Genomic DNA, 56536 nt, shown 5'->3' on the forward strand with positions numbered 1-56536 from the left:
AAGGGGCATCGCAAGCTTGCGATGGTGGCCGGCCATTTTGAAAGTTCGGACCGTTCGCGCCAGCGTTATGACGGGTTTTGTCAGGCCATTAACGACGCACACCAAAAGGACGGAGCGGCGATGGCAGTCCCGCGCCTGTGTCAGGTCGGGTTTGGCGAGACCGATCTTGAGGGCATCCTTGAAAGTTTTCTGACCGGGCCGGATGCGGTCACGGGTCTTGTCTGTTCGACTGACATGCTGGCGATTGCGGCAATCAGCGCATGCCGCACCTATGGGCTTTCGGTCCCGGGGGATGTGTCAGTCGGGGGCATTGACGGAATTGCGGTGGGTGGGCTGATCACACCGAAACTGTGTTCGGCCGTTCAACCCACCCAGAAGATGGGCCAGCAGGCGCTTGCATTCCTGCTGGGCCTGATACGGGGGCAGACAGAACCGCAAAGTTTGCTTTTGCCCCATCAACTTAGCACGGGTGAGTCGATCGGACCCGCCCGGCATCAGTCATCACCCCGATTATAGGGAGATCAAAAGTGCGTTTCAAACAACTTGTCATGGGTGTGAGCCTTGCGGTTGCTGCCACGGCGGCACAGCCTGCCTTCGCTGATGAAGCAGCGATTTGCTATAACTGCCCGCCGGAATGGGCCGATTGGGGCGGACAGCTCAAGAATATCTCGAAAGATCTGGGCATTGATGTCCCGCAGGATAACAAAAACTCGGGCCAGACCCTGTCGCAGCTTTTGGCGGAAAAAGAAAACCCGGTTGCCGATGTCGCCTATTACGGTGTGTCTTTTGGCATCAAGGCCAATGAAGCCGGTGTTGTTCAGAACTACAAGCCGACCAATTTCGATGCGATCCCGGATGGTCTGAAAGACCCGAACGGCGCGTGGTTTGCGATCCATTCCGGCACGATTGGCCTGTTTGTCAATGTTGACGCGCTTGACGGTGCGCCGGTTCCGCAAAGCTGGAATGACCTTTTGAAGCCGGAATATGCGGGCATGGTCGGGTACCTTGACCCATCAAGCGCCTTTGTCGGCTATGCCGGTGCGGTTGCGATCAACCGTGCCATGGGCGGGTCACTTGATGATTTCGCGCCGGGTATCGAGTTCTTCAAGAAGCTGAAGGAAAACGATCCGATTGTGCCGAAACAGACCGCCTATGCACGTGTTCTGTCGGGCGAAATTCCGATCCTGCTTGATTATGATTTCAATGCCTATCGCGCGAAATACAAAGACAGTGCGAATGTTGAATTCGTCATCCCGTCCGAGGGTACGGTCACGGTGCCGTATGTCATGAGCCTGGTTGCCAACAACCCGCATGGCGAGAATGGCAAAAAGGTTCTGGATTATGTGATGTCGGACAAAGGCCAGTCCCATTGGGCAAATGCCTTCCTGCGTCCGGTGATCCCGAGTGCAATGTCGCCGGAAGCGGCATCCAAGTTCCTGCCGGAAGCCGACTATGCCCGTTCCCAGCCGGTTGATTACGCCAAGATGGCAACCGTACAGACCGGGTTCTCTGACCGTTATCTGGCCGAGGTACGTTAAGGTGTCGATGGACCTTGATTTGAAGGAGGGGCGTTCGCGCCCTTCCTTGCTTTCATCCTTTTTAACCCCGCGCGCAGCGGCTGCAAGCCCGGCGATCCTGACGGTCTTGCTAATCCCGGGGCTTGTGATTGTTGCGGCGTTCTTTTTGATCCCGCTTGCGCGTGTTGCGGTCGAAGTCGGCAACGGGCCGGAGGGATGGGGGACGTATCTTCTGATCCTGACCAATGCGCGCTATCTGGAAAGTCTGATCCAGACGCTTGCGATGTCGGCAGGCGTTACGATGATGGCGTTGATCCTGTGTGCGGTTGTCGGGCTGTTTTTGGTGCGCAACAGATTTGCCGGGCGCAGCATTTTGATCGGGACATTGACCTTGCCACTGTCCTTTCCGGGCACGGTGGTTGGCTTCATGGTGATCATGCTGGCCGGACGCCAAGGTGTGATTGGCGGGCTGACGGATGCGGCCTTTGGGGCCAAACTTGTCTTTGCCTATGACATTGCCGGTCTTTTTATCGGCTATCTGTATTTTTCGATCCCGCGCGTGATCTTGGCGGTGATGGCATCTGCCGAGAAGCTTGACCTGCAGCTTGAAGAAGCGGCGCAGTCGCTTGGTGCGTCGCGGTTTCGTGTGATTTGCGACGTGATTTTACCCGGCCTCATGCCCGGCCTGATTTCATCAGGGGCCATTTGCTTTGCAACGGCGATGGGCGCGTTTGGCACGGCCTTTACGCTGGCGACCGATATCGATGTGTTGCCGATGGTGATCTATACCGAATTTACCCGGAACGCCAATATCCCGGTGGCGGCTGCGCTTAGCATCGTTCTGGGCCTGATTACCTGGGCGTGTCTGGCTGCGGTGCGCAGCTTTACCGGCGAGGGCAAAAGCCTGCCGGTGCGCGGAGGGGCATAATATGCGACGCACAGGTGTCTTTTACGCGCAGCTTGGCCTGACCATTTTGCTGTGTCTTTTTATCGTAGTGCCGATCGTGATGTCCGCCCTTGCCGGGGTGACGGTCAATGTGTTTCAGGGATTGTCTTCGGGCCTGACGCTGCGCTGGATATTCGAGGTCTGGGACCTTTATGCATCAAGCATCTTTTTGTCATTGTGGCTGGCGATTGCGTGTCTGTTCGTCACCCTGATTGCCGGTGTGCCGTTGGCATATGTTCTGGTGCGCAAGCCCGGCCGTGCCACCCGGTTGTTTGAAGAATTGCTGACACTGCCGGTGGCGATCCCGGGTCTGGCATTGGCGCTCGCACTTTTGATCACCTATGGCGGGGTCAGTGGATATCGATCCAGTTGGCTTTTCATCCTGACAGGGCATGTGTTGTTTACCCTGCCATTTATGGTGCGATCTGTCGCGGCGGTGATGTCGGCGATGGATATGAAAACCCTTGAAGAAGGGGCGGCAAGCCTTGGTGCCGGGTTCTGGCGGCGGTTTTTTACGGTCATTGTGCCCAATGCCAAGCCGGGCATTCTGGCCGGTGCATTGATGGTGGTCACGCTGTCGGTCGGGGAGTTCAACCTGACCTGGATGTTGCATACGCCGCTGACCAAAACGCTGCCGGTCGGGCTTGCGGATGCTTATGCCTCCATGCGCCTTGAGATCGGCAGTGCCTATACCCTGATTTTCTTTGTACTGATCATGCCGTTGCTGATTGCCATGCAAATAATGGCAAACCGGGGCAGCAAGCCCGCACGCGCGACGGCGGAGGATAAATAATGACCACTTCCCAAAAACAGGCAGCGCAGGCGCAAGACGCCGGTACTGCGATTGCGCTGAAAAACTGTGCGAAAACCTTTGCCGATGGCACACGCGCGCTGATGCCTTTCGATCTGTCGATCACGGCGGGCGAGACGCTGGTTTTGCTGGGGCCATCAGGCTGCGGCAAAACCACGATCCTGCGCATGATTGCCGGGCTGGAGTTCCCCGATGCGGGGGGTGCAATCCATTTCGGCGACGACGATGTGACCCGCCAGTCGATTGAGCAGCGTCGGGTCGGCATGGTGTTTCAGTCCTATGCGCTGTTTCCCAATATGACGGTGGCCGAAAACGTGGCCTATGGCCTTAAGGTGCAAAAGGTTGGCAAGGCCGAACGCGATCAGCGCGTGCGCGAGATGCTGGAAATGATGCATATCGACATGCTGGCCGATCGCCGGGTTGATCAGCTTTCCGGTGGGCAGCGCCAGCGTGTGGCCCTTGCGCGCGCCATCGGACCGCGCCCGCGTGTTTTGCTGCTCGACGAGCCGTTGACAGCCCTTGATGCCAAGCTGCGCGTCCGGCTCAGGACCGAGATCAATGCGCTTTTACGCAAGCTTGGCATTACAGCGATTTACGTCACCCATGATCAGGAAGAAGCCATGGCACTGGGCGACCGGATTGTTGTGATGCAAAAGGGCGAAATCGCGCAGATTGGCACACCACAGGAAATCTATCGTGCGCCGAAAACGCCGTTTGTGGCCGACTTCGTCGGGGCAAGTAATTGCCTGAAGGTTGATATCGAAAACGGGCGGGCGTTGCTGGGCAAGGTTGATGTTGATGTATCGCCCGCCTGGAATGCCAGCCAGACGACCGACGGGTTGTCAGAAATCTATTTCCGGGCCGATGGCCTGGCGCTTTGTGCCGCGGATGATGCCCATTTCACCGCGAGGGTAGAGGCTGTTTCCTATTTGGGGGAACGCCTGCGCGTGACGGTTTCGGGCATCGGCGAAGATGCGGTTTTGGTTGATACCGACCCTGATACAAACATGACGCCGGGCGAGACGGTGCATTGCCGGTTGGTGCCCGAACGCCTCACCGTGTTTGCCGCAAGCTGACGGTTTCCAGTCCCAACACGAACAAGAAATTCCAGATACGAGAGACTTTAAAAGCATGCTTATTGCGCAATTGACCGATTTGCACATCGGTGCCGGGCGGCGTCTGGCCTATCGCAAGGTGGATACGGCAACGGCCCTTGAACGGGCGGTGGCACGGGTGAATGCCATGGTGCCGCGCCCGGATATGGTTGTGTTTACCGGTGATATTGGTGATCTGGGGACAGCCGATGAGTACGCACTGGTGAAAGACACCCTGCGCGACCTTGACGTGCCGTTTTACATGATCCCGGGCAACCATGATCAGCGTGCGCCTCTGCGCGCAGCCTTTCCCGATGCCATGCCAGTCGAAGACGGGGGTGAGTTCATCAATTATGTGATTGATGCCGGGCCGGTCAGGCTGATCGCGCTTGATAGCCTTGATGAAGGTCGGCCAGAGGGCAAATTGTGTTCGGCCCGATTGGACTGGCTAGAGCGCACGCTGCATGATGGTGATGACAGGCCTTGTGTCTTGTTTGTCCATCACCCGCCTGTCGCGGTCGGGATCAAGCACATGGATGATCAGCGGCTTTTGAGCGGGGCAGAAACATTTGCCCAGATCGTGCTGGCGCATGAAGACCGTATTCAGGCGATCATGTGTGGCCATCTGCACCGTCCGATCCATACACGCTGGGCAGGCGTGCCGTTGATTGTTGCGCCATCCATTGCCCATCAGGTTGCGCTGGATTTGCGCGATGACGGACCGTCGGCCTTTACCATGGAACCGCCAGCGATGCATTTGCATCGCTGGGACGAAAAGCAGCAATGCCTTCTGACCCATCTGGCCTATGTCGACCACTATGACGGGCCACATCCGTTCTTTGACGAGAACGGCAAACTGATTGTCTGAAAAAGGGGGGGGGCTTATTTGCCCACCCCGACCTTGATGGCGAGTTTGCGGAGCGGGCCGATGCGGTTAATCGCGGTGAGGCCGGCATAGCGCAGGTCGCGGAGCGTTTTGGGTTCGAACATTGACGCGCGGTTGAGCAAATCAATGCCGCCGACCCGCATGACGGTTTTGGGCAACTGGCGGCGTTCGTAGGATTTCAGGAGCGGGGTCGCGCCGATATCCTCATTATGCAGTTTGGCCTTGGCCATCAGTTCGGCCAGGGTTTCGATGTCATGCAGGCTCATATTGAGCCCTTGTGCGCCGATTGGCGGGACGACATGGGCGGATTCTGCGATCAAGGCAAGGCGGGCGGCAATCAGGCGCGAGGGCACTTGCGAGATCATCGGCCAGACGGCACGCGGGCTTGCGACGGTCAGCGGGCCAAAAAGGTTCATGGTGTCGTGGGTGATTTCGGCTGACAGGGCTTCATCGGTCATGGCGTTCAGATCATCGACACGGCTGGCCGGGACCATCCAGACCACGGACGAGCAGGGCTTGCCATCAAGGTCGGGCATGGGCACCAGCGTCAGCGGACCACCGGTGCGGTGGATTTCGGTCGAGATGTTGTCATGGGGATCATTGTGGGTGACGACAAACACCAGTGCACTTTGATCATAGGCCCAGCGTTTGTATTTGATCCCGGCCATATCGCGCAAAGACGAGTTGCGACCATCGGCCGCAACAACGATTTTGGCCCGCACGGTCTGACCATCCGACAGGGTTGCCTCGCCATAGCGTGACGTGCTTTTGAACGCAGTCACCGTGGTCGAAAAGCGGAAATCGACATTATCGAGTTCGCCCAAGCGCGCCATCAGGGCCACACGGGCCGCCTTGTTCGACACATTCCAGCCAAAGAAGCCGTTCTTGGTTTCAGCACCGTCAAAATCGGCGGTTTCGCGCGGGGTGCGTTCGGTGCCACCGGCATCAACAATGCGCATGACGCGCAATTCGGCCCCGGTCGGTTTGATGGCATCCCAGACGCCAGCCTTTTTAAGGGTTTCGATGCCCGGCTCGAGAAAGGCGGTGGTGCGCAAATCCGTGCCTTCGCCAATATCCACGGGGGCCGGGTCGACAATCACGATCTGATGGCCGTCGGCGGCAAACCGTGCCGCGGCACTCATTCCGGCGATCCCGCCGCCTGCAATCAGAATATCGGTTTCGATCATGACTGTTTATCCTGTTCCTTGGCCCGGGATGGTCGCGCTAAACCGGGCGCTATCGGCTGTAATCCATGCCGGGCAATGTGCCCTGTCCCATCACTATACGCAACGGTTTTGCCATCCGTTTTGATCCAGATTACGTCACGGCGATTTGGGCGGGCAGAGATAAGGTGGGCGCGGGGGATTGCCCCATGAGGAAAAGTGGGCCATTTTTGGAAGTGCCTACCGCCACCACCCCTGACAACAAGGATTCCGCACATGCTCGCCTGGGTATATCTGTTTATTGCGATCAGTCTTGAAGTGATCGGGACGATATCGCTTAAATTCTCGGATGGATTTACCGATTGGCGCTTTACGGTTCTTAGTCTTGGCGTCTATGGCCTGAGCTTCTGGTTTTTGTCGATGACGCTGCGCATCATTCCGGTCGGAACGGCCTATGCGGTGTGGGCCGGGCTTGGCACGGCATCGGTTGCCCTGATTGGCTGGCTGTTCCTGAAGGAACCGATGACCGCAGTCAAGGCGGTGTTGTTGCTGATGATCATTGGCGGGGTGGTCGGGCTCAAGACCATCAGCACAGAAAGTTAACCTTGTTAACTTGATGCGTTGCCCACCGGGAGAGCAATAGCATTAATGTCGGCTGCGATATCTTGGTGGGCTGGTGACCAGCCCAGGTCGCGGCGTGCTTTTTGATTGCTCATGACCTGATGATGGGCAAGGCCCGCAGCCCAACTGCCAAGGCGGTCCATTGCCGTTTGGGTGGTGATTGTACCGACCTTGCAATCGCGCCCACCGAAACGGGTTGCGATCAGATGGGCGAGGCGGTGGTTTGAAACGTCATTGATCCCGACCCCGAAATAGGACGTGCCCGGTTTGGCATGGCATAAGGCCAGGCAATAGAGATCGGCCAAATCATCGCCATGGATCATCGGCAGGGTGATTTCGCCAGATCCGATGATGGTGACACGGTTTTCTGTGCGGGCGGTTTCCATATCGCGGGTCAATAATCCATAATGCCCGTGCCGTCCGGTGGCGTAAACACAGGCCGGATGAATGATGATGCCGTCAATCCCGTCATCGCCCAGGACACGGTCAATGCCCGGACACATCCATTGGAAGTCGGGCAAGGGATCGAACATGCAGCTTTCATCAATTTCTGCGTCAGACCCGGTTTGGGGGAATAGCCATGTGCCGCCGGTATAGATAAAGCGCACACGGCCCGGCATTTTTCGGGCCGCGGGAAGCAAGTGATCCAGAAGGATACCATCGGCCTTGGCCATATCATCGGCAAAGGTGCAGGCGGTGTGGATTATGGCATCTACGTTTGGCAAATGACCGATCCACGCGGCGGGGGTGGTGATGTCACCGATGATCGGGGTTGCGCCAAGATCGGACAGCATTTTGTGGCTGGCATCTGATCGGGCGAGTGCGAAGACATCGTGTTGATGCGTGATCAGGTTTTCAACGATGGCCGAGCCGATCAGGCCGCTTCCGCCCGTGACAAAAACGCGCATGCTATGTTCCCTGGTTGTTGTGTTGCGCGTGGTTATCGAACCTGAACCATGGTTGGGGTCAAGGGCAATTTGAGGCGGTTGAGTACAAAAAAGGCCGGGCAGATCTGCCCGGCCTTGATGTCGTGATCGCAAAGGACTTAGTTGGCGATTTCGAAAATGCCATCGATTTCAACCGCAACACCAAGCGGCAGGGCGGCAACGCCAACAGCCGAGCGGGCGTGTTTACCCGCATCGCCAAAGATTTCGACCATGGTGTCAGACGCGCCATTGACGACTTTGGGCTGATCGGTGAAGTCCGGCGCGGAATTGACGAATGCGTTCAATTTGACAACACGGGAGACCTTGTCGAGATCGCCGATGGCGGCTTTGAGCTGTGCAACAAGGTTGAGCGCGCAAAGACGGGCGGCCTTCTGGCCGGTTTCAACATCATAGTCGGCACCGAGCTTGCCCACGAATTTCAGTTCGCCATTTTCCATGGTGATCTGACCGGAAATATGAACCAGATTGCCAGAGATGACATAGGGCACATAATTCGCGACCGGGGCAGTCGCGGTCGGCAGCGAGATGCCGAGATTGGCAAGATGGGCGTCGATTTTACCAGCCATGATGATCCATCCTTTTTGCGTGGCAGATGTATTGGTTTGTCGCCAACTTATCGGGGTTAGCGGACAAACAAAACAATTTCTTTGTATCCCTGCAATTGACTGTAAAGCATGGTGGGCAAGGGGATTGGCCGTGATTAAGAACTGTTGAAAAAAAATATCGAATTGTCATAAGGACAAAGGCCCGTAACAATGGTGCAATGCGCAGCACGCGTTAGGCCCTGACCCTAGGCGTGCTGCTTTGTTTTTTTTATAGCGATGTGATGTGGCGAAAGCCGGGAAAAGGTTGGACAGATGGCGTTACAGGATCGGTTGACGAATGTGCATGGTGGCTTGATTGCCCTGCTGGGGGTTTTGATCCTGTCGCCCGATGCGCTGTTGTTGCGACTGATCGGGGCCGATGATTTCACCACGGCGTTCTGGCGGCTGGGCTTTTTGACCATTGCGCTTTTGCTGGTCGCGCTTTGGAATGGCGCCAAGCGCGGCGAGGGCATTGTTCAATCCATCCGACCCAGCGGCTATGAAATGCTGACCGGGTTGTTTTACGGCGGGACCTGCACGTTATTTATGTTTTCGGTGCGCAATACCGATGCCGCCAACACATTGATCATTATCGCGGCAACCCCGCTTTTGGCCGGGTTGATTGGCGTTTTTGTCTTCAAACTTTCCCAGCCGATCCGGACATGGATTGCCTCAATCGTGGTGTTCGTCGCATTGCTGAGCCTGTTTAGTGCCGGCTTTGGCGGGGAGAATGCGCTGGGTGACATGTTGGCCCTTGGCGCGTCGCTTTGCATGGCGGGTTACTTCAATGTGCTGGGGGCGAAGCCCGAAGTTGACGCGCTCAAGGGGATGTTGTTTGGCGCGTTCGTTGTGACACTGATCCTGCTGCCCGGGGCCGCGCCGTTATCGCCAGTTGGTCTGGACTGGGTCTGGCTTTTGATGCTGGGCTTTTGGGTGCTGCCGGTTTCCTTCCTGTTGATCGCCTATGCGTCGCGCAAAATCCCGGCCGCCGAGGTCAGCCTGATTATGCTGAATGAAGCGATCTTTGGATCGTTTCTGGTTTGGGTATTTGTCCAGGAAGTTCCCGACGAGATGACGCTGATGAGCGGAACGGTCGTGATCAGCACACTTGTGGTCCACAGCCTTTTGGGGCTGCGTGCCAGCAAGCGTGCCCGCAGTGCGGCCTGAGGTCTTTATCCCGGTAAACAGTCGTTTTTTAACGCCAAATAGACTTGTCGCGAATTGACATATGAGTTGCCCCGGTTTAATTGAGTGTACTCAGTGAGTGTGCTCATTTTAGGGGTCGAGATGAATAGTCGAGCCGCGCAACGTCAACAAACCCGTCAGAAAATCCTTGATGCCGCCAGAGATTGCTATGGGGCAGGGTCATTTGACGCCGTTTCTACGCGTGAAGTCGCCCAACGGGCCGGTGTCGCCGAAGGTACGATATTCAATCACTTTCCAACCAAGGAAGAACTGGTGATCAGTTGTGTCGGCGATCAGCTTGCCGAGGCGATTGAGAAGGGGCTTTACACGATGGACCCGGAATGGTGCTTCGTTGACAAGGTGATGCATGTTGCCTCCTATCGCTTTACCCAGGTCGGACTTAATCCCGGTTTGTGGCAGGTGATCATGCAGCAGGTCGTGTTTTCCCCCCGCAAGGGTGCGGTACAAGCCATCATGGAAAGCAGCGGCCTGATTGCCGCCATTCAGGCCCTGATCGAGGAAGCGCAGCTTTCGGGGGAGCTTAATCCCGATTTGGCACCGCAACTGATTCGGAAAACCTTGATGGCATTGTTCTTGTTCACCATCCACGAGCATTTCAGCACGCAGAATTTTGACTGTCAGGATATGTGCGCAACCTTGCGCGAGCTGCTTGAAACACAGGTCAAGGGGCTTTGGGCGTGTGAACCGGAACTGGCGGCGTAAGCGCCGGGATATGCCTTATTCGCCGATGAGATGCAGGGTGACCTTGCGGTGATGGGGGGCACGGCGATGTTCGAACAAATAGATTCCCTGCCATGTTCCAAGCACGGCCCGGCCACTCGATACCGGAATGGTCAGTGACACATCGGTCAGGGCTGATTTGATGTGGGCGGGCATGTCATCGGGCCCTTCGCAAGTATGGCGATAGAGGCTGGGATTTTCCTGCACCAACTGCCCGAAGAAGGTTTCCAGATCAAAGCGCACATCGGGATCGGCATTTTCCTGAATGGTCAGGCTGGCCGAGGTGTGACGGACAAAGATGGTCAGCTGGCCGCGTTCAAGACCGGTCTGGTTCACCCATGACTGGATCGGTTCGGTGACTTCATAAAGCCCCTGACCGCTGGTGGTGATTTCAAGAGTGATCTGATCTTGCGAGAGCATGGAGCGATTCCATCCTGCGATAACGTTGAATTTCCTGTGATCGTAAAGACCGAAGCCATCAATAACAAGGGCAGCGAATGGACCGAAACAGATGGCCAGGCCGCGTGCCACAATATTGCCACTTGACGTTAAGGTGCGGCGGGCATATCGATTTGCTCGTCAACTTTTTAAGTGGAAATCATTTTGCGTCTTATTTCCTGTATGCTTGTTATCCTGATCGCACTGACAGTCCTGCTGTCGGGCCAGGGAAACGTGCATGCAGCGTCCGGCCAGTCTGATGCAGGTCACCATGGTATGGTGATTGAAACGACTTCCACTGCGAAACCGATATCCGGCGATCCACATTTTTCACATGGCGATGTCTGTGGCATCACCGCGTGTGGTCCGTATGTTGATCAACATGACGGACTGTCAATGTTTATGCCGGTTGTTTCGGTTGCGACCTTCTGGATCAAGGATCGTCCGGTTGCGTCTGCCGATGCGGATGGCAACTACAAGCCCCCGCGCGCCTGAAAATAATCCCGTCTTTCTGCAACACTTGCCGTCGTCTGTCTGATCCCGCCGGGACATGACAGCATCATGTGCGCCTGTTCAAGCAGGGCTGCGACGGCATTCACGTTCGATGATTATTTTCAGGAGCATGATATGCCCAACTTCAAAACGTCCTTTTTCGCCCGCATTGCCATGTCGACAACCATGATCGGCGCATTGATGGCCGCGCCGGGTGCGCTGTTTGCCAGCCCGAGCCACGGTCAAGGCCATGGCCATGGTGCCGGATCGACAATTTCGGAAATCGGCACACCGGGCACCGCCGCAGATGTCACCCGGACCATCAAGGTGATCATGGAAGACAACTTCTTTGATGCGGAAACCATCGAGGTCCGTGCAGGTGAAACGATCCTGTTCCAGATCGAGAACAAGGGCGATTTTGTTCATGAATTCAACATCGGTACTGCGGCCATGCATGCCAGCCATCAGCAGGAAATGATGATGATGATGGAACATGGTGCGCTTGATATCGACAAGATCCATATGGACCGGATGAAAATGGATATGGGCAACGGCATGACCATGGAACATGACGATCCCAACAGCGTCCTTCTTGAGCCCGGAAAAACAGCCGAGATCATCTGGACTTTCCCGGCCGATGCAGAGCTTGAATTCGCCTGCAATGTCCCGGGCCATTATGAAAGCGGCATGATGGGCAAGGTCCGTCTGCAGTCATAGGCCAGTTGGTTTGAATTGCCAGAGGCCGGGCAACGCCCGTTGCCTCTGGTGTTTCTGCAAGTTTTGGAAATCCATAAAATGAAAACAAACTACCTCAAAGGCGTCCTTGCCGGGGCGTTGGCGATGGTTGCCCTGTCGACTGTCAGTCGGGCGGCGACCTATGACCTGACGGTCGATTATGTCACCATTGATACCGGTGAAAGCAAAACCAAAGGCATCGGTTATAACGGTGCATCACCCGGTCCGACCTTGCGTTTCAAGGAAGGCGAGGAAGCGGTGATCAATGTCACCAATAATCTGAAAGAAGCCACCTCGATCCATTGGCATGGCTTGATCCTGCCCTATCAGATGGACGGGGTGCCGGGCATCAGTTTCCCCGGGATCGAACCGGGCGAGACATTTACATATCGCATTCCGGTCACGCAAAGCGGCACATACTGGTTCCACAGCCATTCCGGTTTTCAGGAGCCGGACGGGGCCTATGGTTCGATCATTATCGAGCCGGAAAAACGTGAGCCTTTCAAGTTCGACCGCGAATATGTGGTGGTGCTGAAAGACAAGCATCCCCATTCGGGCGATCGCATTTTGCGGAACCTGAAAATGATGCCGGATTACTACAACCGTAAACAGCGCACGATTGGCGACTTCTTTGATGATGTTTCCAAAAATGGTCTGGGCGCAACGCTTTCGGAGCGTGGCGACTGGGGCAATATGCGCATGATGCGCACTGATATCGAGGATGTGCAGGGCTTTACAGGCCTGATCAACGGCAAATCCCCGGAACAGAACTGGACCGGTTTGTTCAAGCCTGATGAACGCGTGCGTCTTCGGTTCATCAACGCATCGGCGATGACCTATTTCGATGTTCGTATTCCCGGTCTTGAGATGACCGTGGTGCAGGCTGATGGCAACAATGTTCAGCCCGTACGTGTTGATGAATTCCGCATTTCGGTTGCTGAAACCTATGACGTGATCGTGCAGCCCAAGGAAGAAAAGGCCTATCAGATTATGGCGGAATCGATGGGGCGTTCCGGGTTTGCCTTTGCCACCCTTGCTCCGCGTGAAGGCATGGTGGCAGAGATGCCGGAATTGCGCACGGAGCCGCCGGTTCTGACCATGGCAGACATGGGCATGGATCACAGTAATATGGCCGGAATGTCAGATTTGGCAGATATGTCAGGTGTCACGGCGACCGGTGGTATTGATCACAGTGCAATGGGCCATGACATGTCAGCGATGAGCGGTGCGGATAACGGGACCAATGATCCGTTCTATGCCGCGGGCAGTGGCTTGGTTCCGCAAGCAGCAAATGGTGGAAAGTTCCTGTCCTATGCCGACCTGAAGGCGCAAAAGCCGCTTTATGAGGATCGCCCGGCAACGCGTGAGATCGAGTTGCGACTGACCGGGAACATGGAACGCTATACCTGGACAATCAATGGCGTGAAGTACGAAGACGCTGATCCGATCCGGCTGAAATACGGTGAGCGTGTCCGGTTCAAGTTTGTTAATGAAACCATGATGTCCCATCCGATGCATCTGCATGGCATGTGGTCGATCCTTGATACCGGGCAGGGCAAATGGGACCCGGTCAAACACACGATCAATATCAATCCCGGCATGACGGTTTATTCAGAAACCGAGGTCGATGAACCGGGTGAATGGGCGTTCCATTGTCATCTGAGCTATCACATGGCAACCGGCATGTTCCGCAAGGTCATTGTTGAAGGCGGTCCGGCCATCACCCAGCTTGAGAACGGGAACTGATCGATCATGAAAAAACGTGGATTGATGATGATTGCCAGTGGCGTCGCATTGGCCGTGGGCGCAGCTCCGGGGGCCGGTATGGCTGCTGATGCCAGGGTTTACTATGGTTTTCAGGCAGAGCTGCTTGAATACCGCATTAGTGATGAAAGCGAAAAGCGCCTTGTCTGGGATGCGGATGCCTTTGTCGGAACGGACGAACTCAAACTGCGCTGGCAGGGAGAGGGCGAACGTGACCTTGACGGCGACAGTTATGAAAAGCTTGAGAACCGGTTTGTCCTGCAAACCCCGATCAGTGACTTTTTCGATGCCAAGGGCGGTGTGCGGATTGACACACCCGAGGGCGCGGATCGTTGGTATGGCACGGTTGGTGTCGTCGGGCTTGCGCCGCAATGGTTTGAAGTCGATGCGGATCTGTTCGTCAGCGAGACGGGCGATGGCAGTGCACGGCTTGATGTCGAGTATGAAGGGCTGTTGACCAATCGGGTCACCTTGACCCCGTCGTTCGAGATCAATGCCGCCTTTTCCGAAGATCGCGAGATCGAGGTCGGCAAGGGTTTATCAAGTGCGGAGTTCGGTCTGCGACTGAGCTACGACCTGATTGATCGGGCCATCGTGCCCTATGTCGGTGTTGCCTATGAACGGAAGTTCGGGGACACCGCAGACTTTGCCAAACATGATGGCGAGGATTACGAGGCGACCTATCTGGTCACCGGGCTTCGCGTGATGTTCTAGACAAAAGGCCGGGAGATGAATTCTCCCGGCCTTTTTGATTTTGGGAATACTGTGATCAGACAGCGCTTTTGACGCCGCCCTGATCATGGAAACGAAGGGCGGTCATGGCAAGGTTGCCGAACTCGTAACTGTCATGGAGAAGATCGGGTTCGAAGTCATCCGATGCAGCACCCAGCGCAACATAGAAGGGCATCAGGTGATCGTCCTCCGGATGGGCCATGGCAGCGTGCGGGGCAAGGCTTCTGTAATCAAGCAGGGCGTCGATATCGTGTGCCTTGACCTTTTCCACCATCCAGTCGGTGAATTCCTTTGCCCACGGATCAATCGGGCCTTCGTTGCGATCAAGCGCACGCAGATTGTGTGTCATCGCACCGCTTGCGACCACCAGAACTCCCTTATCGCGCAGACCACGCAGCTTTTTGCCAAGTTCGAAATGTTCGCGCGGGCCACCGTGACCCAGCATGGAAAGCTGAAAGACCGGAATGTCGGCATTGGGGCGGGCCAGATACATCGGCATCCAGGCGCCATGATCCAGACCACGGGTGGCATCGGTCTCGATGCCAAGATCGCTGGCGATTTCGCGGGCCAGTTCCGGTGCGCCGTCGACACCGTATCGCAGATCATAAAGCGGTTGCGGGAAACCATAGAAGTCATGGATGGTTTCCTGATGCGCTGCGGTCGAGATGGTCGGGCTTGATGTCTGCCAGTGGGCCGAAACAATCAGAATGGCGCGCACACCGTCGGTCAATTTCGAAAGTTCATCGACAAAAAAGTCAAAGGCCGGGGTGCTTTGACGCGCCACCAACATCGGCGACCCGTGCGAAATAAAGATCGGTGCAAGATGTGTTGCGCTGCTGCCGGTATCTGAAGACGTGATTGCCATGGGAAAGCCTCGTGGGATTAAGTTGGGTCAATCGCTTGTCATTTGTGATAAATATGCGGTGCGATTGGGAAAGTGACTAGTCGCTGTTTGGCAACAGTGTGTTGCCGGGTGCTGTTTTTGTTCATCCCTTGGAAACATTAGCGCAGGGTCGTTTTACCCTGACAGCCCCCGTCGCTGTCGGTCGGAGAGGTTGGCGCGGCGTTAAATGCCGAATTTGGCAAGGCTGAAAACCGGTAAAAACATAGAGTCTTGTAAATCACCCCAAAGAGGCGCACTGTGATTGCTGGAACCTGTTTAATATGGCTGTCAAGGTATGACGCATCAAACATCCCCAAAAAGCACGATACTTGAAAGATCGCGTTTCTCGCTAAATGAGTTGCCCAGCGCACAGCGGTTCGAGGTCTGGAAAGATAGCATCAACTGTATCTATAGCGTGGATGCGGACCGCAGGACCCGTCGGGAAGACTTCGTTGCTGACCTTGATTCATGGCGGCATCGAGATTTGATGATGGTTGAAGCGCGCAGTTGTGCGCAGAGCTTCTTGCGCACATCGCAGATGATCGCGTCCGATGGCATGGATCATTACAATGTGCAGCTTTACACCGACGGCGCGGTGAAGTCCGATGCCGGGCTTGGTGGCGATGTGCTTAAGCGCGGCGGGTTGTTGCTTCTGGATCTGGCGCAGCGCACCGAAGCGCAATCAAGCGAACAGTTCAATTCCGTTCATCTGTTTTTGCCAAGACGGCTGGTCGAGGACCACTTGACCAACCCGGATGATCACAATCTGCGGTTCCTGTCAGAACGTGATCCCATGGTTCGGATGTTGTTTAGCCAGATCCTGTCGATGCACCGCCATATCCACGAGTTCAATGACACGCAAATTTCGGTATTGCAGAAAACCATCGTCATGATGCTGTCGACCTGCCTGAATTCGGCAAAAGGTGAGACAAACACAACACGCGCGCTGCGTCAGGACATCGAAAAAGGGGTGATGATCCGGCGTTATTTCCGCGAAAACCTGCTGTCACCGGAATTGACGGCGGAAACCGCGGCAGATGATCTTGGTCTGTCGCGATCAAGCCTGTACCGGCTGTTTAAAAAGCATGGCGGGGTTAACCAGTATCTGCGCGACATGCGGCTTCGCCACGCGCTTAAACTGTTGACCGACCCGACAGAATGCCGCCGTTCGATCTATGACATTGCACTTGAATGTGGCTATGAAACCGATGCCGGTTTTATTCGCGCCTTTCGCGCGAAATACGACATGACGCCTGGCGATGTCCGTGCCGGTCATGTGCCGCATGCGCGCCATCGTGATGATGAGCGCATTGATAAACGCTATGAAAACTGGCTGCATACACTCGCCTAGAAAAACCTGCGTGTGACGAATTCCCGTTCAGGTCCACCCTTTGACAATGGATCAAGCGACGCATGTGTGTCGAACTTGAAATCGTAGTGGTTTGTGCGTTTAGACGAGATTGAGATCTGGCTCTGCGTGCAGGAATGAAAACGGTATGGATGCCGGGTTGCCGGGAAAACCAAGAATCGCAAGAATTCTGATATTGTTGTCGCGAAGCGAGTTGGCAAGCGTGGTGGCGGACGTCAGATCCGGCAACAAAACCATGCGCGCGCGACCAATATAAGCCTCCATCAACCGGGCAAGGTCCGGGGCTTCATAGCAAATGATCACGACAGGATGCGGTGCGACATCCGAAGACGTTCGTCGTTCCGGATGGAGCGGAATGACGCTGTTTCGGGTGTGTCGACGTATGGCCTTGGATGACTTCATTTCATCCCCTCGTTTAATTGATCTACATGATCAATAGAGTTTGGACTCCTTTACCATATTATAATGTTTTTTGATCCGGACTGTGCGCGGTGTGCCGACTTATTGACCGGGGGTGCCAATAAGCCGGTTTTGGCATCATTTACGGCGCACGTTTGGCCGAATGCCTAGGGCAGGGAGGATGTGACGGTGTTGCTGTCGGTAAGCGAACAATATTCCGAGGCCAGAACAGCAGCATACAGATCAAACACGTCCTGTGCTGCGATGGTCTTGCCATTGGCATCATGCACATCAATTGCCGTGGTGGCATCCAGCACCAACCAGTTTTCAAAGCCAAGGCAGTGCGCCATGCGGATGGTGACATCCATGGAATTGTGGATGACCACGCCGGTAAAGATCAGGCGCTTGATGCCGCGATCATGAAGGTGCTTTTCCAGCGATGTTCCGACAAAGGCGCAATTTTGCTGCTTGGCAATCACGGTTTCCCCGTCAACGGGCAATGCTTCGTCCTTGAACGGCAAACCGGGGCCATCGACATAAAAACTTGAGGCCGGGTTGGCTTCTTCGTGGCGGACATGAATCACCGGCATCTTTGCCGCGCGAAATTTTGCCAGCAGCTTTGCAATCACATCGGCGTAGCCGGGATTGTTTTTGCTGTTCCAGCGCGGATCGTCGATGGCCTTTTGCACATCAAGGACGATCAGCGCTGCGTCATTTCCAAGTTCGGGCAGGGGCATAACGCATTCCTTTTTATCAAATTCTCAAAACAAAACCGGCCGGGGAAGCCCCGGCCGGTTTGCTGATCAGATCAGATGTTCGGAAGGGGAAGACCCCTTAGGAACAACCGGTGGTCGCGCCACAAGAGTCACATTTCAGGCAGGTGCCGTTGCGCACCAGGGTGAAGTTACCGCAATCCGGGCAACCGTCACCTTCATAGCCCTTCATGCGGGCTTCACGGATCTGGTCCATCTTGGCATCGGTTTTGGCGATGACTTCTTCGCTGGTGGACAGGATCGCATTGCTTTGCGGTGCTGACGGTGCCGCGGTGGTTGCAGCACTTGCGGTGGTTTCGTGGTTGTGATTGTGACCGTCCGTGCCGGTGGATTTGACTTCCACGACGCGTTCTTCTGTCTGTACACCGCCGTCAACCACATAGAGGTTGCGACGCACGAAGCCGCTGGATGCCACCTTGCGGATGGTTTCAATCGCCTGATCACCAGCCTTTTCGGCGGTTTCACCAAGGTCACCTTCGGCGACACCTTCGCCAACCGCATCCGGCAGGATGTCGGACGGCTGAACGTGGGCGAGGTCGTTACGGCCAAGGTAAGAGATCGCCAGTTCGCGGAACATGTAATCAAGGATGGAGGTTGCCATCTTGATCGCATCGTTACCGGAAACCATGCCGGACGGCTCGAAGCGGGTGAAGGTGAAGGCTTCGACATACTCTTCGAGCGGCACGCCATACTGCAGGCCGATGGACACCGCGATTGCGAAGTTGTTCATCAGCGAGCGGAATGCAGCGCCTTCCTTGTGCATGTCGATGAAGATTTCACCAAGCTTGCCGTCTTCGTATTCACCGGTACGCAGGTAAACCTTGTGACCGCCAACAGTTGCCTTCTGGGTGTAGCCTTTGCGGCGGCCCGGAAGGGAACGACGGTCGCCACGGACAACGCGTTCGATGATTTTCTCGACGATCTGCTCGGACGCCTGAGCTGCCTTGGCAGCGGTCGGCTGATCGGCGTAATCGTCTTCTTCGACCAGTGCGGAGTTGAGCGGCTGGCTGAGTTTCGAACCATCACGGTACAGGGCGTTTGCCTTAAGGCCCAGGCGCCAGGACAGCATGTAGGCGTCTTTACAATCCTGGATGTTCGCGCTGCTTGGCATGTTGATGGTTTTAGAAATCGCACCCGAGATGAACGGCTGGGCCGCTGCCATCATGCGGATGTGGCTTTCAGCTGAGAGGTAACGCTTGCCGATACGGCCGCACGGGTTTGCACAATCAAAGACCGGCAGGTCTTCGTCGCGCAGATGCGGGGCACCTTCAAGGGTCATCGAACCGCAAACATAGGTGTTGGCTGCTTCGATCTGTTTTTTGTCGAAACCAAGGGCTGCGAGCATGTCAAAGTCCATGCTGTTGATTGCCTTGGCATCAAGACCCAGCGTGTTGACGCAGAAATCATCGCCAAAGGTGTATTTGTTGAAGACGAATTTGATGTCAAATGCGTTCTTCAGCGCACCTTCAACCTTGGCAATCGCATCATCGTCAAAGCCTTTTGCCTTCAGCTCATCATGGGTGATGGCCGGCGAGCCTTTGAGCGTACCGTGACCGACCGCGTATTTTTCAATGTCGCGGATCTGGTTTTCGGTATAGCCGAGCGTTGCCAGAGCAACCGGAACGGTGCGGTTGATGATTTTGAAGTAACCGCCGCCAGCAAGCTTTTTGAACTTCACAAGCGCGAAGTCCGGTTCGATGCCGGTGGTGTCGCAATCCATGACCAGACCGATCGTGCCGGTTGGCGCGATAACGGTGGTCTGGGCATTGCGGTAGCCGTGCTTTTCACCAAGCTCGACCGCCTTGTCCCAAGCGGCACGTGCGGCAACCGGAAGATCGGCATAGGGGCTATCAGCAGCAACCAGCGGAACCGGGTTGATCGACAGGCCTTCGTAGCCTTCCTGTTCGCCATGTGCGGCACGGCGATGGTTGCGCATGACACGCAGCATTTCTTCGGCGTTGTCGGCATACCCCGGGAACGCACCCTGTTCGCTGGCCATTTCAGCCGAGGTGGCATAGGACACGCCACACATGATTGCGGTCAGAGACGCGCCAATCGCACGGCCTTCGTCGCTGTCATAGGAAATACCCATGCTCATCAGCAGGCCGCCAATGTTGGCATAGCCAAGACCAAGGGTACGATAGCGATAGGAGAGTTCCGCAATACGATCAGACGGGAACTGTGCCATCAGAACCGAGATTTCGAGAACAACGGTCCACAGGCGGACAGCATGTTCGTAAGCCTCGATATCCACGCCGCCATCATCAGAACGGAAGTTCATCAGGTTCAGCGATGCGAGGTTACATGCGGTATCGTCAAGGAACATGTATTCCGAGCACGGGTTGGACGCATTGATGCGACCCGAGTTCGGGCAGGTGTGCCATTCGTTGATCGTGGTGTCGTACTGGATGCCCGGATCTGCACAAGCCCAGGCAGCTTCGCCGACTTTTTCCCACAGGTCACGTGCGGAGATTTTCTTGGCAATCTTGCCGTCGGTACGACGGATCAGTTCCCAGTCACCGTTATCAAGAACAGCCTGCAGGAAGTCGTTCGACACACGAACAGAGTTGTTCGAGTTCTGACCGGAAACGGTCAGGTATGCCTCGGAGTCCCAATCGGTGTCATAGGTCTTGAAGCTGATTTCGGTGAAGCCCTGACGGGCGAATTCGATGATCTTGTTGATATAGGAATCCGGGATCATCACTGCGCGGGCTGCCAGCACAGCTTCTTTGAGCTGCGGGTTGGCGCGCGGCAGGAAGCGGTCCTCGGAGTCAGCGGCACCGTCCCAGTTGGTGCAAGCAGCCAGAACCTGTGTCAGGTGCTTTTCAGCCAGTTTGGAACCGGCGACAAGGGCAGCAACTTTCTGCTCTTCGACGACTTTCCAGTTTACGTATTCTTCGATGTCCGGGTGGTCGATATCAACCACAACCATTTTCGCAGCACGGCGGGTGGTGCCACCCGACTTGATCGCGCCAGCTGCACGGTCACCAATTTTCAGGAAGCTCATCAGGCCGGAAGAACGACCACCACCGGACAGGGTTTCGCCTTCACCACGTACGTTGGAGAAGTTCGAACCGGTACCGGAACCGAATTTGAACAGACGGGCTTCACGGGTCCAGAGATCCATGATGCCGCCTTCGTTTACAAGGTCATCGGCGACAGACTGAATGAAGCAGGCATGCGGTTGCGGATGTTCGTATGCGCTGGCCGATTTGGTCAGTTCGCCGGTTTTGTAATCAACATAGGAGTGACCCTGAGCCGGGCCATCAATGCCATATGCCCAGTGAAGACCGGTGTTGAACCACTGCGGAGAGTTCGGCGCACCCATCTGGTGGGAGAGCTGGTAACGCATTTCGTCAAAGAACGCCTGCGCATCGGACTCGGCGTCAAAATAGCCGCCTTTCCAGCCCCAATAGGTCCAGGTGCCAGCCAGACGGTCAAAGACCTGGGTCGAGCTGGTTTCGCTGATATAGCGTTTTTCGGCCGGCATCTTGTTGAGCTTGGCGGTGTCAGCAGTCTGACGCCACAGCCAGGACGGGACGTCCTTTTCCTTAACCGGTTTGAGCGCGACCGGAACACCAGCCTTGCGGAAGTATTTCTGCGCCAGAACATCGCTCGCCACCTGAGACCAGGAAGCGGGCATGTCAATGTCCTTCATCTCAAAAACAACCGAACCATCCGGGTTTTTGATGACAGATGTTAGCTTACGAAACTCTATGTCAGCGTACGGGCTGACACCTTCCTGGGTGAATTTTCTGGTGATCCGCATGGTCTGCTCCGGTTGTGATCAGACGTGACAGGGCGCTTACGGGTGATGCGCCAACATCGCCTGACTTTATATAGTTTGCTCAATGCTCTTGCGCCGCCCCCGACGTCGATATTTTCCGACGTTTCCAGAGCTTCGCAATTATGGGTAGTCGGTGGTGTTGGTCCCCCCTTGGAACCAGCCGGTCCGTGGGGAAGACTATAATGGCAAAATTTCGCCTCAGTCCACTAATCTTTGTGGTTGACAGTGATTTTTACCACAACATCTAGTGGGTCGATTGCTGTCTTGCTGATTCGATGCTGGTGGGATTCTCGTTAACAATCTCTGAATCGCTCCGGAAGGCCCGGAAAACTGCGCTTCGTGTCGCAGCATGATTGTATGTTGGTCCTAAGACTCGGACTACATATTGTGTGGCAACGAGAGGTGCCCACACAACGCAGGATCAAGCTAACGCGGATTTCGTTCCATTTCCAGTGCGAAGCGAAAATCAGTGCGTTTCGTTGTTTTTCCTAGCATGGGAACCAATGATAACAGTTTGATATTTATGTTAAAGTCTTCTTTTTGGTGCGGGCGCAAAGGTAGGGATAGCAAGGATCCTGGGCTACTACATATATGGGGCGCGTTGTGGATAAGCAGGTGGACAAAGCCCCCAGATCTAGATGGATCAAAGAGTCGTCGCCCTACAAGCAGTTGTGGGTTGTTTCAAGACACTATCGGGCAAGGTCGGGGACGGTGATTTGCGCAAGTGTGGCCTTGCACCGGTTTTGTCCGCAGTTTGTCCTGTGTGGCGGGCTTGAAACATTGACTTTCCACGAACATCACGACATATAAGTCACTTGATTGAGGGGCTGTATGACCAAACAGCCTGCGCTGCCTTTTGCCGCCTTCCCGAATTTCGGGCGGACAAACCAGATCTGGAGAGAGACCCAACATGGCCACCGTCGGCACCCGTATTTATACTGCGCTGTTTGGCAAGCGCGTTGGCGAAGACCGTTTCGGCAATACCTATTACACCGAAAAGACTCCGGCAAAGGGTCGTCGCACCAAGCGTTGGGTTGTTTACAAAGGTGTCGCCGAAGGATCAAAGGTTCCGGCCGAATGGCATGCCTGGCTGCATTACACTGTTGATGCGCCGCTGTCGGACAAGGCCGAAGACCGTTATGACTGGCAGAAAGATCATCTGCCGAACCTGACCGGCACCAAATATGCCTATCGCCCGAAAGGCCACGAATATAGCGGCGGCAAGCGCCCGGAAGCGACCGGCGATTATCAGGCATGGTCGCCGGAAGGCTGATCATTCAAAAGAATTCCGATTTCAGGCGGGCGCGGGGCAACTCGCGCCCGTTTGTGTTTTGTAACGGAATGGTGTTGGCGCTGGCCCGTTTTGAACGGTTGTCTTTTGAGTGGTTGTTTTTCGGGACGGGGCAATACAGTATAAGGTATTGACCCTAAGTCTCAAAGAGATACAGAACGGATAAGGTCTATGAGCAACAGACTGATTGAAACCATTGCCGGTGCGGCCGTAATTGCGGTCGCGGTTGGATTTGCGGCCTATTCCTATTCACGCGCCGGAATCAATACGGTGGAAGGCTATGAGATCATGGCCAGTTTCAACCGTATTGATGGTCTTGTTGTTGGCAATGATGTCCGTGTTTCAGGTGTCAAGGTCGGTACCGTTACGGCACAGGAACTTGATCCCGATACCTATATGGCGGTTGTCAGAATGTCGGTGCAGCCTGATCTGGCATTGCCGCTTGACAGTTCGGCCAAGATTGCGTCGGACGGGTTGCTTGGCGGCAAGTTTGTTGCGCTTGAGCCGGGCGGGGATATCGACATGATCGAAGCTGGCGGTGAAATCGAATACACCCAAGGGTCGGTAAACCTTGAAGATTTGATTGGTCAGGTTATCTATTCCTCGACCAACAGCGATAATTGAACCGTGTAAGGGCAATGGTTGTCAGCCAGCGATTGCCAGCCATGTTTTTGCCCGGTTTGCATCGCAGGGTGTGGTACAGATAAGGCAAGGGCAGGGGATGTTCCGCACAACCCTGTCATCACAGAATGTCGGAGCGGTTGATGAAAAAGACCGAAAATATTGATCACTTCCCCACCTGGCAGGCCAGTGATGGTTCGCCGCTTTCGTGCGTGGAAAAGATCAAGGTGCTCAATGACAATTTCGGTGAACTGCGCGAAATCATGCAGGATGCGCTTGAAGATGCACTTTTGATGGGCTGTGACGAAGAGCAGTTCCGCAATGTGATGCACGATCTGGTGGCCGAACTGCATAATCCGTATGCCAAAAACGATACAAGCGACAAACAGGACTGAAGACCACAATGAAACGATCCTTTGCGATTGCCGCGATTTGTTCGACATGTGCAATGATCGGAACAGCGTCTTCGGCGCTTGATTATCGTCCCGCCCCGGTTGCCCAGTTGCAGGGGCTTGATAAAATCACCGCCCGTATTTCGACCTTCGAGGTGCCGGTGGGGCGCACGGCCAGTTTCGGGACGCTCGAAATTCGGGTCGATGCCTGTTATCGCACGCCGCCGGAAGAACGCCCGGAAAGTGCGACCTTCCTTGATATCGCAGACATTCGCGATGATGGTGATGGGGAACGTACACCGCTGTTTTCAGGATGGATGTTTGCATCAAGTCCGGGTTTGTCCGCACTTGAACACCCGGTCTATGACGTGTGGCTCAAGGAATGTTTTGATCCGTCAGGTGCCGAGGCGGAAGAGGGCGCTACTGCCCCGCAAGGTCAGGCCGCACCAGAACAGCCATAAAACAAGCCTATACGGCGATCACCCCCAAAATGGCAACAAGCTGACTTTCGGGCGGGTGCGCGTGTTTTTACCCCAAGGCACCAGATCCATCTGTGCGCCGCAGAAAGCCTGCTTTTAATGGTGCGCGGCTATCTGATGATTGGGCCGAAATCGTCAAGAATATGGCGAATGTTCTTCTGATTGTTTCCAAATTAGAAAATATATGTTGCGGTATCGCTGGCTTGAGAGGAACCCGTCACCCTGTCATCCTCAGTTCACGATTTATTGCAGCGCAACGATGTTTGCGCCATGTGAACAAGAGGGAAAATAAGATGTTTAATTCGATCAAGAAAGCCGGTGTCGCGCTGGCAGTTGTTGCAGGTCTTTCGGGTGCGGCTTTTTCGGCCCAGGCAGCGGATACCTATAAACTAGACCCGACCCACACCAGCGTTATTTTCATCGTGAACCATCTTGGTTTCTCCGACTTCCAGGGTCGTTTTGGCGGGACCAGCGGCGAGTTGACCCTTGACCGTGAAAACCCGTCGGCATCTTCGGCCACCATCACCATTGACCTTAATCAGGTAGATAGTGGTGTTGAAGCCCTTGATAACCATATGAAAACCGCCGATTTCCTTGATGTGGAAAACTTCCCGACCGCAACCTTTACCAGCACTTCGGTCGAACTGGTTGGCGACAATGCCGCAACCGTGACCGGCGATCTGACCCTTCTTGGCCAGACTCAGCCGCTGGTTCTTGACGTCGTCCTGACCGGTGAAGGCGAACACCCGATGACCGGCGACGCCGTTGTTGGTTTCTCTGCAAACGGTACCGTGATCCGTTCCCAGTACGGCATGGACTACCTGATCGGTGGCGTTGGTGACGAAGTAGAACTCCAGATTTCTTCTGAATTCCTGAAGCAGAAGTAATCCGCAATTCTGGATTTCCGACGTGCGCTGTGGTGGCAATGCTGCAGCGCACGTTCACCTTTCGGGCCTGCACAGGCAGCAAGGAAAGCCGGTTATGACACTCCGTAGCACAAAAAATGCCTTTGGCGCGGTGACCAAGACCATCCATTGGGTGATGGCACTTTTGGTCATCAGCGTTTTTTCGATTGGCTGGTACATGGATCTCCTGCCGCTGGGTATGGAGAAGCTGGAATGGATTTCGCGCCACAAGTCACTTGGGGTGACAGTGCTGGCACTGGTGATCCTGCGTGTGATCTGGCGTCATCGAGAACCCACACCAGAGGGGCTTGGTAAAACGCGGATCGAACGGCTGGCGGCGAAGGCGGGGCATCTTGGGCTGTATCTTTTGATGTTTGCCATGCCCTTGACGGGCTGGACCATGTCGTCGGCGGCAAATTTCCCGGTCAGTGTCTATGGCCTGTTTACCTTGCCCAACCTTGTTTCGCCCAATCAGGAACTGTTTGAAACGCTGCGTACCGTGCACTGGCTGTTGTCCTGGGCTGTTGCCGGTCTGGTCGGCGTTCACATTCTGGCAGCCCTTAAACATCATTTCTGGGATTGTGACGCCACCTTGCGACGCATGCTGCCCGGCAAAATCGAGGAAAACTGACATGTTTCAGATAACGCGAAAAACGTTGCCTGCACTGGCCCTTGCCACCACCATCGCCGGTTTTTCCGGAGCCGGATGGGCAGCCGACCCATGGGCGGTCGAAGCTGGCGACAGCGAGATTGAATTTACCGGCACCCAGCTTGGCGCTGCGTTCGAAGGCGAATTCAAATCCTTCACCGCCGAGATCGTGTTTTCACCTGATGATCTTGCCGGATCGTCGGTAAAGGTTCTGATCGATATTGCGTCGGTTGATACCGCAAATGGGGATCGCGACAGTCAGATTGTTTCGCCCGACTGGTTCGATGCTGCGCAATGGCCAACTGCCAAATTCGAAACCAAGTCGTTCAGCGAAACCGCGCCGGGCCAGTACGAGGCGGTTGCCGACCTGACCATCCGCGATGTAACCCGCGAAGTCATTTTGCCGTTTGATCTTGAGATCGAGGGCAACGAGGCCAAGGCCACAGGCACGGTGACCATTAACCGGACCGACTTTGGCGTCGGTCAGGGGCAGTGGGCCGATACGTCCCAGGTCGGCGATCCGGTCACCATCGAAATTGATATCGAAGCCAAGCGCCCATAAGCTGCGCTGTCTTAAAGACCCACAGAAAAACCGCCCCGGATGATCTCCGGGGCGGTTTTGTTTGCGCGTGTCCTGCTTTTTTATGTTTTTGCCTAGCTTGCGGCGCTTTTGCGCAGGTTATCGAGGAAGGCTTCGACCGCGTCATCAAGGGCGACGGCTTCGGACACCAGCTTTTCGGCCGTACTGGCGAGCTGATTGGTGCCAGATGACACTTTGCCAGCATTGTCATTGACGGTTTCGATGCGCTCGGACACTTCGCGCGTCCCGTCGGCTGCCTGTTGGACACTGCGTGAGATTTCACCGATGGCGGCGTGCTGTTCCTCGACCGCTGCGGCAATCGCGGTCGAGCTGTCTGCCACCTGGGCTATGGTTTCGGAAATCCGGCGGATGGCGTCAACCGCCTCGGTGGTTTCGTTCTGAACCGCAAGGATCTGTTGATTGATTTCCTCGGTCGCCTTGGCGGTCTGATTGGCGAGGTTTTTGACTTCGCTTGCCACAACGGCAAAGCCTTTGCCAGCATCACCGGCTCGGGCGGCCTCGATGGTGGCGTTAAGGGCAAGGAGGTTTGTCTGTTCGGCGATGTCGCCGATCAGGCTTGCGACGTCGCCAATGCGCTGGGCGGCTTCGGACAAACCTGTAACCGTTTCATTGGTGCGCGTGGCTTCGTCATTGGCGCGGTTTGCAATAGAGGCAGAATTTGCAATCTGCTGGGCGATTTCATCAGAAGATGCCGAGAGTTCCTCTGTTGCGGCCGAGACCGTTTGAACATTGCTTGATGTTTGGGTCGTTGCGGTCGATACCGCACCGGTCAGTTCGCTGTTCATGTTGGTCGCGTTGCGCATTTCGTCGGTCGCGGCTTGCATTTCCTTGATCGAGTTGGAGATCGAGTTGATCAATCCCTTAACCTGCTTATCAAGAGAATCCGCCATTTCCATCAGGGCTTTACGCTGTTTCTCTTCGGCTTCTTCTTCTAGCGCGCGCTGTTTATCCTGAAGCTTGAGGTTTTCAAGGGCCTGTTCGCGGAAGGAGACCACGGTGCGCGCCATGTCACCGACTTCATCCTTGCGTTGTTGGCCTTCGATACTGCCTTCAAGATCGCCGCTTGAAATGACACGCATGCGTTCAGCAAGGGTTTTGAGTGCGCCGGTGATATCGCGCCCGATGGCAAGACCGACAAAGATCATGACCAGCAGGATCACACCGCCAATTATGACGACAAAGGTCGCCTGTTCACGGAAGGCTGCATCGACATCATCAATATAGATGCCTGTGCCGATGATCGAGCCCCATGGAAGTGGTTCCGCATAGGAGAGTTTTTCAAATGTGAGATTTTCATCCTCGCCGGGTTTTGGCCAGTGATAGGACGAAAAACCACCGCCGGGCTGGTTGCCGGCCGCAATCAGTTCACGGATGAAGTAGTTACCCTGGGAATCCTGCGCATTGTTCAGGCTTTGGCCAACAAGTGAAGGCTTGGCACCGTGCATTTCGGTCATGCCATCTGTGGCAAAGACAAAGAAGTAACCGATGTTGCCGTCATATTTGCCTGCGGCGGCAACCTCGTAGAACTGACTGATGGCTTCTTCCTGTGTCAGAGTGCCAGCATCTGCCTTGTCCTGATAGAATTGTGCGATTGAGGTGATGTAGTTGGTGGTTGAACGAATCTTGTCTTTGCGGTCTTCGAGCATTGAGTCGCGAAGGGTCGAGAGCTGCAGGGCCCCGATCACGATCACACCCAATAAAGCGATGACTGACAAGACAACGATCTTGTAGCCGATTTTCATGTTGCCAAGCATTTGTTTCCTCCGCTCAATGCGGTTGTTGAATTAAAATATAAAAATATAATGGTTTGCATTCATCTTTAGTGCAAGTCGTATTATTCTAAAGTGTAGGTTTCAGGGTATAGGTTAGAAATGGCAACGGCGCACCCAAACGACAAGGCCGGTATGCTTTTCATCTTCTGTGAAAGCCCTAAGCCTTTGTCGAAGCACAAAAAAGGCCGGGGCTATAAGCCCCGGCCTTCATGCAAAGATATGTCGATCAAGTTGTTTAGTCGGTTGCGCGTTTACGCAGGTCGGCAAGGAAGTTTTCGACAGCTTCGTCAAGGGACTGTGCTTCTTCGACCAGTTTTTCCGCCGAATGGGCAAGCTGACTGGTGCCCGAAGACACACGACCGGCATTTTCATTGACCGTTTCGATGCGCTGGGAGACTTCGCTGGTGCCGTCAGCAGCTTGCTGAACGTTACGCGAAATCTCGCCGATTGCGGCATGCTGTTCTTCAACGGCTGCGGCAATGGCGGTAGAGCTGTCAGCGACCTGGGCAATGGTTTCGGAAATCAGGCGGATCGCCTCGACCGCTTCGCCGGTTTCATTCTGAACCGAGAGGATCTGCTGGTTGATCTCCTCGGTCGCCTTGGCGGTCTGGTTGGCAAGGTTTTTGACCTCGCTTGCCACCACGGCGAAGCCTTTGCCGGCGTCACCGGCACGCGCGGCCTCAATCGTGGCATTCAGCGCCAGAAGGTTGGTCTGCTCGGCGATATCCCCGATCAGCTTTGCGACATCGCCAATTTTCTGGGCCGCATCGGCCAGCCCCGTGACGGTCTTGTTGGTGCGCGTGGCTTGTTCGTTGGCCTGATTGGCGACCTGGGCGGATTGGGAAATCTGCTGGGCGATTTCATCACTGGACGCGGTCAGTTCCTCGGTCGCGGCTGACACGGTCTGTACGTTGGTCGATGTCTGCGTGGTGGCAGATGCCACGGCAGCAGAGAGCGAGCTGTTGGTGTTGCTGGCTTCTTCCATCGTGGAAGTGGCCTTCTTCATATCTGTAATGGAACCACCAATCGCGCGGATGAGGCCCTTGACCTGACTTTCAAGGCTGTCGGCCATATCGGTAATGTCCTGACGGCGTTGCTTGTCTGCCTGGGCTTCCAGTTCTTTCTGGCGGTTCTGAAGTGCCTGATTTTCCAGTGCCTGTTCACGGAAGGCGACAACCGTGCGGGCCATATCACCCACTTCGTCGCCACGTTCCTGACCTTCGATCTCGCCTTCAAGCTTGCCGCCGGCGATTTCGGTCATTCGGGCGGAAAGTTTATTCAGTCCACCGGTAATATTACGCCCGATCGCAAGTGAGAACACGATCATCAGGGCAACAACAATTGCAATGATCACCAGCAAAAAGACCGCCTGTTCCCAGAACGCGGCATCAACATCGTCAATATAGATACCGGTGCCGATGGCGTGGCCCCAGGGGAGCATGGCGGAATAGGACAATTTCTCGAACAGTTGGTCTTCGGGCTCACCGGGCTTTGGCCAGTAATAGGAGAAGAAACCACCTTCGGGGTTTTGCGCGGCCGCAAGAAGATCCTGCACAATAAAGTTGCCGGTCGGGTCTTTGACCTGACTCATATCCGTGCCGTTCAGCGACGGTTTGGCGCCGTGCAACTTGTTAATGCCGCTTTCGTCATAGGCAAAGAAATAGCCAGTTCCCTCATCAAACCTTGCCGCTGTGCTCCAGCGGTAAAATTCGTCCGTTGCTTCTTCTTGTGTAAGTTCGCCGCTGCCAACGCGATCCTGATAGGACTGGGCAGCCGTCACCAGCATTGAAACAGTTGCCTGAATTTTGTCTTTGCGGTCTTCAAGCATCCCGTTGCGCAATGTTTGAAGCTCAAGTGCTGCAATCGCCAGCAAGGCAATCAGAGACAGCAAGGATAAACTGGCGACTTTCTGGCCAATTCGTATGTTCTGAAGCATGATCCGTTCCCGTTTTCTTGTTATTCCCCGAGCCAAAGCGCACAAACCTATTCAAAGATCTGTTCTTTCGTATGGGTTAATGGCCAAAGCTGTAAAAAAGTATAGGTATGATTTTCGGCGACTGCACCAATTTTCTGTTGGCCGACCATTCGTAACACGTTGGGGGCAAACCGATTTATGGTTGGGTGCGCAGATATCAAACGCGTGAAATAACGTATCGACGCTCATATGTTGGAACGATCAGTCATAAAAAAAGCACCTGACGGTTAAGAAAGGTGCTTTTTTTTTATAAGAACTGGGGCAGGGAGATGCCTGATCAGCGCAATTGTTTGATCAGGAAGTTGCTGGCAATGCCAAGCCCTTCTTCATCAATGCCGTGTTGCAGGCCGGGGCGTTCGTGCAGGCTGACTTCTATGTCATTTGCAGCCAAGGTTTCCTTGGCAAGACGGGATGCCTCGATCGGCACGACCGGATCGGCGGTGCCATGGACCAGCACCATTGGCGGGCGGGACTTGATTTCCGCCGCGAAGGCCTGTTCGCCAAGAAGTGCACCTGAGAAACCGACAACCCCGGCAATCTGGTTTTCACGGCGCGGTGCGGTCTGCAGCGACATCATTGTGCCTTGTGAAAAGCCAACCAGCGCGACCTTGTCGGCAGTCACGCCATGGGTTTCCATCACGTGATCAATGAAATCATCGACATAAGCCGCACTTTTGCGGGCACCTTCGGCCATGGCGGCAAGGGCGCCAGACATTGTTTCCGGGGCGCGGCGCAGAAATTCCGGATCATATTCGGCCAGGCTAAACCACTGGCGTCCGAAGGGGGACATTTCGCACGGGAATGGCGCGTTGGGCGAATAGAAACTGGTGTCGGGCAGGGCGCGCGCCAGATGTGGTGCCAGACCGATCAGGTCATTGCCGTCTGCGCCATAGCCATGCAGCAAAATAACGACGCTTTTGGTCGTGCCTGAGGCGGCCGGGACGGTTGGTCCGGAGAGTAGGGTATCTGTGCTCATAAATGCTTTTCCTGATTTTCCCGTGTCCCTTGCTCAGGGTCAGGACCTATTAATTTGGTTTGAATGGTCGTTCAGATTTGCGCTGACCCTAGCAATGCAGCCCACGGACCACCAGCATTTTTTGTTGGCAAACCGGGCGGAAGAAAGCGTGCCGCCAGGCGGAAATCCCCATATGGCTAGAGGCTGTGGATAACTTTGTGGATGGAACGGGTGATTCTCAGAAATTCAGCCTTTGAATGGTTCGTATGTTGCGAAACAGTCTTGGTTATCTATGCCTTGGTATAAAATCTCCGGGTTTTCTAATTTAAAATATTTCGATATTTTTCTGCCAAATTTAATCAATAAAATCATATGGTTATCTTGTTTCCCGTGTTCGGGGCTATTCTTAGGGGTGGTGATGTTCGGTTTGGCCCATTGGCGGTTGAAGTGAAAAATCGCGCGAAAGCTGCATAGCTTGGGCCAAAAAGTTAACGATGTGGATTTTTTGGACAGACGGTTAGTAAAAGGCGGCTTTTGCCGCCCGGCATTCTGTGTAACAAGAAATCTTCCGGTTTGCCCGGATGCCCCACAGCACAATCCATAGCCCGAGGTCCCGATGAACCAAACGCGCCGCTGGTTCGGCAAGGGAGATCGACGTGTTCTGGCGTTGACCTTGCCAATTATCTTGTCTAACGCGACTGTTCCGTTGCTTGGCGCAGTTGACACGGCCGTGGTCGGCCATCTTGACAGTCCACATTATATCGGTGCGGTCGCTGTTGGTGCGCTGATCTTTTCCTATGTTTTCTGGAGCTTTGGCTTCTTGCGCATGGCGACCACCGGGCTTGCTGCCCAGGCCTATGGCCGTCGCGATGCGAACGGGGTTCGCGCGGTTTTTGCCCGGGCGGCCCTGATTGCCGTTGTTGCCGGTCTGGCCGTGATGGTGTTGCAATGGCCGATCATTGAATTGGCCATGACCCTGATTGCGCCGACCCCTGCGGTTGAGGCAGCAGCGCGTGACTATTTCCATGTTCGGATCTGGGCATCGCCCGCGACGCTGATGCAATACTGCATGCTGGGCTGGTTGCTTGCCATGCGTGATAGCCGCGCAGTGTTCATTTTTCAGGTGTTCTTGAACTCACTGAACATCATTCTTGATATCCTGTTTGTGCAAGGGTTCGGCTGGGACGTGCGCGGGGTGGCCGGGGCCACGGTGATTGCCGATTATTCCGGTGTTGTCCTGGGCTGGTTCCTGATGCAGCCACATCTGAAGCGGCTGGGCGGGACGTGGCGCGGCATTGGCCTGTTTGATCGCGGGCAACTGGCGCGGCTGATGAAGATCAATGGGGATATCTTTATCCGTACAATGGCACTGACATCGGCCTTTGCGCTGTTTACCAGTTTCTCTGCCCGGTTCGGGGAAGTCACGCTTGCGGCCAATGCGGTTTTGCAAAACTTCCTGATGTTTGGGTCCTTTGCGCTTGATGGCTTTGCCCATGCGGCCGAAACCCTTGTCGGGCAGGCTTATGGTGCGGAAAAGCGCAAACAGTTCATGTGGGCGGTACGCAAGACAACGATCTGGAGCGTTGTGTCGGCAATTGTGATGTCGGGCATGTTTGCCCTTGCCGGGCCATGGATTATTGATGCCCTGACCAGTATTCCAGAGGTCCGCACAGCATCGTACGAATACCTGATATGGGCCGTGATCCTGCCGGTGACCGGTGTGCTGGGCTTTCAGTTTGACGGGGTGTTTTTGGGCGCGATGCAGACCAAGCACTGGCGCAACATGATGCTGGTCTCGGTTGCGATTTATGCCGGATTTGCCTGGTGGGCTGTGACGATGGGCAGCAACCATTTCCTGTGGGCGGCGTTTAACGGGTTCTTCCTGTTGCGCGGGCTGACACTGATGGTGCTGTTCCCGACAATCATACCCAAGCCGCGTCAGGCTGTGGCATAGCGCGCTTTTCAGGTTCGGCACGCGTTGATCAAGGTCCCCGCCTTCGCGGGGATGACGGCGGCAGATTGGGTTGTATCGCTGTCACATTCGTGATGGCAGGAAACGATGTGATGTCAGTCGGCGTCGGCAACGGGCAGGGTGGTGCTGTTTTTGACTTCGTGCAGGGTGAAGCTTGATTTCATGTTGGCAACACCGGGCAGCTTCATCATGACTTCGGACAGGAAACGCTGATAGGCGGCCGGATCGGGCACGACAATGCGCATCATGTAATCCTGATTGCCGACCATGGCGTAGCAATCAACAATTTCCGGATGTTCCTGTACCGCACTTTCAAAACGGCGCAGCGACGGTTCGTCATGCTGGGTCAGCGACACGGTGACAAATACGTTTACACCGAGTTGCAGATGCGCCGGATCAAGCAGGGCGACATATTTGCGGATGACACCGATTTCTTCGAGCTTGCGCAGGCGACGCAGGCAGGGCGACACGGACAGGCCGACCTTGTCAGCCAGTTCGACCATGGAGATTCGACCATCTTCCTGAATTTCACGAAGAATTTTGCGATCAATTGCGTCGAAACCGTTGCGCGCCATGGCGTGCCACACTCCTTTGGACGATAAGAAACCGGGCCGAGATGCGCCCTTGGAAATTATAATTGCGGAAGGGTGGATTTTGCCAAATACCCGACCGGCTGTACATAATTCCTGCTGCGCGATAAGCCATGACTTCGCGTTTCTGTCAATCTTTGCGTCGTCAAAGTGGGCATTTTTTGCGCCGTTATCAGTGATCGTGTTGCAGGGCACAGCACCGGATTTCTTGGGCAAAATACATGGCAGGTGCTTGCATCAAACAGACAATACAAGTATGTCGTTCAATTCGTTGGAATGCCTAGGCTTGTGAGCATCTGCAGCGGAACTTATCATTGCCGTGTGCCATCCGGGCAGTGTAGTATAATCGTACCAATTTACTTATTTCGATTGTGATTACTCTCCTGCCGGGAGCCGGAGGAGGCTGACACTGTCTGACAATGTCAGCCTATTAGTGAAAGGCACGTATGGTGGACGCTGCGCAAAACACGCCGGGATATAACCTGGTTACCATTGGCGAGCACAAAATCAATATTCGTCCGGCGGTCGAAGCAGACCTGCCCAATGTTGTCGATCTTGATGACCGGACCACAGGGTTGCGCAAGCCTGATTACTGGGATGATCTGTTTACCCGTTATGGCAACCGCAAGGATTCCCGCTTCTTTCTGATTGCAGAGGAAAACGGAACACTTCTGGGCTGTATCTTTGGGGAAGTCCGGTCGTGGGAATTTAACTCTGTCCCGTGTGGCTGGGTCGGCACGGTCAGTGTCGAGCCGGATCTTCGCATGGGCGGGATTGGCACGATCCTTTATGATGAAATCTGCCGCTGTTTCCGTAACGCCGGGGTGACCAAGATCCGCACCATGATCCCGCGCGATGCGACCGATCTGATGTCGTTCTTCCGCGCACAGGGCATGATGGCGGGGCCGTTCATTCAACTGGAAACAGATATGGAAGAGGGGGAGTAAGCCAATGATGTCCTTGCAAAAGGCAACGTTGTTTGCCCTCTATGCCGTCCTGGAACTGGCCGAAGATACCGACCGCCAGCTTTCGGCATCGGAAATTGCCGAACGCTACAATATCTCGACCAACCATCTGGCGAAGGTTTTGCGCGACCTGGGGCGTGCGGGGCTGGTTGAGTCGGTCCGTGGGGCCGGTGGCGGCTATCGTTTCTGTGGTAATGCCAAACGCACGACACTTCTGGATGTTGTGCAGCTGTTCGAAGAAGTTGGCACAAGCCCGTCCAACAGTATTGTGCAGGATACCAATGCCGGGGCGGCCTTGACGCTGGTGATGGATGAAATCGAAGAAATCACCCATGCCACGTTATTGTCGATCACGATCGAGACGATGCTGAAGCTGATGCGCAAGCGTCGCCCGGAAAAGCCGACATCCACCGGATTGTTCCGCGCGGTTTAACCCGCCAAGCAAATTACAGATACAAAAAAGGCCGTCAGAATGTTCTGACGGCCTTTTTGATGGGATCTTGTGGACGCGTTTAGCTTTCGCTGTCGGCGGGCGCCTGTGTCGGGGCCTGCGACGCGTCAGAACCTTCTGAAGCGTTGTCAGCAGATTTTGCAGCATCTGATTTTGGCGCCGCTTTTTTGCGCGGACGGCGCGGAGTGCGTTTTTTGACTTCCTTGGCCGGTGCGGCTTCAGAAGTTGTTTCGCTTGCGGTTTCTGCCGGTGCTTCGGTTGCTTCCGGTGCCGGTGCGCTATCCTCTGCCGGTGTTTCTTCAGCAGCTGCTTTCCTGGTCGAACGGCGCGGCTTTTTCGGGGCTGCGGCCTTTGACTTGTCAGCTGTTTTGCGCCGGGTCGTTTTCTTCGGTGCTTCTTCCTCGTCCGTGGCTTTTTTGCCGAGGCTTGAGGCCGGGACCTTGGTCAGCAGGAAGCTTGGAACGTAATCGCCAAAGCCGACAACCGCTTTATCGTCGCGGTCATCACGATCACGACGGTTGTTGCGGTTATTCCGGTTGTTGCGATCATTGTTCCGGTCGTTATTGCCCTTGTTGTTCTGGGCGTCACGTGCCGGTGCCTTGGGCGTTTCGGCGTCTTTCTGCTTTGGTGCTTCCGGCTGTTTTGGCGCTTCAGGCTGTGGCTGAGCTGCCTTTTCCGGTGCGGCGTCCTTTTTGTCCGACTTTGCCGGACGGGCGGAACGGTCATCGCGGTTATTTGGCTTGCGGCTTTTCTTGTTGCGGCGCTTCTTGCCGGAAAAGTCCAGCTCCAGCGTTTCAATGCCGTCAAGTTCGGTCAGCGGGATGTCCATATTGATGGTCTTGTTGATCGCCGCGACCAGTTTGCCGTCTTCGGGCACGGCCAGCGTAAAGGCCTTGCCATTGCGACCCGCGCGGCCGGTACGACCGGTACGGTGCACGTAATCCTCGGCGTTGAACGGGACATCAAAGTTAAAGACGTGCGATACGTCAGAAACGTCGATACCGCGTGCGGCAACGTCGGAACAGACCAGAAGGGTGATCTCGCCGGATTTGAACTTTGCCAGTGTTTCGGTACGTTCGCTTTGTGCCAGATCCCCGTGCATGCGACCGGCATTGAAGCCGTGCTTGGTCAGCGACTTGTAAAGGATGTCGACGTCTTTTTTGCGGTTACAGAACACAAAGGCGTTGCGGACATCTTCGGCGCGGATCAGGCGACGCAGGGCTTCGCGTTTGTCAAAGTCGTCGAGAACAACAAGTTTGTGTTCAACCGTGGTCGCCATGGTCGAGGGCGGGGAGACGGTGATTTCCTTGGGATTTGACAGGAATTTGTCGGCAAGGCGCTTGATTTCCTTGGGCATGGTCGCCGAGAAGAAAAGCGTCTGGCGCTGTGTCGGCAGCATCTTGACGATTTTTTCGATGTCGGGGATGAAGCCCATGTCGAGCATGCGGTCGGCTTCGTCGAGGATCAGCTTGTTCAGGCCGTCGAGTTTCAGTGAGCCCTTCTTCAAGTGTTCCTGAACGCGCCCAGGCGTGCCGACGATGATATGGGCGCCGTGTTCCAGCGAACCGATCTGCGGGCCGATGGACACGCCGCCGCAAAGCGTCAGGATCTTGATGTTATCTGCCGAGCGCGCCAGCCGGCGCAGTTCCTTGGCGACCTGATCGGCCAGCTCGCGGGTCGGGCAAAGCACCAGCGCCTGACAGCCAAAATAGCGCGGGTTGATTGGTTCCAGCAGGGCAATACCGAAGGCGGCGGTCTTGCCGCTGCCGGTCTTCGCCTGCGCGATAAGGTCCATACCTTTAAGCATGACCGGCAGGCTTTGCGCCTGAATCGGCGTCATTTCGGCATAGCCGAGCGCGTCGAGGTTGGCCAGCGTTGCAGGGCTGAGGGGCAGGGTGGCGAAGGCTGAACTGGGCACGGTATTGATCTGCTAGAAAAAGTGAGGCGCAGTCTAACAGGCGGCCCGCATCCACGCGTGCTGCCGATGGCCCGGCACCACGGGCGGAACGGATCGCGGCGACAGCCGGTCCCACTGAAGTCAATACAGAGTCAGGAGGCCGTTTTGTCCCGTTTGTTGTTGCTATTGAGCGCTTTAACCCTTCCCGCCGTTGCCGCTGAGCCAACGCTGTTCGGCCGCTATGAGCAGATCAAGATCGAAGACCTCGGCAAGACCCTCAAGGCGAAGATGGACACCGGTGCCATGACGGCTTCGCTGTCGGCACGCGATATCGAACGCTTCGAACGAGATGGTGAAGACTGGGTGAGATTCCGCCTGGCAGTCGAAGGCGCTGACGACACGCTATATGAGCATCGGCTGGCGCGTATCGCCGAAATCAAGACCCGCAAAGAAGAGGCGGTCGACCCGGACGACGACACCGATGTGGAGCGTGGGCCGGATGTAGCCGAGCGGCCGGTTGTCGAGATGCAGTTATGCATCGGTGACCAGCTACGCGAAACCGAGGTCAACCTGACCGACCGTAGCCACTTCCGTTATCCGCTATTGATAGGTGCGACGGCGATTCGCGACCTGGAAGCGGCAATTGACCCTGCCCAGAAATATACGGCTGGGCGTCCCACCTGCTAGTTCGGCTCGCTTCCTGCGAGCCAAGCGGGCGCGGATGGTAATAGCCTCCCGCGCCCGACGCACCCATTTGACCCCTATGGTTTGTCGCAATCAGAAGGGCACTTAGCGATGCGTATTAACGACTATTATCGTCAGCGAGCCTGACTCGGCTTGTAATCTAATCATAATCTTCGGGTGTTATTTAATTCGCGCATATTATTACTGCTCTGATCTTTAGGCCCTATGCGAAAGATAAATATAAGTCGTCTTACGCTTTTATTATTTCCGGTATCTGTTTAGTAGCTAGTATTCGAGGATTAGAAACCCTAGTTCAACGCTTGTTTTGTTTCGTGACCGCTGGGTCAGGTAATAATGATCCTCTGCGCGCGGCAAGCGGCTCGAAAGATTGGGTTCCATTTCGCTNNCGAGCATGCGGTCGGCTTCGTCGATCACAAGCAGTTTGCAATCAGACAGCAGCAGTTTGCCGCGCTCAAACGTATCGATCAGTCGGCCCGGCGTCGCGATGATGACATCCGCACCTTTTTCAAGAACCTTGCTTTGCTCGGCAGCCGATTCACCGCCGATGATCAGGGCTTTTGAAAGCGAGATATATTTGCCGTAGGTGTCAAAGTTCGCAGCAACCTGGGTGGCCAGTTCACGGGTGGGTTCCAGAATGATGGAACGCGGCATCCGCATGCGGGCGCGACCGTGATGAAGGATGTCAAGCATCGGCAGGGTAAAGCTGGCCGTTTTGCCCGTACCCGTTTGCGCACAGCCCAGAATGTCGCGTGCCATCAGCACCGACGGAATAGCTTGGGCCTGGATCGGGGTTGGGGTGTCGTAGCCGGCATCTGCGACGGCTTTGAGGATATCTTCGCTCAGACCGAGATCGGCGAAATTCATATGGTTCGTTTTCCCGCAATGAAATGCGTTAAGGTGAAGCGGATCGCTAAAAATCTGATTGCGTCGTAAAGCCAAGCCTTAATTAAGTCAAGAAAAACGCCGCTTATTTGCCCTCGAAAACCCATTCTGAGGTCTTTGAGAGACTTGTTTGCAACAATTTGACAGCGTACCCTGTCATTACAAATGCTTTTTGGGGAGAAAAACAGTGCTGATGGACGCAACACGTTCAAGTTTGCTGATAATCGACGTTCAGGAAAAGCTCTATCCGGCTTGTCAGGAGCCCGAACAGATCATCGCCAATTGCTGTTTTCTGGTGAAATGTGCCAATCGGCTTGGCGTACCGGTGACGGTCACAGAACAGTACCCAAAGGGGCTGGGGCATACCGCCAAACAGATTGTCGAACTTCTCGAAAAGCCCGGTGTTTGTTCAGACGGTGGAAATGTTGTTTCCAAGGTCGCTTTTTCCGCCATTCCTGCTGACGGTTTTATCGAGAAGATGGAAGAGAACCCGGGCCGGGACCAGGTGGTGGTCGCGGGCATGGAGACCCATGTCTGTGTTTTGCAGACCGTCATGGATCTGATTGAACGCGGGCGCGAGGTATATGTGGTGGCCGATGCGGTGACATCGCGCAGCCAGCAGGACAAGATTTTCGGGCTTGAGCGGATGCGTGATGCCGGGGCAAAAATCGTGACCCGTGAAAGCGTGATGTTCGAATGGCTGCGTGTGGCCGGAACGCCCGAGTTCAAGGAACTGAGTGCGCTGATTAAATGAGTTCGCCTTCAAGGAAAGATGCCGGGCACGCCAATGGTGATGGCGTGCCCGTTGTGTTTTTGTCCGGGATGCTGGCCGATCAGCGCATGTGGCATCCGGCAATTGCCGCATATGACGAACTTGACGACCTGGCCAAACCCGGACTGATCCCGGTGTTTTGCGAGTTGTTTGATCAGGACACAGTTGCAGACATGGCGTCTGCAGTACTCGGCACCGCACCTGATCGCTTTGCGCTGGTGGGAATGTCGATGGGCGGGTATGCCGCCTTTGAAATCCTGCGCCAGGCCCCGGAACGTGTCAGTCACCTGATGCTGGTCAATACAAGGGCAACCGCCGACAGCGATGCGGTGCGACGGCGGCGTTTGTTGCTGTCGCGGATTGTCGCGGCCAGGGAGCCATTTGTGGCGGTCAATGACGGCATGCTTGATGAAATGCTTCATCCCGAGAACCGCAATGATGCGGCGCTCGTCGGATTGCTGAAAGCCATGGGGGATGCATGTGGGGCAGGGGTGTTCAAGCGGCAAAATAATGCCGTAGCGCGCCGCCCGGACAGTATGGCCGATCTTGGCAATATTGCCGTGCCATGCAGCGTTGTTGTCGGCACGCATGACCGAATCATAAGCCCTGAAAGTCACCGGGAGATGGCCGATGCCATTCCCGGTGCGACTTATCACGAGATTGTGGGGGCGGGGCATTATGTGCCGCTTGAACAACCGGAACTTTTTGCCTGCGCGTTGGGTGGTCTTCTCGCACGGTAGGGCGGGATTATTTGATGGTGCGGGCGACCCATTCTTCGAGAATTTCGCGGATTGTCTGATCGGCAGGCAGTTCACGGGTAAAAGCCCACCATATGTGTGCCCCTTGCCATATGCTGGCCATTTGCCAGCCAAGCTTTTTTCCTTCTTCGGGGCGGTCTGAGAGACGGCGGCCAAGTATTTCAGCAAGCTGATGTCCCCAAGCGGCCCCGCGTTTACGAAGTTCCGGATTGCGGATGTCTTCGTGCAGAACCAGCAAGCCATTGGTTGTGTCCCGTTCTGCTGTTTCGGCAGGCATCAGGCGCAGCAGAATTTCGATCGCACCATCAGGGCTTAGGGATTCTTCCTGATCCGCAGCATGCGTTTCAACATCAAGCCGGTCCCAAGCGCGGAGCAAAACTGCAAGGACCAGTCCATCAAGTGTGCCGTAGCGTTGCACAAGTGTGGCAGGTGAAAGACCGCAGGCTTTTGACGCCTGTGCAAACGTCAGGTTTGACGGGCCGGTTTCGAGCACGGTTTCAAAGATGGTGTCGAGCACCTGACTGTCGGGAATTGTCTTGTTTCTTGCCATGGCTATTTATAAACGTATATTCATTTATAATTCAATGGAGATTTGGGCATGGCAAAAATTGTTGGATATATCGCAACCAGTCTTGATGGAATGATTGCGGACAAAAATGACAGTCTTGATTGGCTGTTTGCATATGACGGAATGGATCTTGGTGCTTACGACTACAACAAGTTCCTCAAACGTATTCAAACCGTGGTGATGGGGCGCGGGACGTATGACTTTGTTGCCAACCAACCGTCAGAATGGCCCTATCATGGAAAGCGGGTGTTTGTGGTCACATCCCGTCCGATTGATAACCCAGTCGGGGATATTGAAGTGCGCAGTGAAATTGGCGCATTGATCTCTGAGCTTCGTGCCTTTGACGATGGGGACGTCTGGATGCTCGGCGGTGGAAAGCTGCAAATGGCGTTTATTGAACGCGAAGCCCTGGACGAGATCGAAATTTACATCATGCCGGAGATGCTTGGTGGCGGAACGCCGCTTTTCCCACAGACAGGGTTTCGCGGCAGTCCGACACTGATCAGCACGCAAATGCTTGATCGCGGATGCGTGCGGTTGCATTACCGCTTCTCACCAACAGGTTAACCGGGACGGATAGTGCGGCAGCTCAGGAGTGCTCGGTTTGTCGGTGCACTCATCTGAGCTACCTTCCAACATCTAGCAGCTTGGCAAGAACGGGCTGCAGTGCCTGTCACCGGTCTTGAGCATGTTGCGCGGGAAAAGCTGGTGAACGATGATATCAGCATTACCGTCGATCTGTTCGGCAAGCTTATCGTTGTTAAAGTGTCCCCGGGTTTCCGAGATGATCTTGTCACCAACGCAGAAGCCAAAGCGAACAGACACATTGCTGTCGGGGTCACGTGTGCCCACCGATTGTGGGTCGGTACACAGTTTGCCGCGCATTGTTGCCTGTTCCGGGGCGACGACAACGACCAGACGGCTTTCCGGTTTGATCGTTACATTGCTATCTGCGTCAGCCGGGTCGGTTACGAAATACAGGCGCGGGTAACCATGGTTTGACAGGGCATCCGTCCAGAAATCGTCCGGGAAGGTGTTATCAGCATCAACCACTTCAAGCATCATGACGTCATTTGGTGCGCCAGAGGATCTGAAGCTTTCGACTTCGGAAACGTTATAGTTCGCGCGCTCGATTGCGGCGATGCTACACCCGGCCAGCAACAGGGCCCCGGTAGCCGCCGAGGCCAATGACAGAAAACGATTGGCCCTGTTTTTCATAAGCTTAGGTGTCTTCGAATTCATTGGAATGTTCCTTTGATGTATTCGACCATCATTCGCTCAATGACCTAGATATTGTCTGAAAACGTCCAAAGTCACGTCCGACACGGCTATTTTGCAACTTTAAAGTGACATTATTCACAAGCGGCTACTAAAACACGGCGGGATGACTGGGGCCGGCTGGCGGTTCTGCGGGTCGGTCAGGCGCAGAGCAAAACCGCTGTGCGATCTTTAGAAAACCGACCGGCCAATGGCGCGGATCAGTATTTCCAGCGCGCGAATACCAGCAGCCGAATTGCCCCGCTGATCGAGGCGTGGCGACCATACGCAGACCGAAAATTCACCCGGAACCACGCCAATAATACCGCCGCCGACGCCGCTTTTTGCCGGTATGCCAACCGTAAAGGCAAAGTCGCCAACCCCGTCATACATTCCGCATGTCAGCATTAGTGCGTTGATGCGACTGGTTTCTTCGGCCGTAATAACAGGTTTGCCATCCATGCCCACACCCCTGCAGGCCAGAAAGCGACAGGCGCGTGCCAGTTCGCGGGCGGTCATTGCGACCGAACACTGTTTGAAATAGGCGCGTACAACGTCTTCGACAGGATTGTCGAGTTTGCCGAAGCTTTTCATCAGATAGGCAATGGCACGGTTGCGATCACCGTGCTGGTCCTCAGACATATAAACTTCATTATCAACGCGGATATCGGGATTGCCGCAAAGCTGCCCGAGAAATTCGGCAACAGATCGATCCGGGTTCGCATAGCGCGACGTGATCAGATCAGCGACCCGGATGGCGCCAGCATTGATAAACGGGTTGCGCGGTATGCCGTTTTCCTGCTCGAGTTGGATCAGGGAATTGAAGGCAGAACCGGACGGTTCGCGGCGCACGGCCTGCCAAAGGTTGTCGCCGTGTGCGCGCTGGGCCAGCACAAGCGCGAACATCTTTGAAATGCTTTGAATGGAGAAGGGCAAATCGGCGTGGCCGATGGCAAATTCCTGTCCATCGGTGCCGCAGATGACCATGGCAAAATGATCATCGGGCACATCAGAAAGAGCGGGAATGTAATCAGCCTTGCGGGCAGTGGCGAAATCTGCCCTGGCAACCTCGTCAGCGATCTGTTCAAGGATGGCAGCATAATCGTGAGACACTATGCAATCCAGTTTAAGCAATTTGGGGAATGAAAGTAGAGCGGTATATCCCGACAGTGCGGACAACATTGTTCAAAAAAATTGAAAAGCGAGATAGCTTGTGCATTACTTTTAATTCGCGGTTAAGTAATTGTTTGGCTGAATGAATCTAAGGAGAGATATACCATGCTGGCGAAAGCCTTCAAAATCAACTTGGCTTTCCTTTCCTTAGTGATGTTTTCGCCTCTGGCAGCCCAAGCAGATGCCGGTGATTGGTATGTTCAGGCTAGCGGTGGTTTGAATAGGACATCGGATCTTAAAAATTCACGTATTATCTCAACCGGTGCAACCAGTACATCAATCAATACAAAAATGAAGTTTGACCACCAGTATGCTGGTGGTGTTGCATTTGGTTACAAGTACAATGACAACCTGCGGTTCGATATTGAGTATACGCACCGTTCTAACAATACAGAACGGTATTACAATGCAGCAACAGGTACTGTTTTAAGCACTGATGGTTTCGTAAAGAGCAATAGCTTGATGGTAAATGGAACCTATGCCTTCGATGCAGGTATACCCTCTGTTAGGCCTTATATCGGAGCAGGGGTTGGTATATCGCATGTCGAAGTTGAGATCATTGATAGCTTCGGCCAAAGTGATGATTCCGATTGGGCACCAGCCGGTCAGCTGACCGCAGGAATCGGCTGGAATGTTGGTGAAAATATTGAATTATTTACACAGTACCAGTATTTCCACGTCTTCAATCCAGACTTGAATCCATCGGCATCGATTTCATCTGGCTCTTTTACGTTTAGAGAGCACACGCACGAAGATAGTAACGTTTCGTCTAGTTCGCTGTTGGTTGGTGTGCGCTATTCTTTTTAATAACCGTTCAGCTTTACGGTTCGTTAGATGCTTAGTCCCCTCATTTGGTTAGGGGTGAGCATTCAGGACCGTTTGACGGTCTCATAATCAAGTAGCTGATCCATAGCCGAAACAACCGCTGCATTGGATTGCTAGCGGTTGTTTCGTGTCCGTGGGAGCAGAAATCAGAATATCACCATACAGCTCATCTCGCACGCGGTCAGGATTTCTGGTGAAATCTGCTTTCGGGATCAGACGTCGATATCTTCGACGAAGCGGGCATGTTCCTGAATGAACTGGAAACGCAGTTCCGGCTTTTTACCCATCAGGCGGGTCACCAGATCCTTGGTCTGACCACGTGCATCCGGTTCCGCTGCATCGGGCAGGGTAACGCGCAACAATGTGCGCTTTTTCGGGGCCATGGTGGTTTCACGCAGCTGGGCCGGGGGCATTTCACCCAGGCCTTTAAAGCGGGAAATCTCGACCTTGTTGCGGTTCTTGAACTCGCTTTCGATCAGGACTTCTTTTTCGGCATCATCCATCGCGTAGACCGATTTGCCGCCCTGTGTCAGACGATAGAGCGGCGGCATCGCAAGATACAAACTCCCGCTTTCGATCAGACCGGGCATTTCCTGATAGAAGAAGGTCATCAGAAGGGATGCGATATGCGCGCCATCGACGTCGGCATCGGTCATGATGATGATGCGTTCATACCGCAGGTCGTTATGGCGGAAATCGGACCCGGAACCGCAGCCAAAGGCTTCGATCATGTCCTTGATTTCCTGGTTGGCCATCATCTTTTCATAGGTCGCCGATGCGACGTTCAGGATCTTGCCGCGCAGCGGCAGGACGGCCTGGGTTTCGCGGTCACGGGCCTGCTTGGCAGAACCACCTGCGGAGTCACCCTCCACGAGGAAGATTTCAGTGCCCGCCGCGATGGAACGCGAACAGTCGGCAAGCTTGCCCGGCAGACGCAGGCGGCGGGTGGCCGACTGACGCTTGGTTTCTTTTTTCTCCTTGCGGCGCTGGCGTTCTTCGGCGCGCAGGATGATGCGTTCAAGCAGACGCTTGGCGTTTTCGGTATCCCCGGTCAGCCAGTGGTCAAAGTGGTCACGGACCGCGGTTTCAACCAGTTTGGTTGCACCCTGCGTGCCGAGCTTTTCCTTGGTCTGGCCCTGAAACTGTGGATCGGGGATAAAGACCGAAAGCATGATGCAGCCGCCGCCAAAGACGTCCTCGGCGGTGATAGCCGATGCCTTTTTCTGGCCCAGCATATCGCCATAGGCCTTGATCGCCTTGGTCAGGGCATAGCGGAAGCCAGCCTCGTGCGTGCCGCCAAGCGGGGTCGGGACGGTGTTACAATAGGAATGGAAGTAACCTTCTCCGCTTTCGGGCCAGCCAACTGCCCATTCGACACGACCGGCACTGTCAGCGAACTTGGCTTCGCCTGCGAACGGGCGGTCTGTGACAAGATCGCGGCCCTCAAGGGTCATTTCCAGATAGTCGAGTATCCCGTTGGGGAATTTCAGGACTTCCTGCTGCGGGGTCGGGTCGTCACTGGTCAGAAGTGACGGGTCAACCGACCAGCGGATTTCAACGCCCTTGTACAGATAGGCCTTGGAGCGCGCCATGCGGAAGATGGTCGCTGCCTTGAGCTTGGCACGTGCGCCGAAAATCTCGGGGTCGGGTTTAAAGATAACCGTGGTGCCGCGGCGATTGTTGATCGCGCCGCCATCCTGCAAAGGACCAAGCGGGGTGCCTTTGGAGTATTCCTGAAACACCATTTTGCGGTCACGGCAGACTTCAACGCGGAACTTTTCGGTCAGCGCGTTCACCACAGACATACCAACACCGTGCAAACCGCCCGATGTCTCATACGCCTTGCCAGAGAACTTACCACCCGAATGCAGGGTGGTCAGAATGACTTCAAGCGCGGATTTGTCCGGAAATTTCGGATGCGGGTCGGTCGGAATACCGCGCCCGTTATCGCGCACCAGCACCGTATTGTCTGGCTGCAGTTCCAGTTCGATCCAGTCAGCGTGGCCTGCGACCGCTTCGTCCATGGAGTTATCGAGAATTTCCGCGACGAGATGGTGCAGTGCTGCATCATCGGTGCCGCCGATATACATACCGGGGCGTCGACGGACGGGCTCAAGGCCCTCGAGAACTTCAATATCCTTGGCGGAATAGGCTTTGTCGGTGGACTGGTTTGAATCTTCAAAAAGGTCGGTCATGCCCCGGAACGCAACTTCTTTTATTGTGTTAAAACAAGGCCCAATACCGTATATCTGTTCTTCGATATTCAGGGCTTGGAAGCCTTGGCGCTAAACGAGTACCATATCTTTGTCGGTTCGTACCATAGGATCGGTGCGCAACGACCATAAAAATGTGTTTTTGAATCCAATGCAAGTGGTGGTCGCCAAATCCGACCATATTTTCGCAAAGCCAGGATGCAGAAAACCGCGACCGGGAGGTCCAATAAAAAAATGACATGTCGAAACAGACATGTCGCAAACAGGAGTGAGCCTGATGGCGACAGATAAAGAGCAATCCCTTTTTGCGGAAAGCACCATGCCGCGCGGTGATTTGTGTACCCGCACCCTTGCCATGCCCAAAGATACAAACCCCAGTGGCGATATTTTCGGTGGCTGGCTGATGTCGCAGATGGATATTGCCGGCGGCGTGCTGGCAAGCCAGATTGCCGAAGGGCGTGTTGCGACGATCGCAGTCGATGGCATGACATTCCACCGTCCGGTCTATGTCGGCGATACCGTTTGTGTGTATGGTGATATCGAGCGTATCGGCAATACATCAATGGTGCTGCATCTTGAAAGCTGGGTGCTGCGCAAGAATCAGCCGCCACGCATCAAGGTGACCGAAGCGACCTTTACCTTTGTTGCCATCGACGCCGAAGGTCGCCCGCGTCAGGTCCGCCGTGACGAGGCAGAAGCCTAAGCCAAACAGGGCCAGACCAAACCAAATTCAGGAGCCCCGCCATGCAGAGCCGCGCCGTGTCCCATGTGATGACCCGTCTGGTTTTGGTTGGCGGGGCTTTGTTCTTTTCGATCACTGCCGATGCCGGGGAGGCCGATGTGGTTGCCGCCACGGCGACGAAAACCGGCGATGAGACCTATCGGTTTGACGTGACGGTTGCGCATGACGACACCGGCTGGGATCATTATGCCAATGTCTGGCAGGTGATCGGGCCGGATGGCGCCATTATTGGGGAACGGATTCTGGCCCATCCGCATGTCAATGAGCAGCCCTTTACCCGGTCTCTATCCGGTGTTTCCATCCCGGCTGAAATTACCGGCGTTACGCTCAGGGCCGGTGATCTGGTGCATGAATTTGGTGGTGCGGAGCTGTATATTGAATTGCCGGCAGAGGTCGGCCAGACGGTGACTGTTTCGGATTAAACGGGCAGGCAAAGCGCAATCAAATCCATGGCCGGTGGGGCAAGGGTCAGCATTCCGACCGCAACAAGTGCGCAGGCAATCATCTTCCTAATGAAATCTCCCGCATAATCACGTGACGCTGAACGTTTCAGGAAGCTGATGCCAAGGGCGGCAAAGACGACAGCGGGCAGGGCGGCAAGCGCAAAGCAGGCCATGAACAAACCGGCTCTGGCAACAGTGCCCGTCATCATCGCGGTCAGAAGCGCGTTATAGACCATCGCACAGGGTGTAAGTCCAAGTGCCGCGCCGAACGAAAAATTACCAATCCCGGCCCGGAATGCATGGGGCGCGGGATTTGGTGATCGCATGGTTTGTTCAGCTGGCGACGTGTGCCCAGTGGCAGGGGTGCCTGCCAGCGCCGGGCGCAGGGTGGTTTGAAACAGGAATTTCGGGATCAGGCGATCAAGGTGGTGGAGTGCCGGGGCGATGCCGATGACGGCCAGCCCGGAATAGATCACCACCAGACCGGAAAGTACACGCAGCACCGATTGCCAGCCCGCTGTGACCAGAAGGGCGTCAAACATGCCGCCAACCCCGCCAACAAGCAGGCCCGCCAGAATATAGGTCGTACTGCGTCCCGCCTGCATCAGGACAAGGGCGCGGAATTGCCGTTTTGCGGGACCTTTATGCAGGCCGCATGCGGCAAGGATGTTCGAGGCAATTGCCCCGCACATCCCCGCGCAATGCAGGCTGCTGGCAAGACCCAGCAAAAGGCCGCTGATGATCACATAGCTGATCGACAAGGTGACATGTCCTGATGGGTGTTGATCAGATCAGCATTTTGCCGGGCAACTGGCATCGTTCTTTTCCGGCGGCAGATTGATGCCCGGATTGCCGTCAAAGAAGCCCATCGGCATCAGCTTGAACCCGGTGGTGACACAGGGCTGAACCGGGAAGTCTTCCATGCGGACCTGATGGTGCAGGCCAAAGACATGCCACATAACCAGATCGGTATTCTGAAGCGCACGGTCCTTTTTGATGAAATCGGTAAGCCCGCCCCGGCCATCGGAATGGTTCATGAAATCACCGGCGGGGAAGCGTTCCTCTGGATCATAGGCGGTGAACCAGACATGGTTTTCAATGAAGCTTGCGCGTTTGCCCGATGGATATTCCGGATTGATAAACGGCGTCACGCAGTTGGTGGCATCAAGCTTGTAGCCCACCGGGCGGCCGGTTTTGCCAAGCTTGTTGGGGTTAACCACCTTCCAGTAACGCTGTGACGCCGGGTTGGTTCTGCGTGCCGCAGCCAGTTCGGATTCGAGCACGGTTTCCTTTTCAAAGAACGCGTTGCCATATGGATTTTCCGGTCCCGGTTCCTCGGCAAAGGTATTGCATTCGACCGGACTGTTGCCATAGCCATCAATCGCCATATCAAGCCGCGTACACAGGATGTGCTGATGGATCTGACCGGCAACACCGGGTGAAACTTCAACGGCATATTTGCCGGGCTGACCCGGCAGGCAGGCAGCGGTGTTGATGATGCCGGTTGCCTTGACCTCAAATTCGATCATGCCGTCAAGGAACAGGTACCAGTACAGCGCATATTCATAGTTGCCGACGGTACAGATGGTGGAAATTACCAGCTTGGCGTTGCGGCGGCTTTCGGTGCGTTCGGTGCGGAAATCCATATGTTTCCACAAAAGACCTGCGTCCTCTTCGTGGATGCAGATGGCATTTTCAATCGTCCAGGGTTCGCCATTCATCGTATTGAGCGTGACATCAAGATACTTGATCACGCCAAGGCAGTCGCAACCCAATGTCAGGGAATTGGCCAGCTTGCCGATGCCGTATTCGCCGATATCAAAGACGTTCTTGCGATAATGGCCGTTATCGGGGCTGCCATAGGGCACGGTCATTTCAACGATGGAGGCGCGGTGGACAATCGGGCGGCCATTGAACTTGATGTCATGCAGGGTCAGCGATTCACGGGCGTTGAAACCGATCACCAGTTCCCAGTTGCGCCAGGTGATCTTGTTGCCGTCCATTTTGAAGTTCACACCTTCGGGCTGAACGACATTGATCGGTTTGGCCTTTGGCTGGAATTCGTCCTCTTCGAAGAAATCGGCCTCGTAGTTCACTTCGGCCTCGGGGATGGGCGCGCCGCCGTAATCATCAACCCGAATGACTTCCTTGGACAGCAAGTCGACAACCGCATTAAGGCCTTCGATCGGGTTGGCATAGAAGTTGGAATTTTCGCGTTTGCGCAGCCAGCAGAATACGTGGGCCAGATGGCGGCCTTCTTCGCCGGGCTTGCCGAAATTGCCCGCTGACCATGGATCGACGCAGACCATGGACATGTCGGTGATGCCGCGTTTTCTGCAGGCTTCGATGAAGGTCGGGTCGGAACAGACGATTTCCTCGATCTCGACAAACTGTTCAAGCTGGATCATCGGGCGTTTGCCCGGCAGTTCCTTGGCCGAGATGATCTTTTCTGCATCAAGATCAAGGACAAGTTTGGTAACGCTGACCTTGGTCGCATCAAAAACATTGACGCGTGCCTTGCGCTTGATCGTGTCACCCGACTTGAAGTCGGTCAGTTCGTCCTTTTCGGGTTCCATCAGTTCGATGGTTTCAAACAGGGTGTTGTCACCGTAAGGCGGGTCCGCACGCACGATGTCGGCGACCTTGATGATTTCCTCGGCCGTAAGGGGCTGAAGCGGGTGGGTGACTTCGACCTTTTCACTGCTGCAACATTTATCCATTCTTTTTCTCCCTGATGAAGGTGTCTGATCACGGGCCGGTCAAACCGGCCGGGCACAGGTATTTGACAACCGCGTTGGTGGCGCGGAGGGGGTGAATGGACGTTGTTCCCTAGACTTCAGGCAAATGCCGAAAAACGCGTTTGACCATCGGGGGATGTCGAATAAGCGCGAGTTCCCTGATCGGCGATTTTGTATTTTTCTATTTCCAAAACGCTAGCCAAAGCGCGGTGCTGTGTATTTGACATTTGGTGCCAAAATGATCGGTGCGGCTGGCATCAGACGGGCAGGTGTCGTTCAATTGGCACGTCAATTGAATGCATTGATGTGTAACTGCCCATGGAATGGATAACCCATGAAACGTGTTTCGGGTGCCATTGACCGTTCGGTTCTAAACAGCGTGATGGGAATGCTTGGTGAGTCCGGCATCGATCATGTGGGGCTTTCTGCGCGTGCGGGTCTTGCCGGGGCGGGGCTTTTCATGTCGCCGCAATCAACGCCCTTGATGATATTTACCACGATGCTGGAGCTGGCCTCGGACGCGACAAACAATCCGGCATTGGGATTATTCCTTGGCGATACATGGGGTTATCGCGGTCTTGGCAAACATGCCGAGATGGTTTTGACCGCACCGACCCTTGGTCACGGACTTGAAAAATTCGCGCGATTTTTCCCGACCCTTCAGGGCAGCACATCTTTTTCACTGTCGGTCGAGGATGGTCAGGCGAAGCTGTCTTACCGCATTGCCGAGCATGCCGTACGTACCCGAACGCAGGATGCGATATTCAGCGAAGCGTCATTTCACTCGCTGTTATCAGCAGCACTGGGCGATGGTTGGCAGCCCAACTGCATTGATTTTGAACACCGAAATGACCGTGGATTAGGCATTTTTCAGAATCATTTCAAATGTCCGGTGCGTTTGGGCCAGCGCGAGAACGCGCTTTTCCTGCCAGCGCATCTTTTAAACAAACCGATGAAAAACGCCGACCCGGAGCGACATTGGCAACTGGTCAATGAATTCCAAACCCGCGCCGAACGCCTGAAACAGAATGTCGATCTGCCAACCGCGACCAAGGCGTGGATTGTGGCAACCCTTTGCCGGCATCGTCAGATCGATGTCCATGATGCGGCCGATGAGTTTTCCATGAGCCTGCGCAGTTTCCAGCGCGAACTTGATCAGGAAGGCACAAGTTTTCGCAAAATTCGTGAAGAGGTGCGCGGTGGCATTGCCAGTGACATGCTGCGCCTGACCGATCTTCCGATCCCCGATATCGCCGAACATCTGGGATATAGCGAACTGTCAGCATTCAGTCGTGGCTTCAAGGCGATGACCGGCACATCGCCGGGACAATTCAGGCGTGAACTGTCCCGGGGCGAAATCGGTGTCTAGTGCTCGGCTGATTTTCTACCAGCTTGCCTTGGCAACGCGGATGAAGTTTTGGCCCATGATTTTATCGACGTTATCGGCTGAATAACCGGTCGAAATCAGGGCATCTGCAAGGGCAGGGAGTTTGCGCGGGTCGAACACCGCAGCCCCACCGGCCGCAGGGCCGTAGCCACTGGCGGCGGGCCAATAGAAGTCCTTGTCCACCCCGTCCGGGAAGTCGTTGGTCCCGGCGACGGATGGCATGGTATCAAGCCCGATACCGACATGATCAACCCCGACCAGATCAACCGCATATTTGATGTGGCGGATCATGTCGGGGACTTCCGGTGCGTTTTTGGATTTGATGAAACGCTGGAAACCGCAAATGCCGATCACGCCCCCGGTATCGGCGCACGCCTTGATCTGTTCATCATCGATGCAGCGTTCATGACCACCCAATTCTTTGGGATTGGCGTGGCTGAAGACGACCGGTTTGGATGAGACCCGCATGATATCAAGCGAGCTTTGCCGTCCGGTGTGGGAGCAATCCATGATCATGCCGCTGGCATTCACGGCCTTGACCATTTCAACACCAAGGTCGGTCAGCGGGATATCAACATCATGACAGCCCCCGGAGACCGAATTGTTGCGGTTATAGGCAAAGTGGATCTGCTTGACGCCAAGCTTGGCAAAGACCGGCACCATTTCTGGCATGTCTTGCAGCATGACAGAGCCTTCAAGATCGAACCCGACGCCGAGCAGCCCCTTGGATTTGGCAATCGCCAGATCCTCGAAACTTTCGATCTGCATGTATTTGTCGGGGTGGGCGGCGATCTTGGCGCGGAAGGCGGCGATCACGCGCAGGATATGCGCAATGCTGTTCATATCCATACCGACATTGACGCAGACATAGTCGATATGACCGGCGACATAGGTATCAAGCAGGTCTATGGGTGTCTTTTCATCAAGCGGCAGGCAGGCATGGGCATCCCATGTGAAAGCGGGGGTGTGTTGTCGCTTGTAGTTCGCAAGTTTGCTGTCAGCGGGGGCGAAGGGCGTTGCGAAGCTTAGTGTGGAGGCAGAAGTCATGGTTTCTCCGGTCAGTCCCAGTCAACAAAGCTGTCGATGACAGCGCGGTCATAGCCGCCAGCAGCCTTGTAGAGCTGTTGGGAATAGGGGTGTTCAAGTCTGCCATCTGCCAGTTGGCTGGCCGTGGCGCGTTCGACGATGCGGCCATGGTTCATGATGGCGATATCGTCGCACATATGGGCCACCACGGCGAGGTCGTGACTGACCATAATGTAGGTCAGGCCAAGTTCCCGGCGCAAGCGTGACAGAAGATTAAGGACTTCGGCCTGAATGGACACATCAAGGGCCGAGGTCGGTTCATCAAGCAACAGGATCTTGGGTTCAAGGATCAGGGCGCGGGCAATCGCGACACGCTGGCGCTGCCCACCGGAAAGCTGATGGGGATAGCGGAAGCGGAACGAGTTATCGAGCCCGACCTGATCAAGGGCCTGCACCACGCGGGCATCGGAATCGCCAAGCCCGTGGATATTGACCGGTTCGGTCAGGATGCGGTCGATGGTGTGGCGCGGATGCAGCGACCCGAACGGGTCCTGAAACACCATTTGCGCAAGGCGATAGAATGTCTTGTCGCGCGTGGGACCAAGTTCCTTGTTATTGACAAGGATCTGGCCTTCCCAGTCATCGACCAGACCGGTGATGGTGCGCAGCACCGTTGATTTGCCCGAACCCGATTCACCGACCAAACCGAAAGAGCCGTTCTTCGGGACCTTGATGTCGACATCCTTGAGAACGTGGTTGTCGTCAAACCAGGCATTGAGTTTGTTGATTTCAATCATGTAACTACCCCTTACCCTTCGGCCCAGCTTGCTTCGCGTTCAAGGATCGGCAGATCAGAATGATCGCCATCCATTTTCGGCAAGCAGTTCAAAAGCCCCTTGGTGTAGGGGTGTTTGGCTTCGTGCAGGGCGGATGCCTTGATTTCCTCGACCACGTGACCCTGATACATCACCAGCACACGGTCGCAGAAGCTTGAAACCAGTTGCAGGTCGTGGCTGATGAAAATCAGCGCCATGCCCCGATCGCGCACCAGATCATCAAGGATCGCCATCACCTGAAGCTGCACGGTGACATCAAGGGCCGATGTCGGTTCATCGGCAATGATCAGTTCAGGATCGGGGATCAGCATCATGGCGATCATGACGCGCTGTCCCATACCGCCGGATACTTCGTGCGGGTAGGAGTTAAACACGCGCTCCGGATCGCGGATTTTAACCGCATCAAGCATATCAATCGCGCGGTGGCGGGCTTCCTTGGCATTCACCTTGTGGTGTTCGCGGTAGGCCTCGATGATCTGATCGCCAATGGTCATCACAGGGTTCAGCGAATATTTCGGATCCTGCATGATCATGGAAATGCGCGCACCGCGTACCTTGCGCCATTGTTTGGGCGTAAGGTTTGCCAGATCGACATCATGAAATTGCAGCTGATCGGCGGTGATCTTGCCGTTGGCCGCAGTCAGGCCAAGAATGGCGCGCCCGGTCTGGGATTTGCCAGACCCTGATTCGCCAACGATACCAAGCCGTTCACGGCCAAGGTCAAACGACACACCACGCACGGCATGGACATCGCCCTTGGGCGTGTTGAAGGTGACTTCTAGGTTTTTGACCGACAGAAGGGTTTCACTGGACATGATCAATCGCCTCCACGCGGGTCAAGAACATCACGCAGGCCATCACCCAGAAGGTTGAAGCCAAGGCTGACGATGAAGATGGCAAGGCCCGGAACCGTGGCCACCCACCATTGTTCAAGCAGGAACTGACGACCATCGGAAACCATCGCGCCCCATTCAGGCATCGGTGGCTGTGCACCAAGGCCGAGGAAGCCAAGACCAGCAGCAATCAGGATCATCCCCGCCATATCAAGCGTGACACGCACGACGAGCGAGCTGATGCACATCGGCATGATGTGACCGGAAATCAGCCCCATGTTTGATGCGCCCTGAAGACGTGCGGCTTCGATGAAGTCTGATTTGCGTACCGTAATGGTTTCTGCACGCGCGATACGGGCATAGGGCGGCCATGCGGTAATTGCGATGGCAAGAATGGCGTTTTCCAATCCCGGTCCAAGCGCCGAGACGAATGCCAGTGCCAGGATCAGTTTCGGGAAGGCCAGAAAGATATCGGTGATGCGCATCAGTGTGGCATCAATCCAGCCCCCGAAATAGCCAGCAGCCGTGCCGACCAGAAGACCAAGCGGGGCCGCGGTAATGGCAACAAGCGCCACAATGAGAAGCGTATATTGCGCGCCATAGATCAGACGCGACAGGATGTCGCGGCCCAATTGATCCGTACCGAACCAGTGTTCGGCGCTGGGCGGTTGAATACGGTTGGTAAGATCAGCTGCCAAGGGGTCATACGGGGCCAGAAGCGGGGCAAAGATCGTTACCAGAATAAGGCCGATGACAATCGAAAGCCCGATCATGGCAAGACGGTTTTCGGTGAACTTGATCCAGCCGAGCCATGCGCGGCCGCATTTGGCCTGCCAACGTGATTTTGGCGTGTCGGATGTCAGCCATTGTTTCAGGCCGGTTGGCGGTGTTTGCGAAGTATTTGTCTGTGTTGTCATGATTATCTCCGCGCTCTGGGGTCGAGCAGGCGGTAGAGCACGTCAGAAAGCATGTTCACGCCAATAAAGACCGCACCCACAACAATCGTGCCACCAAGAACTGCGTTCATATCGGCATTGAGCAATGAGTTGGTGATGTAAAGACCAAGGCCCGGCCATGCGAAGATGATTTCGGTCAGAACCGATCCTTCGAGCAGGTTGGCGTATGACAGCGCAATCACGGTTACCAGCGGCACCATGACATTGCCAAGAGCGTGACGCCAGATGATGCGGTGTTCGGAAATGCCTTTGACCCGTGCGGTCAGGATGTATTCCTGGCTTAGCTGTTCGAGCATGAAGGAACGTGTCATGCGCGCGATATAGGCCAAAGAGAAATAGGCCAGGATCGAGGCGGGCAAGATAATGTGTGAGACCGCATTCCAGAACAGGTCCATGTCGCCTTCGATCAGGGTGTCAACCAGCATCAGACCGGTCGTCGGTTCGATGAAATCGACATAAAACGAATCAAGGCGTCCCGGACCAGCGACCCAGTCAAGCTTCATGTAAAACACCAGAAGCCCCATCAGACCCAGCCAGAAGATCGGCATCGAATAACCGGCCAGACCAATCACGCGAACGACGTGATCAGGCCATTTTCCCTTGTTGATGGCGGCAAACACGCCAGCCGGGATACCAAGCAATACACCGATAATGGTTGCAAGGGTTGCCAGTTCAAGCGTTGCCGGAAACACGCGCTTGATATCATCAAGCACGGAATTCGATGTCAGCACCGATTGACCAAAATTGCCCTGCAGGACATTGGAAATATAGATAAAGAATTGCTGCCAAAGCGGCAGGTTAAGACCCATTTCCTCGCGCACGCGGTCATAGACAGCTTGCGGAGCACGGTCACCAACCGCGGCCAGAACCGGATCAATCGGCAAGACGCGACCGATCAGGAAGGTGACAAGCAGCAGGCCAAAGAATGTAATGGCGAGTGAAAAGACCAGCCGCAGGACAGTTGCCGCGTGGCGGGAAGCGAAACGGGCGCGGTTGCGCCCGTCCCGTTTATTGCGATTAACAGCGGACATTACGACCGT

General features: G+C 55.0%; 57 protein-coding genes. 32 read left to right on the forward strand and 25 right to left on the reverse strand.

What is annotated here, in order from left to right; translation table 11 throughout:
* From B2R48_RS14505 to B2R48_RS14530, 6 genes are all read left to right on the forward strand, one after another.
* A partial coding sequence (locus tag B2R48_RS14505) for a substrate-binding domain-containing protein (protein ID WP_297001738.1) occupies positions 1-516 on the forward strand: 516 nt, incomplete at its 5' end.
* An 11-nt stretch (positions 517-527) separates the two neighbouring features.
* Positions 528-1538 carry an ABC transporter substrate-binding protein gene (locus B2R48_RS14510; RefSeq protein WP_297001741.1) on the forward strand — a complete coding sequence of 337 codons (1011 nt, stop codon included), beginning with the start codon at positions 528-530 and terminating at the stop codon, positions 1536-1538.
* A gap of 7 nt (positions 1539-1545) precedes the next feature.
* A complete protein-coding gene (locus B2R48_RS14515; protein ID WP_297001886.1) occupies positions 1546-2445 on the forward strand; it encodes an ABC transporter permease in 900 nt (299 codons plus the stop codon).
* 1 nt (position 2446) lies between these two features.
* Positions 2447-3256: an ABC transporter permease gene (locus B2R48_RS14520; RefSeq protein ID WP_297001744.1), complete on the forward strand. Its 810-nt coding sequence runs from the start codon at positions 2447-2449 to the stop codon at positions 3254-3256.
* Complete coding sequence (locus tag B2R48_RS14525; RefSeq protein WP_297001747.1) at positions 3256-4350, forward strand: ABC transporter ATP-binding protein; 1095 nt, start codon at positions 3256-3258, stop codon at positions 4348-4350. Before B2R48_RS14520 ends, B2R48_RS14525 begins: the two co-directional genes overlap by 1 nt.
* A gap of 55 nt (positions 4351-4405) precedes the next feature.
* Complete coding sequence (locus B2R48_RS14530; RefSeq protein ID WP_297001750.1) at positions 4406-5236, forward strand: phosphodiesterase; 831 nt, start codon at positions 4406-4408, stop codon at positions 5234-5236.
* Between the two features lie 14 nt (positions 5237-5250).
* Here B2R48_RS14530 and B2R48_RS14535 read toward each other — a convergent pair whose 3' ends face one another.
* Positions 5251-6441: an FAD-dependent oxidoreductase gene (locus B2R48_RS14535; RefSeq protein ID WP_062957770.1), complete on the reverse strand. Its 1191-nt coding sequence runs from the start codon at positions 6439-6441 to the stop codon at positions 5251-5253.
* Positions 6442-6693: 252 nt separating this feature from the next.
* Between B2R48_RS14535 and B2R48_RS14540 the strand changes: the two genes are divergently transcribed.
* Positions 6694-7020, forward strand: a complete 327-nt coding sequence (locus B2R48_RS14540) for a DMT family transporter (protein WP_062957772.1) — start codon at positions 6694-6696, stop codon at positions 7018-7020.
* A 5-nt stretch (positions 7021-7025) separates the two neighbouring features.
* Here the strand turns inward: B2R48_RS14540 and B2R48_RS14545 are convergent, their stop codons facing one another.
* Together B2R48_RS14545 and B2R48_RS14550 are read right to left on the reverse strand one after the other, a co-directional pair.
* Positions 7026-7946, reverse strand: a complete 921-nt coding sequence (locus B2R48_RS14545) for an NAD-dependent epimerase/dehydratase family protein (protein WP_297001753.1) — start codon at positions 7944-7946, stop codon at positions 7026-7028.
* 137 nt (positions 7947-8083) lie between these two features.
* Positions 8084-8551, reverse strand: coding sequence for a RidA family protein (locus tag B2R48_RS14550; RefSeq protein ID WP_297001756.1), 468 nt, complete (start codon positions 8549-8551; stop codon positions 8084-8086).
* A 291-nt stretch (positions 8552-8842) separates the two neighbouring features.
* On the opposite strand from B2R48_RS14550, the gene B2R48_RS14555 reads away from it, so the two are divergent.
* Complete coding sequence (locus B2R48_RS14555) at positions 8843-9736, forward strand: DMT family transporter (protein WP_297001759.1); 894 nt, start codon at positions 8843-8845, stop codon at positions 9734-9736.
* A 120-nt stretch (positions 9737-9856) separates the two neighbouring features.
* A complete protein-coding gene (locus tag B2R48_RS14560; RefSeq protein WP_062957776.1) occupies positions 9857-10477 on the forward strand; it encodes a TetR/AcrR family transcriptional regulator in 621 nt (206 codons plus the stop codon).
* 15 nt (positions 10478-10492) lie between these two features.
* On the opposite strand, the gene B2R48_RS14565 is transcribed toward B2R48_RS14560, so the two are convergent.
* Positions 10493-10915 (reverse strand): secondary thiamine-phosphate synthase enzyme YjbQ, encoded by a 423-nt coding sequence (locus B2R48_RS14565; RefSeq protein WP_297001762.1) that lies wholly within the window; start codon positions 10913-10915, stop codon positions 10493-10495.
* Between the two features lie 183 nt (positions 10916-11098).
* On the opposite strand from B2R48_RS14565, the gene B2R48_RS14570 reads away from it, so the two are divergent.
* From B2R48_RS14570 to B2R48_RS14585, 4 genes are all read left to right on the forward strand, one after another.
* Positions 11099-11428 (forward strand): hypothetical protein, encoded by a 330-nt coding sequence (locus B2R48_RS14570; protein WP_297001765.1) that lies wholly within the window; start codon positions 11099-11101, stop codon positions 11426-11428.
* 132 nt (positions 11429-11560) lie between these two features.
* Complete coding sequence (locus B2R48_RS14575; RefSeq protein WP_297001768.1) at positions 11561-12142, forward strand: cupredoxin domain-containing protein; 582 nt, start codon at positions 11561-11563, stop codon at positions 12140-12142.
* 78 nt (positions 12143-12220) lie between these two features.
* Positions 12221-13906, forward strand: coding sequence for a copper resistance system multicopper oxidase (locus tag B2R48_RS14580; RefSeq protein ID WP_297001772.1), 1686 nt, complete (start codon positions 12221-12223; stop codon positions 13904-13906).
* Positions 13907-13912: 6 nt separating this feature from the next.
* A complete protein-coding gene (locus tag B2R48_RS14585) occupies positions 13913-14638 on the forward strand; it encodes a copper resistance protein B (RefSeq protein WP_297001775.1) in 726 nt (241 codons plus the stop codon).
* A gap of 55 nt (positions 14639-14693) precedes the next feature.
* Here the strand turns inward: B2R48_RS14585 and B2R48_RS14590 are convergent, their stop codons facing one another.
* Positions 14694-15521 carry a DODA-type extradiol aromatic ring-opening family dioxygenase gene (locus B2R48_RS14590; protein WP_297001778.1) on the reverse strand — a complete coding sequence of 276 codons (828 nt, stop codon included), beginning with the start codon at positions 15519-15521 and terminating at the stop codon, positions 14694-14696.
* A 313-nt stretch (positions 15522-15834) separates the two neighbouring features.
* On the opposite strand from B2R48_RS14590, the gene B2R48_RS14595 reads away from it, so the two are divergent.
* The gene (locus B2R48_RS14595; protein WP_297001781.1) at positions 15835-16890 is read left to right on the forward strand and encodes a helix-turn-helix domain-containing protein; all 1056 of its coding nucleotides are present in this window, start codon (positions 15835-15837) and stop codon (positions 16888-16890) included.
* A 99-nt stretch (positions 16891-16989) separates the two neighbouring features.
* On the opposite strand, the gene B2R48_RS14600 is transcribed toward B2R48_RS14595, so the two are convergent.
* The 3 genes from B2R48_RS14600 to B2R48_RS14610 form a co-directional block, all read right to left on the reverse strand.
* On the reverse strand, positions 16990-17310 hold the full coding sequence (locus tag B2R48_RS14600; RefSeq protein WP_297001784.1) for a hypothetical protein: 321 nt from the start codon (positions 17308-17310) through the stop codon (positions 16990-16992).
* 164 nt (positions 17311-17474) lie between these two features.
* Complete coding sequence (locus B2R48_RS14605) at positions 17475-18044, reverse strand: isochorismatase family protein (protein ID WP_297001787.1); 570 nt, start codon at positions 18042-18044, stop codon at positions 17475-17477.
* Between the two features lie 97 nt (positions 18045-18141).
* Complete coding sequence (locus B2R48_RS14610) at positions 18142-21849, reverse strand: vitamin B12-dependent ribonucleotide reductase (RefSeq protein ID WP_062957784.1); 3708 nt, start codon at positions 21847-21849, stop codon at positions 18142-18144.
* A gap of 928 nt (positions 21850-22777) precedes the next feature.
* Here B2R48_RS14610 and B2R48_RS14615 point away from each other — a divergent pair.
* The 7 genes from B2R48_RS14615 to B2R48_RS14645 all read left to right on the forward strand — a co-directional run bounded on the left by B2R48_RS14615 (position 22778) and on the right by B2R48_RS14645 (position 26766).
* Complete coding sequence (locus tag B2R48_RS14615) at positions 22778-23140, forward strand: NADH:ubiquinone oxidoreductase subunit NDUFA12 (RefSeq protein WP_062957785.1); 363 nt, start codon at positions 22778-22780, stop codon at positions 23138-23140.
* A 189-nt stretch (positions 23141-23329) separates the two neighbouring features.
* A complete protein-coding gene (gene mlaD / locus B2R48_RS14620; RefSeq protein ID WP_062957786.1) occupies positions 23330-23782 on the forward strand; it encodes an outer membrane lipid asymmetry maintenance protein MlaD in 453 nt (150 codons plus the stop codon).
* 140 nt (positions 23783-23922) lie between these two features.
* Complete coding sequence (locus tag B2R48_RS14625; protein ID WP_062957787.1) at positions 23923-24174, forward strand: hypothetical protein; 252 nt, start codon at positions 23923-23925, stop codon at positions 24172-24174.
* Positions 24175-24182: 8 nt separating this feature from the next.
* Positions 24183-24632 carry a DUF2155 domain-containing protein gene (locus tag B2R48_RS14630; protein ID WP_062957788.1) on the forward strand — a complete coding sequence of 150 codons (450 nt, stop codon included), beginning with the start codon at positions 24183-24185 and terminating at the stop codon, positions 24630-24632.
* 311 nt (positions 24633-24943) lie between these two features.
* Entirely contained in the window at positions 24944-25537 is a 594-nt protein-coding gene (locus B2R48_RS14635) for a YceI family protein (protein WP_213472697.1), read from the forward strand.
* 94 nt (positions 25538-25631) lie between these two features.
* On the forward strand, positions 25632-26186 hold the full coding sequence (locus B2R48_RS14640; RefSeq protein WP_297001798.1) for a cytochrome b: 555 nt from the start codon (positions 25632-25634) through the stop codon (positions 26184-26186).
* A gap of 1 nt (position 26187) precedes the next feature.
* Entirely contained in the window at positions 26188-26766 is a 579-nt protein-coding gene (locus tag B2R48_RS14645) for a YceI family protein (protein ID WP_297001801.1), read from the forward strand.
* Between the two features lie 92 nt (positions 26767-26858).
* On the opposite strand, the gene B2R48_RS14650 is transcribed toward B2R48_RS14645, so the two are convergent.
* The 3 genes from B2R48_RS14650 to B2R48_RS14660 all read right to left on the reverse strand — a co-directional run bounded on the left by B2R48_RS14650 (position 26859) and on the right by B2R48_RS14660 (position 31528).
* Positions 26859-28559, reverse strand: a complete 1701-nt coding sequence (locus tag B2R48_RS14650) for a methyl-accepting chemotaxis protein (RefSeq protein WP_297001804.1) — start codon at positions 28557-28559, stop codon at positions 26859-26861.
* Positions 28560-28812: 253 nt separating this feature from the next.
* Positions 28813-30513: a methyl-accepting chemotaxis protein gene (locus tag B2R48_RS14655; RefSeq protein ID WP_297001807.1), complete on the reverse strand. Its 1701-nt coding sequence runs from the start codon at positions 30511-30513 to the stop codon at positions 28813-28815.
* A 316-nt stretch (positions 30514-30829) separates the two neighbouring features.
* Positions 30830-31528 (reverse strand): alpha/beta hydrolase, encoded by a 699-nt coding sequence (locus B2R48_RS14660; RefSeq protein WP_297001810.1) that lies wholly within the window; start codon positions 31526-31528, stop codon positions 30830-30832.
* A 595-nt stretch (positions 31529-32123) separates the two neighbouring features.
* Between B2R48_RS14660 and B2R48_RS14665 the strand changes: the two genes are divergently transcribed.
* Entirely contained in the window at positions 32124-33461 is a 1338-nt protein-coding gene (locus tag B2R48_RS14665; RefSeq protein WP_297001813.1) for an MATE family efflux transporter, read from the forward strand.
* A gap of 113 nt (positions 33462-33574) precedes the next feature.
* On the opposite strand, the gene B2R48_RS14670 is transcribed toward B2R48_RS14665, so the two are convergent.
* Complete coding sequence (locus B2R48_RS14670) at positions 33575-34054, reverse strand: Lrp/AsnC family transcriptional regulator (RefSeq protein ID WP_062957796.1); 480 nt, start codon at positions 34052-34054, stop codon at positions 33575-33577.
* Between the two features lie 461 nt (positions 34055-34515).
* Between B2R48_RS14670 and B2R48_RS14675 the strand changes: the two genes are divergently transcribed.
* Positions 34516-35016 carry a GNAT family N-acetyltransferase gene (locus B2R48_RS14675; RefSeq protein WP_062957797.1) on the forward strand — a complete coding sequence of 167 codons (501 nt, stop codon included), beginning with the start codon at positions 34516-34518 and terminating at the stop codon, positions 35014-35016.
* A gap of 4 nt (positions 35017-35020) precedes the next feature.
* The gene (locus tag B2R48_RS14680) at positions 35021-35467 is read left to right on the forward strand and encodes an Rrf2 family transcriptional regulator (protein ID WP_062957798.1); all 447 of its coding nucleotides are present in this window, start codon (positions 35021-35023) and stop codon (positions 35465-35467) included.
* A 79-nt stretch (positions 35468-35546) separates the two neighbouring features.
* Here B2R48_RS14680 and B2R48_RS14685 read toward each other — a convergent pair whose 3' ends face one another.
* The gene (locus B2R48_RS14685) at positions 35547-37403 is read right to left on the reverse strand and encodes a DEAD/DEAH box helicase (RefSeq protein ID WP_297001822.1); all 1857 of its coding nucleotides are present in this window, start codon (positions 37401-37403) and stop codon (positions 35547-35549) included.
* Between the two features lie 144 nt (positions 37404-37547).
* On the opposite strand from B2R48_RS14685, the gene B2R48_RS14690 reads away from it, so the two are divergent.
* A complete protein-coding gene (locus tag B2R48_RS14690; protein WP_045423808.1) occupies positions 37548-38069 on the forward strand; it encodes an ATP-dependent zinc protease in 522 nt (173 codons plus the stop codon).
* A 282-nt stretch (positions 38070-38351) separates the two neighbouring features.
* Here B2R48_RS14690 and B2R48_RS14695 read toward each other — a convergent pair whose 3' ends face one another.
* The gene (locus tag B2R48_RS14695; protein WP_297001837.1) at positions 38352-38951 is read right to left on the reverse strand and encodes a DEAD/DEAH box helicase; all 600 of its coding nucleotides are present in this window, start codon (positions 38949-38951) and stop codon (positions 38352-38354) included.
* A 211-nt stretch (positions 38952-39162) separates the two neighbouring features.
* On the opposite strand from B2R48_RS14695, the gene B2R48_RS14700 reads away from it, so the two are divergent.
* Entirely contained in the window at positions 39163-39723 is a 561-nt protein-coding gene (locus B2R48_RS14700) for a hydrolase (RefSeq protein WP_297001889.1), read from the forward strand.
* Entirely contained in the window at positions 39720-40481 is a 762-nt protein-coding gene (locus tag B2R48_RS14705) for an alpha/beta fold hydrolase (RefSeq protein ID WP_297001839.1), read from the forward strand. Before B2R48_RS14700 ends, B2R48_RS14705 begins: the two co-directional genes overlap by 4 nt.
* A 7-nt stretch (positions 40482-40488) precedes the next feature.
* On the opposite strand, the gene B2R48_RS14710 is transcribed toward B2R48_RS14705, so the two are convergent.
* Positions 40489-41049, reverse strand: coding sequence for a hypothetical protein (locus B2R48_RS14710; RefSeq protein ID WP_297001842.1), 561 nt, complete (start codon positions 41047-41049; stop codon positions 40489-40491).
* Between the two features lie 48 nt (positions 41050-41097).
* Here B2R48_RS14710 and B2R48_RS14715 point away from each other — a divergent pair, with 48 nt between their 5' ends.
* Positions 41098-41634, forward strand: a complete 537-nt coding sequence (locus tag B2R48_RS14715; RefSeq protein ID WP_297001845.1) for a dihydrofolate reductase family protein — start codon at positions 41098-41100, stop codon at positions 41632-41634.
* 72 nt (positions 41635-41706) lie between these two features.
* Here B2R48_RS14715 and B2R48_RS14720 read toward each other — a convergent pair whose 3' ends face one another.
* Together B2R48_RS14720 and B2R48_RS14725 are read right to left on the reverse strand one after the other, a co-directional pair.
* Positions 41707-42309 carry a hypothetical protein gene (locus B2R48_RS14720; RefSeq protein ID WP_297001847.1) on the reverse strand — a complete coding sequence of 201 codons (603 nt, stop codon included), beginning with the start codon at positions 42307-42309 and terminating at the stop codon, positions 41707-41709.
* Between the two features lie 207 nt (positions 42310-42516).
* The gene (locus B2R48_RS14725; RefSeq protein ID WP_297001850.1) at positions 42517-43437 is read right to left on the reverse strand and encodes a glutaminase; all 921 of its coding nucleotides are present in this window, start codon (positions 43435-43437) and stop codon (positions 42517-42519) included.
* Between the two features lie 165 nt (positions 43438-43602).
* Here B2R48_RS14725 and B2R48_RS14730 point away from each other — a divergent pair, with 165 nt between their 5' ends.
* Positions 43603-44304 carry an outer membrane protein gene (locus B2R48_RS14730; RefSeq protein WP_297001853.1) on the forward strand — a complete coding sequence of 234 codons (702 nt, stop codon included), beginning with the start codon at positions 43603-43605 and terminating at the stop codon, positions 44302-44304.
* 230 nt (positions 44305-44534) lie between these two features.
* On the opposite strand, the gene parE is transcribed toward B2R48_RS14730, so the two are convergent.
* Positions 44535-46517, reverse strand: coding sequence for a DNA topoisomerase IV subunit B (gene parE, locus B2R48_RS14735; RefSeq protein WP_062957804.1), 1983 nt, complete (start codon positions 46515-46517; stop codon positions 44535-44537).
* A gap of 295 nt (positions 46518-46812) precedes the next feature.
* On the opposite strand from parE, the gene B2R48_RS14740 reads away from it, so the two are divergent.
* Together B2R48_RS14740 and B2R48_RS14745 are read left to right on the forward strand one after the other, a co-directional pair.
* A complete protein-coding gene (locus B2R48_RS14740) occupies positions 46813-47238 on the forward strand; it encodes an acyl-CoA thioesterase (RefSeq protein ID WP_062957805.1) in 426 nt (141 codons plus the stop codon).
* Positions 47239-47279: 41 nt separating this feature from the next.
* Positions 47280-47699, forward strand: coding sequence for a hypothetical protein (locus B2R48_RS14745; protein WP_297001861.1), 420 nt, complete (start codon positions 47280-47282; stop codon positions 47697-47699).
* Here B2R48_RS14745 and B2R48_RS14750 read toward each other — a convergent pair.
* Both B2R48_RS14750 and B2R48_RS14755 read right to left on the reverse strand, forming a co-directional pair.
* On the reverse strand, positions 47696-48481 hold the full coding sequence (locus B2R48_RS14750; protein ID WP_297001864.1) for a sulfite exporter TauE/SafE family protein: 786 nt from the start codon (positions 48479-48481) through the stop codon (positions 47696-47698). The genes B2R48_RS14745 and B2R48_RS14750 overlap by 4 nt on opposite strands.
* A gap of 30 nt (positions 48482-48511) precedes the next feature.
* Positions 48512-50440 (reverse strand): primary-amine oxidase, encoded by a 1929-nt coding sequence (locus B2R48_RS14755; RefSeq protein WP_297001867.1) that lies wholly within the window; start codon positions 50438-50440, stop codon positions 48512-48514.
* 352 nt (positions 50441-50792) lie between these two features.
* Between B2R48_RS14755 and qhpR the strand changes: the two genes are divergently transcribed.
* Entirely contained in the window at positions 50793-51827 is a 1035-nt protein-coding gene (gene qhpR / locus B2R48_RS14760) for an AraC-like transcriptional regulator QhpR (protein ID WP_297001870.1), read from the forward strand.
* 15 nt (positions 51828-51842) lie between these two features.
* On the opposite strand, the gene B2R48_RS14765 is transcribed toward qhpR, so the two are convergent.
* From B2R48_RS14765 to B2R48_RS14785, 5 genes are read right to left on the reverse strand one after another with little or no spacing between them, the layout of a single operon-like run.
* A complete protein-coding gene (locus B2R48_RS14765) occupies positions 51843-52892 on the reverse strand; it encodes a dipeptidase (RefSeq protein WP_297001872.1) in 1050 nt (349 codons plus the stop codon).
* A gap of 11 nt (positions 52893-52903) precedes the next feature.
* Entirely contained in the window at positions 52904-53668 is a 765-nt protein-coding gene (locus tag B2R48_RS14770) for an ABC transporter ATP-binding protein (RefSeq protein WP_297001876.1), read from the reverse strand.
* An 11-nt stretch (positions 53669-53679) separates the two neighbouring features.
* Positions 53680-54522: an ABC transporter ATP-binding protein gene (locus B2R48_RS14775; protein WP_297001878.1), complete on the reverse strand. Its 843-nt coding sequence runs from the start codon at positions 54520-54522 to the stop codon at positions 53680-53682.
* A 2-nt stretch (positions 54523-54524) separates the two neighbouring features.
* Entirely contained in the window at positions 54525-55457 is a 933-nt protein-coding gene (gene nikC / locus B2R48_RS14780; protein ID WP_213472728.1) for a nickel transporter permease, read from the reverse strand.
* A gap of 2 nt (positions 55458-55459) precedes the next feature.
* Positions 55460-56527, reverse strand: a complete 1068-nt coding sequence (locus B2R48_RS14785) for an ABC transporter permease (RefSeq protein ID WP_297001881.1) — start codon at positions 56525-56527, stop codon at positions 55460-55462.
* Positions 56528-56536: the final 9 nt, after the last annotated feature.

It is taken from the genome of Thalassospira sp. UBA848, from assembly GCF_002295455.1.
In the GTDB taxonomy this organism is placed as follows: Bacteria; Pseudomonadota; Alphaproteobacteria; order Rhodospirillales; family Thalassospiraceae; genus Thalassospira.

What these genes read in the sequence shown, in the direction of transcription:
- B2R48_RS14515 (WP_297001886.1), top strand. Translation starts at nt 1,546, where the DNA reads ATGGACCTTGATTTGAAGGAGGGGCGTTCGCGCCCTTCCTTGCTTTCA.
- B2R48_RS14520 (WP_297001744.1), top strand. Translation starts at nt 2,447, where the DNA reads ATGCGACGCACAGGTGTCTTTTACGCGCAGCTTGGCCTGACCATTTTG.
- B2R48_RS14525 (WP_297001747.1), top strand. Translation starts at nt 3,256, where the DNA reads ATGACCACTTCCCAAAAACAGGCAGCGCAGGCGCAAGACGCCGGTACT.
- B2R48_RS14530 (WP_297001750.1), top strand. Translation starts at nt 4,406, where the DNA reads ATGCTTATTGCGCAATTGACCGATTTGCACATCGGTGCCGGGCGGCGT.
- B2R48_RS14535 (WP_062957770.1), bottom strand. Translation starts at nt 6,441, where the DNA reads ATGATCGAAACCGATATTCTGATTGCAGGCGGCGGGATCGCCGGAATG.
- B2R48_RS14540 (WP_062957772.1), top strand. Translation starts at nt 6,694, where the DNA reads ATGCTCGCCTGGGTATATCTGTTTATTGCGATCAGTCTTGAAGTGATC.
- B2R48_RS14545 (WP_297001753.1), bottom strand. Translation starts at nt 7,946, where the DNA reads ATGCGCGTTTTTGTCACGGGCGGAAGCGGCCTGATCGGCTCGGCCATC.
- B2R48_RS14550 (WP_297001756.1), bottom strand. Translation starts at nt 8,551, where the DNA reads ATGGCTGGTAAAATCGACGCCCATCTTGCCAATCTCGGCATCTCGCTG.
- B2R48_RS14555 (WP_297001759.1), top strand. Translation starts at nt 8,843, where the DNA reads ATGGCGTTACAGGATCGGTTGACGAATGTGCATGGTGGCTTGATTGCC.
- B2R48_RS14560 (WP_062957776.1), top strand. Translation starts at nt 9,857, where the DNA reads ATGAATAGTCGAGCCGCGCAACGTCAACAAACCCGTCAGAAAATCCTT.
- B2R48_RS14565 (WP_297001762.1), bottom strand. Translation starts at nt 10,915, where the DNA reads ATGCTCTCGCAAGATCAGATCACTCTTGAAATCACCACCAGCGGTCAG.
- B2R48_RS14575 (WP_297001768.1), top strand. Translation starts at nt 11,561, where the DNA reads ATGCCCAACTTCAAAACGTCCTTTTTCGCCCGCATTGCCATGTCGACA.
- B2R48_RS14580 (WP_297001772.1), top strand. Translation starts at nt 12,221, where the DNA reads ATGAAAACAAACTACCTCAAAGGCGTCCTTGCCGGGGCGTTGGCGATG.
- B2R48_RS14585 (WP_297001775.1), top strand. Translation starts at nt 13,913, where the DNA reads ATGAAAAAACGTGGATTGATGATGATTGCCAGTGGCGTCGCATTGGCC.
- B2R48_RS14590 (WP_297001778.1), bottom strand. Translation starts at nt 15,521, where the DNA reads ATGGCAATCACGTCTTCAGATACCGGCAGCAGCGCAACACATCTTGCA.
- B2R48_RS14595 (WP_297001781.1), top strand. Translation starts at nt 15,835, where the DNA reads ATGACGCATCAAACATCCCCAAAAAGCACGATACTTGAAAGATCGCGT.
- B2R48_RS14600 (WP_297001784.1), bottom strand. Translation starts at nt 17,310, where the DNA reads ATGAAGTCATCCAAGGCCATACGTCGACACACCCGAAACAGCGTCATT.
- B2R48_RS14605 (WP_297001787.1), bottom strand. Translation starts at nt 18,044, where the DNA reads ATGCCCCTGCCCGAACTTGGAAATGACGCAGCGCTGATCGTCCTTGAT.
- B2R48_RS14610 (WP_062957784.1), bottom strand. Translation starts at nt 21,849, where the DNA reads ATGCGGATCACCAGAAAATTCACCCAGGAAGGTGTCAGCCCGTACGCT.
- B2R48_RS14615 (WP_062957785.1), top strand. Translation starts at nt 22,778, where the DNA reads ATGGCCACCGTCGGCACCCGTATTTATACTGCGCTGTTTGGCAAGCGC.
- mlaD (WP_062957786.1), top strand. Translation starts at nt 23,330, where the DNA reads ATGAGCAACAGACTGATTGAAACCATTGCCGGTGCGGCCGTAATTGCG.
- B2R48_RS14625 (WP_062957787.1), top strand. Translation starts at nt 23,923, where the DNA reads ATGAAAAAGACCGAAAATATTGATCACTTCCCCACCTGGCAGGCCAGT.
- B2R48_RS14630 (WP_062957788.1), top strand. Translation starts at nt 24,183, where the DNA reads ATGAAACGATCCTTTGCGATTGCCGCGATTTGTTCGACATGTGCAATG.
- B2R48_RS14635 (WP_213472697.1), top strand. Translation starts at nt 24,944, where the DNA reads ATGTTTAATTCGATCAAGAAAGCCGGTGTCGCGCTGGCAGTTGTTGCA.
- B2R48_RS14640 (WP_297001798.1), top strand. Translation starts at nt 25,632, where the DNA reads ATGACACTCCGTAGCACAAAAAATGCCTTTGGCGCGGTGACCAAGACC.
- B2R48_RS14645 (WP_297001801.1), top strand. Translation starts at nt 26,188, where the DNA reads ATGTTTCAGATAACGCGAAAAACGTTGCCTGCACTGGCCCTTGCCACC.
- B2R48_RS14650 (WP_297001804.1), bottom strand. Translation starts at nt 28,559, where the DNA reads ATGCTTGGCAACATGAAAATCGGCTACAAGATCGTTGTCTTGTCAGTC.
- B2R48_RS14655 (WP_297001807.1), bottom strand. Translation starts at nt 30,513, where the DNA reads ATGCTTCAGAACATACGAATTGGCCAGAAAGTCGCCAGTTTATCCTTG.
- B2R48_RS14660 (WP_297001810.1), bottom strand. Translation starts at nt 31,528, where the DNA reads ATGAGCACAGATACCCTACTCTCCGGACCAACCGTCCCGGCCGCCTCA.
- B2R48_RS14665 (WP_297001813.1), top strand. Translation starts at nt 32,124, where the DNA reads ATGAACCAAACGCGCCGCTGGTTCGGCAAGGGAGATCGACGTGTTCTG.
- B2R48_RS14670 (WP_062957796.1), bottom strand. Translation starts at nt 34,054, where the DNA reads ATGGCGCGCAACGGTTTCGACGCAATTGATCGCAAAATTCTTCGTGAA.
- B2R48_RS14675 (WP_062957797.1), top strand. Translation starts at nt 34,516, where the DNA reads ATGGTGGACGCTGCGCAAAACACGCCGGGATATAACCTGGTTACCATT.
- B2R48_RS14680 (WP_062957798.1), top strand. Translation starts at nt 35,021, where the DNA reads ATGATGTCCTTGCAAAAGGCAACGTTGTTTGCCCTCTATGCCGTCCTG.
- B2R48_RS14700 (WP_297001889.1), top strand. Translation starts at nt 39,163, where the DNA reads ATGGACGCAACACGTTCAAGTTTGCTGATAATCGACGTTCAGGAAAAG.
- B2R48_RS14705 (WP_297001839.1), top strand. Translation starts at nt 39,720, where the DNA reads ATGAGTTCGCCTTCAAGGAAAGATGCCGGGCACGCCAATGGTGATGGC.
- B2R48_RS14710 (WP_297001842.1), bottom strand. Translation starts at nt 41,049, where the DNA reads ATGGCAAGAAACAAGACAATTCCCGACAGTCAGGTGCTCGACACCATC.
- B2R48_RS14715 (WP_297001845.1), top strand. Translation starts at nt 41,098, where the DNA reads ATGGCAAAAATTGTTGGATATATCGCAACCAGTCTTGATGGAATGATT.
- B2R48_RS14720 (WP_297001847.1), bottom strand. Translation starts at nt 42,309, where the DNA reads ATGAATTCGAAGACACCTAAGCTTATGAAAAACAGGGCCAATCGTTTT.
- B2R48_RS14730 (WP_297001853.1), top strand. Translation starts at nt 43,603, where the DNA reads ATGCTGGCGAAAGCCTTCAAAATCAACTTGGCTTTCCTTTCCTTAGTG.
- parE (WP_062957804.1), bottom strand. Translation starts at nt 46,517, where the DNA reads ATGACCGACCTTTTTGAAGATTCAAACCAGTCCACCGACAAAGCCTAT.
- B2R48_RS14740 (WP_062957805.1), top strand. Translation starts at nt 46,813, where the DNA reads ATGGCGACAGATAAAGAGCAATCCCTTTTTGCGGAAAGCACCATGCCG.
- B2R48_RS14745 (WP_297001861.1), top strand. Translation starts at nt 47,280, where the DNA reads ATGCAGAGCCGCGCCGTGTCCCATGTGATGACCCGTCTGGTTTTGGTT.
- B2R48_RS14755 (WP_297001867.1), bottom strand. Translation starts at nt 50,440, where the DNA reads ATGGATAAATGTTGCAGCAGTGAAAAGGTCGAAGTCACCCACCCGCTT.
- qhpR (WP_297001870.1), top strand. Translation starts at nt 50,793, where the DNA reads ATGAAACGTGTTTCGGGTGCCATTGACCGTTCGGTTCTAAACAGCGTG.
- B2R48_RS14765 (WP_297001872.1), bottom strand. Translation starts at nt 52,892, where the DNA reads ATGACTTCTGCCTCCACACTAAGCTTCGCAACGCCCTTCGCCCCCGCT.
- B2R48_RS14770 (WP_297001876.1), bottom strand. Translation starts at nt 53,668, where the DNA reads ATGATTGAAATCAACAAACTCAATGCCTGGTTTGACGACAACCACGTT.
- B2R48_RS14775 (WP_297001878.1), bottom strand. Translation starts at nt 54,522, where the DNA reads ATGTCCAGTGAAACCCTTCTGTCGGTCAAAAACCTAGAAGTCACCTTC.
- nikC (WP_213472728.1), bottom strand. Translation starts at nt 55,457, where the DNA reads ATGACAACACAGACAAATACTTCGCAAACACCGCCAACCGGCCTGAAA.
- B2R48_RS14785 (WP_297001881.1), bottom strand. Translation starts at nt 56,527, where the DNA reads ATGTCCGCTGTTAATCGCAATAAACGGGACGGGCGCAACCGCGCCCGT.